Below are 55,866 nucleotides of genomic sequence, written 5' to 3'. Positions count from 1 at the left end.
TACGGTGAGAATGATATTCTGATTGTGCAGCGCGTGATTGTGCTTGAGGTTGTGCAGGAGGACGTTCGGCGTCAGATCGGGAAAGCTGGTCAGAAAGACGGCGGTGCCCGGCACGGAAACCGGCGCATGCGTGCTCTTGCGTTCGATCGACGAGATGAACTGGGCGAGCGGCACGTCGTTGCGCGCCGCCTTGAGTTTCAAAAGACCGGTGCCCTTCCGCCATGTCCACATCATAATGATCAGGGCGGTGGCGATCATCACCGGAATATAGCCGCCCTCGGTGATCTTCAGCAGATTGGCGGCCAGGAAGATACCCTCCAGCGCCAGAAGCGGCAGTAGGACCGCCAGCGCCGTTGCCAGCGACCAGCCCCAAAAGAGGCGGACGAACTGGATCGAGAGGATGGTGGTGACGACCATCGCGCCGGTCACGGAGATACCGTAGGCCGTGGCCAGCGAATCGGAGCTTCTGAACAGGAAGATCAAGCCGAGCACGCCGATCAGCAGGATGGCATTGACGGTCGGCAGATAGATCTGCCCGGTATTGGTCTCGGACGTGAAACAAACCTCCAGCCGCGGCAGAAGACCGAGATTGATCGCCTGGCGCGCCAGCGAGAAGGCGCCTGTTATCACCGCCTGGCTGGCGATGATGGTGGCGCAGGTCGCCAGGATCACGACCGGCAGCAAGGCCCAGTCCGGAAACATCAGGAAGAACGGGTTGGCGGCCATGGCCCGATCGTGGAGCACCAGGGCGCCCTGCCCGAGATAGTTCAACGCCAGCGACGGAAACACGACGAAGAACCACGCCGCCTGGATCGGCCTGCGGCCGAAGTGACCGAGATCGGCATAAAGCGCCTCGGCGCCCGTGACCGTCAGGAAGACGGCTCCGAGCACGACCAGGCCGACGGTGCCGGCGTGAGCCAGGAAGCGGATCGCATGGATCGGGTTCAGCGCGCCCAGGATGGAAGGCGAGTGGATGATGTGCGTGAGCCCGCCGAGCGCGATCACCAGGAACCACAGCAGCGTGATGGGGCCAAAGAAGCGCGAGACGGTGGCCGTGCCGCGCGACTGGATGGCAAACAGCATGATCATGATGACCACGGCGATCGGCACGACATAGGCCGAAAAGACCGGCGTCACCAGCTTCAGGCCTTCGACGGCAGACAGCACCGACAGCGCCGGCGTTATCATGGCGTCGCCGATGAACAAGGCGGTACCGATGAGGGCGGCGAACAGGAGCCAGTTGCGGTGATGGCTGGATTTCTTGGCAAGCAGGGCCAGAAGCGACAAGGTGCCGCCCTCGCCGTCATTGTCGGCGCGCAGCAAGAAAAGAACATATTTCAAGGTCACGATGACGGTCAGCGTCCAAAGCATCAGCGAGACCAGGCCGAGAATCTCACCTCGCGTCACGCCATCGTCGACGAAGGGCCGCAAAGCCTCGCGGAAGGCGTAGAGCGGACTTGTTCCGATGTCGCCGTAGACAACACCGATGGAGCCAATCATCGGAAAAAGGAGACGCGGCAAGCCCTTGGTCGGCGCCGTAGTGTCACGCGGGACGGCTGTCATCGTATCTCCGGCTTCAGAGCCTTATTCTTCGATCTTGGTGCTAGGCAACGCATATGGCGAGCAAAAGTGCCAAAGACAACCGATGTTTTAGTCAAAGCGATTCTCACCGCTTGCCCACACTAGCATTACGCCGCGAATTCCCAGCGTTCTCCTAACGCGCAGGGTTGCGCAACTGTAAAAATACAAAGGGATCACGCGGAGTTTAGATTACTTTCCGGGTATCCTTCGCCAGTATCGGCGCATCGCTTATTGGGGAGAAGCTGCATGATCGCGTTGAACACAGTTGGCAAGGGGATGATTCTGGCGGCAATGGCCGCCACAATGGCGCTGGGGACGGCAGCAGCGCCGGCAGCAGCACAGACAATCATCGACGAATGGCAGCAGATCAAGGTGCCCGCCGCTCCGGAACTGAAACCGGTCAAGGCCGATGTGCCGACCACGGCGCTGCTGCTCCTCGATTTCAACGGTGCCCAGGACCCAAGCAAGGGGCCCTGCAACAGCAAGACCAAGCCGCGCTGTCTGGCGTCCCTGCCCAAGGTCGCAAAGCTCCTGACAGAGGCGCGCGCCAAGGGCATGCTGGTGGTCTACAGTCTTGCCGGTAGTGGTACGCGCGAGGACATCGCGACGGTCCTCGCCCCGAAAGACGGGGAAGCCATCGTCAAATCCGGGCCGAACAAGTTCATGAACACCGATCTCGACAAGTTGCTCACTGCCAAGAGTATCAAGAACGTCATCGTTACCGGCACGGCATCGGAGGGCGCCGTGCTGAACACCGCTAGCGACGCAGCGTTCAAGGGCATGAACGTCATCCTGCCGGTCGACGGTATGTCGTCGACGGAGCTCTATGCCGAACAATATGTTGCTTGGCATATGACGCATGCGCCGGCGGTATCGACGAAGACCACGTTGACAACGATCGACATGATCTCGTTCTAACCACCTTGAGGGCCAGGACAGCCTCTTGCTGGCGTTGGCAGCCTGCTTTCGAACTGCGGGGCTCGCGCTGCCGATGGCGCTCTTTAATGCAACTCATTCCCATTTGCATAAACTAGCTGCAAGTCATTCTTATTACTAGATAAATTACATATCAGCGGCTTGACAGCGTTCGCTGGTTTTCTTATTTCCGCTCACAGGGGTTGCTGACAGGACGACAGAATGCCGCTCGCGCGCCGCGCGAAGCGGCCATTGTCGTATTTGCAAAGCACCCACGCACTTCTTCATGCGCCGATCTTGCCGATCTGCGCCGGCGCGAGCGGGATAGGAATCATGGACCGGTCACTGAAAATCGCGCTTGGGAGCTTCTGCGTCAGCATTTTGGTGCTGGCGATCAAATATGCCGCCTATTGGATCACCGGCAGCGTGGCGCTGTACTCCGATGCGCTCGAGAGCATCATCAATGTGGTCACGGCGGTGGCCGTCATCGTCGCCATCAAGGCAGCTTCGGTGCCGCCGGACGAACAGCACCCTTACGGACATCACAAGGCCGAGTATCTATCGGCCGTCATCGTTGGAACGATGATTGTCGGCGCGGCCGTGGCGATCCTGAACGAGGCCTATCACGGCTTCATCGCTCCGAAGTCCATCGACGCACCGGTGCTCGGGCTTGCGGTGAGCACGGGCGCCACCTTGCTCAACATCGGCTGGAGTTATGTGCTGATCCAGCAGGGCCGCGCCTATCGCTCGGCATCGCTGGTCGCCGACGGCAAGCACCTGATGGCCGATGTCGTCACTTCGCTCGGGGTGCTGGTCGGCGTGGTTCTGGTCATCGTCACGGGCATCATCCAGCTGGATTCGGCCATTGCCGCGCTGGTTGCGCTTCACGTGCTCTGGAGCGGCTGGGCGGTGATCCGGGAAAGCGCCAGCGGTCTCCTCGACGAGACGGCTCCGCCGGAAGAACTGGCGGTGATCCGCGAGGTCATCTCCATCAATGCCAAAGACGCGCTGGAAGCCCATGCCCTGCGCACCCGCCACGCCGGACGTGTCACCTTCATCGACTTCCATCTCGTCGTCCCCACCGCCATGACTGTCGGCGACGCCCATGCCATCTGCGACAAGATCGAGGCTGCCCTGAAAGAGGCAATCGTCGGTGCCATCACAACGATCCATGTCGAGCCGGAAGAGAAGGCCAAGCACACCGGTATCGTTGTGATCTGAGGGGCAGGATAGCTCGGGTCGGCGCACGGGGCGCCAAAGCCGAAGAGCTCATCGGAAGGTGCCGCTCGGCGATTATCTGCAATTCCACAGATTAGAACTTTCTTACATCTTGAATATCTTTCGAAGATGAACCTAAATTGAACTCGGAGTGTGATTCCTCTGGGCTACAATTTGGGGGCGGAATGAGCAGGCTTTACTTCGAGCCATCCGTTGCGATGGTTGCTACCGGTGAGACCGGATCCTATTGCTGGAATCTCATCACCAATACGGTCATGGCGAATGCCGGCATGGCATCCATCTTCGATCTGCCGGCCGGCCTTGTCAGAGAGGGCCTGCCGATCGAGCGGTTCATCGAGAAGATTCACGCGGCCGATCGCGGCGCTGTTGCCAAGGCCATTCATGATGCCATCGTCACGGGCGCGCCCTACCACCAGAACTATCGCGTCATCGACCCCAACGGCGAAACCACCCATGTGATGGCCTATGGCCAATGCTTCCGCGACAATACCGGGATGCCCTCGCACTATGTCGGCATGATCTTCGCCATGGCGAGCCCCGGACCCGAAAGCCCGGCAGATCCCCTGCTGATGCTTTGCCGCACCGCCCAGAGCTATGCCAAAAGTGCCCGAAACGGATCCGTCAGCGAACTGCTCGAGGAGGCAGTGGCACGCCTGAGCCAAGCCCAACCCGGCGAGCGCCTGGCAAAGTCGGTGACGAGGCATTAGTATTTCAAGATAGAAGACCGATTGACTCTGTGGTCAAAAAAACAAGCTGGCGGAATTATTTTCGCTTTGTGGGTTTATCCCTGTAATTCGCCGACATTTGCATTTTCATCACCACTACAAGTAACTAACAGTAAAAATGCAAAATTGAATACAGAGATGAATTACATGAGTCGCCTGCCTTCAACACGCATTGGTGACAGACGTTGAGCGGCGGTTGCGCTGCTCGTCATGCGGGGTGAAGCAGGCGAGGATGTTGTTCGGCATATTGTCGGAGAGCAATATGTTTCATGATGAGGCGCTATCGGCCGTCATCGCCTCGGTCTTACTGTCAGCTTCTGGCGAGGGGCGAAGCTCGGTTAACAACGGCATGGACTTGCCACCCGTGTGAAACCAGCAGCTTTTTTATGGCGGTTCGTTATTTCCAGTTTTTCAACGACCAGCCGATGACGAACGCGACCGCGAAAATCACGATGATCGCGGTTAAGAACTTTCGCACGAACAGTGCTATCCCAGACGCTGTGCTCATTCCAAGATCTAATTTAAACCAGCGAACCTCAGCTGCGCCGTACCAGATCGTCGATAAAGCGATGACGACAATTCCCGATGTCAAACCCGCCAAATGGGGAATAAGGAGCAGGTCCAGGCCAATGCCCGCCACGAACACAAATACCGTGGCGACATAACACTGGCTGTAAAACGGTGGTCGAAGGGCGTCTCTTGTGAGCTTTATCGACTTCCCTCTCACCAGCGTGACCGCCATCACCAAGGGAAGCACGCCAAAGATCACCCCACGCGCCAGCAATAGATTAGCGGTCGGTGCCAAAAGTGGAGGGAGAGTGGCATCCGTATATATAGACGGCATAGCGCTGGAGATGACTTGCGCGAGTAAAAGCGTGAGGAGCAGGAACAACGGCGGGGAGAGTGTATCACTGTACTGATCTTCGGCAGGATCCGCCAACTCATCATCGGCATACTGCATCATCCGAAGTGGGCTTACGATGGAACTCCATAGTGTGATTGGGTAGAACACGAGCCAGGATACAACCTCGTAAAGGAGTTCCTCAACTGATTTCAGCAGTTTCATGAAGTCCATTCATCGCCTCCCTTTCGATCCTGACCTTCCGCACGGCTACCATAGAGGCGGCACCTTAGCTTGCCACTCATCGCTCGTCACACAGCGATATTCAACTTGGGACGCTTCCAGAACAGTCAATCATTTCAAGCCGTCGTTTCAACGAATAATTCTCTCGCCGGCCCGTTCGGGCGAGGAAGTTGGCACGCCGGGGACGCCAGGAGCGAGAGGTGCCGTGACAACTGGGAGACCGTAGAAGAGCGCGGCATCATTCAGCAACTGGTTCGGGACGGTCTATGGCGAGGCGAACGTCGATGGTCGGGGCCCATGAGCTCCGAAAGACGTTGGCTCAGCTGCTGGCCGAAAGCGGCAACAGCAATGGCAAGCTCAAAGCTCGGTTCGCCTGGAAGAGCGATGCGATGGCGAACCATTACACGCTAGCCCCTCAACAGGAATCCAACGAGAGGATTAGTTAAATTGGCTAGTAGATTCAGATACTTGAAAAAGCAGTGGCGACCCCTGCAGGATTCGAACCTGCGACCACCTGCTTAGAAGCAGTCTGGTCACATGATGTCAGGTGCGGTCAGGTGGGTTCAGTTGGTATTGAACCATTGAATTCGTTGACTTTTTCCGGTTTTCAGCGTTTTGTTTAGCGTGATAGCCGGAACCACCTTTTTGCGGCTGTTGTTGCCCACGACGTAGCCCGGAAAAGGAGCCCAAACATGACCCGTGTACGCGCGCTTACTGAGGAAGACATTGCCGCGCTCAAGCCAAAACGCTCTGGCGAACGCTACGACCATCCTGACCCGCTCACGAAACATCTTTGCGTCCGCGTCGGAAAAAAGAAGAAGGTTTTCGTGTTCGTCGTTCGCTTTCCAGGATCGAAAAGCCCGACCCGAAAAACGATCGGCGATTTTCCCGCCATGTCCCTTGACGCGGCGCGACAGGTTGCAGCGGAGTGGACCTCGCAGATAGTGAGAGGGATCGATCCGAAGGCGGAAGCCGCCCGCCTGACGAGGGAGCACACCCTTTCGAGGAGGAGCACCTTCCGTTCAGTGATGGAGGACTATATCGAATATCTGCCGACGAGAAAGTTCAACCGTCACGCTCTGAAGGATGCCGCCACGCTTCGGCACGACGTCATGGATCCGGCTCGAAACCCTTGGCTAGACAAGCCAATCGCGGACGTGACGGATGAAGACATCAGCGATCTCATTGTGGCGATCAAGGCTGACGGCCATCCGGTGCAAGCGCTCCAGACATTTTCCCTGATGAAGACATTCTATCTGTGGGCCATTTCCCCTCTCCGTCGGCATCAATACGGGCTGGACGTCAATCCCTTGCGAGACGTCAAGCCGATTCAGCTAAATCTCCACGCCAAGAAAAGAAAGGTGCTTCCAACGACCAACGAGCTAAGGGCCTACTGGACGGCGGCCGAACATACGCCCTACCCTTACGGTCGCTTTTACAAGGCCCTCGTGCTGACGGGCGCTGTTCGAAGAACAGCCCTGGCAAATGCTAGGTGGTCGCAGTTCGACTTGAAGGACCGAGTTTGGACCGTGCCCGAGGAAATGGTCAAGAACGGGGAAGAACTCCCCGAGCATAAAGTGCCCCTTACCAAGGAGATGATGCAGTTGCTGGAGGAGCTCCGCGCAAACCAGCACCCCAGCCATGGGGATTTTATCTTCAGCACGACCAACGGCCAGAAGCCCATCAACAGCTTTGGAAAAGCCGTCACCGCCCTGCGCGCCAAGATGGCTGTGGCGCTGAACGAAATCGCTCCGGAAGACAAGGTCCGTCTGATCCGACTACACGACACGAGGAAACTGGTCCGGTCCAGCCTCAGCAACCTGGGCGTCAGAAATGAAGTGTCCGAGGCCGTGATCGGTCATAGCAAAAAGGGTATCGAGGGAGTGTACGATCTCCATCGCTACCTACCGCAGATGCGAAAGGCGCTCGACCTTTTCTGCAGCAGGCTGATGGCCGTGATCGATGGAACTGCAATAGATTTCTTTCAGGACTGAGCGCCATGAAAAAGATCCAGACCACTTCCGCATCCATCACCGTGACACGCCAGCAACTCTACGAGATGGTGTGGTCAGCGCCCGCCTACCACGCGGCCAAGCAGCTTGAAATCTCCTCAAGGTATCTGACAACTCTCTGCCGCTGGCTGGACGTGCCAGCCCCTCCGCGCGGCTATTGGAGAAGGCTTACCACTGGTGGCCGGCCCCCGCAGCCGCCACTCCCCGCCGACAGTCCCGGATCGCCGAAAGTCTGGTCGAAAGGTAATAGGTCTCCTCAGCCATTGCCTCAGCGGATCAGCGTGTATCCCAGACCTCAGCCGATCGCAGCGCCGCACCGGAAAACCCACAAGATGATCCGCGAAGCTACGCAGCACTTCCGTAATGCAAGTTCCGCCACGGATGGATATCTACGGCCAGAGAAGAAGCTCCTTCCCGACATTCTGATGTCGCGAAAGAGTGTCGACCGAGCGCTAGCATTTGCCAGTCTGCTCTACAACGAACTGGAAGCGAGGGGCTACCGGATGACGATAGCCGAGGGGTTCGAACTGCTAATCCGCGCGCAGATCCACCCAGAAGAACTGAGCGGACCGTGGCACGGCAAAAGGGTTCCATGGTCTCCGTTACGCCCCACGGTCGCCTATGTCCACGGCGTGCCTATCGGTCTAACACTGGAAGAAATTCTAAAATCGGTGCAGGTGCGCTACGTCGGCGACAACCGATATGTTCCCGAAACCGAATACCACGCAGACAAACATGTCGGACACACGTGGAAAACAGAAAAAAATATGCCTACAGGAAAACTCAGGCTCGTTGCATACAGCCCATTCTACGATCTGCCTTGGATGCAGCGCTGGGAAGAAAGAGAGATTGCGCAACTAGACAGCGAGATAGATAGGGTCATCCTATCACTGGAGAGTGGAGCCCTGGATCTTTCGCTGCGTTTGGAAAGGGCCGGACGCTATTTTGGCGACTGACGCGAAGTTCGTGACACTGGCCGCAACCTCTATTGCTCGTCCGGCCCGTCCGCATCCAGCGTTTCGGTTTCGGATTGGTATCATTGGCCGTCCCGGTTTCGGGCTCGTCGTTCTGGCTGTTCCGCAGGACGCGCTGCCAACCAACGATGAATCTCGGCAATCGGGAAGCCGATGCGACCGTTCGTCAGACGAACGGCGGCCACGAATTTCCCGTCTTTTCGAAGCCGGAAGATTGTCGACTTGGACAACGAGGTCAGCTCGCACACTTGTCTAAGGGTGTAGATACCGTTTGCATTCAGCACTGCCCGCTCCTTCCAAGTCGATGTTGCCGCAGAGCTGCGCGAAACCTCGTCCGTCGCCAAGTTGAGAGGAGGCTTGCATTCGGCGATCACTAATCATAGCCAAGCCAAGGCATAGATGTAGGTTGAACTAACAACGGTCATATTTTTCGTACGATCGCACGAAGAAGCCGATCATTAGCTGATGCCTAGTCCAAGGGAGCCAAACTAGTTCTTGTGACGTAAAGCAATTCGCATGATCGGTCGAAAAAACGGTCTGTTTGTTGCAAGTCGCTGGGTTCTTGCAATATGGATCGCACAGACGAAACCTAAATCTTCGAGCGACTGCTGTCTCAAATTCTCTGACGGCAAAAGTTATCCACAGGAAAATTTTTCAAACCGTAACCGATGTGCCAGTCACACCCTGGCGAGAGAGTTCCGTATTCGGTCCTATAGGTCGGAAGCGGCCCCAATGCTGCAAAACGTATTCTTTAAAGGTCAAGGTGTTGCAAACGGAAACTGGAAGGGTTGATGCCGAACGTTCTTTTGAACGCGATACTGAAAGCTGTGTCAGAGCTGTAGCCAACTGAATATGCGACATCCACGATAGAATGACGTTCCCGTTTCAAAGATGCGGCAGCCACCATCATGCGCCAATGCGTCAGATAGTCGAGCGGCGCTCTCCCGACACGTTCCTTGAACTTCAGCGAAAAGGCCGTCCGCGACATTCCCACCGCTTGCGCAAGAAGATCGACAGTCCAGCGTCGGCTTACATCGCCATGCATCAACGATAGAGACGCTGCGATCTTGGGATCTGTCATGGCCGCGAGCCATCCTTGAACAAAGTCTCCCTTGGATATGTAAGCACGGATGATGTGGACCAGAACGAGATTGGCAAGGCTGGACGCCGCGATGAAAGTCCCAGGAGCACCGTGTCCGTTGCTTTCGAAACTTAACAATGGCAGCAATGCTTCAAGCTGTTCACTCCCAAGACTTCCCTTCGCGATGTGAACAATCGGCGGCAGAAAGCTCAACAGACCTGCCACTCGATCATCTGAAAAAGAGAACCTTCCCGCCGCTGCTATCGTGAGTTCGCCAGCATTCCCATAGCGAACGATACCGTCTGAACCGATGTGTTCATTGAAAATCGAAGCTCCATCCATAGGCTGAAGGCTGGGATCGGACGCAACGCAGTAAGACTTACCATTGGTCAAAAGGTAAAAGTCCCCAGCCTCCAGCCGAATGGGCTTTCCTTCATCGACCCAGACCCACCGACTTCCTTCGATGACGGTGCCAAACTTCATGTGCCGATAGGTGGGATAACGGATCGCGTGCGGCCCTCGCGTCTCCAGGCGAGACGACAGGACGCTATCGATCCGCAGAAGCCTTAGAATATCAGACAAAGGGTCCAAATCTGAACGCTCAAAAAGATTATATGGGGTTTAGCTTATAGCGGAGGTCGTTACGGGAGGCCATACCCTACCATGGAAACAATGGGAGTATTAAGATGCTTTACGCTAAACTTGGTAATACGGGTGTCTTCGTGTCACGCTTCTGTTTAGGTGCTATGACGTTTGGTGGGGCAGACAACCCAGCAGGCAACGCCATCGGTAGACTGGGACAATCAGAGACGGACGCTATCGTCGGCCAAGCCCTCGACGCAGGAATTAACTTCGTTGACACCGCAGACGTCTATGGCGGCGGAGGCTCGGAAACACTACTTGGCCAGGCATTGAAGCATCGACGTCACGATGTGGTTCTCGCCACCAAATTTAGCGGGCGTGCAGGCCAAGGGCCCAATCAAGTTGGCCAATCTCGGCTCCATCTGATGAATTCGCTGGAGCAGAGCCTGACTCGGCTTCAGACCGATCATATCGACCTCTATCAGATACACAATTTTGATCCGTTCACACCAGCAGAAGAAGCGTTAAGAGCGCTGGATGATGCGGTGCGCCAAGGAAAGGTGCGCTACATCGGCTGCTCAAATTTGGCCGCTTGGCAATTGATGAAGGCGCTCGGCCTATCGAACCGGGATAAACTCGCGTCTTTCGTTTCGGTACAGTCCTTCTACTCGCTGGCGGGTCGCGATATCGAGGATGAACTCGTCCCCGCAATCACCGACTCGAATGTGGGATTGCTGTGCTGGAGCCCGCTTGCTGGCGGGCTATTGTCTGGGAAATTTGATCGCCAAGGCGCTATGGACCCTTCTTCGCGCCGAGCCAAGATTCAGTTTCCTCCGGTCGATGACACTAAGGTGTTCGACATCATTGATGTTCTCAAACGTGTTGCCGAGAAACACGAAGCAAGCGCCGCTCAAATTGCGTTGGCATGGCTGCTTGCACGCCCATTTGTCACCAGCGTCATAGTTGGCATAAAACAACCGGAACAGTTGGCAGATAATCTCAAGGCCTTCGATATCGCATTAACGGACGATGATCTGAAGCATCTTGACGAAGTGAGCCGCTCCCCCGCCCGCTATCCCGGTTGGATTCAAAGCTACAATGCCAAAGGACGCGTACCTCAGGGTTACGAGTTTGAAGGAGCAACTTGGTCGCTAGGTGAGCGTCCGAGCTAGTGCTTCTCTGCAAGAGACGCACCCCGTTGAGATACTGAGACTTTAAGAGGGTGAAGTAGTTGAGGGCTACGGCGGCCATCCGCTATTCGGTGCATAGTTGCCGTAGCCTTTGTAGCGTCAGATACTGTTGTCACCGGCTACAAATGCTTTGTGCGGTGAAATAATTCCATGGCAGCAGCTCATTGATCCGACTCTGCTTATGACCGTTGACGATGGCGGTGAGCGTGCTGGTCAGGTAGGTAAGCGGATCGACGGCATTCAGTTTGCAGGTCTCAATCAGCGACGCCATGGTCGCCCAGTTCTCGGCTCCTGTGTCGTGGCCAGCAAAAAGTGCATTTTTGCGATTAAGAGCAATCGGCCGGATGGTTCGCTCGACGGCATTGTTGTCAATCTCGACGCGCCCGTCGGTCAGGAAGAGCCTCAGGCCATCCCAATATTTGGCGATGTACGCCAGAGCCTCGCCGATTGGGGATTTGGCCGCAACACGGGCGCGGTGATGGAGGAGCCAAGCCTGCATGTCGCACACCAATGGCGCTGACCGTTCCTGTCGCCCCGCAAGGCGAGCCTTTGGACCGAGGCCACGCAGTTCGGCCTCAATTCGATACAGTTCACCGATCCGTTTGACGCCGTCCTCGGCAATGGGTGCTGAGCCGTTGCGGGTGATCTCCACCAGCTTGCGACGCGCATGTGCCCAACAATATGCAAGCCGAATGTCCGGGCCAATCCTGTCTGGTCCGATCAGCCTGTTGTATCCGGCATAGCCATCGACCTGCAGGATACCGGAGAAGCCCTGCAATATCCGTTCGGCATTAATGCCGCCTCGACCAGGCGAATAGGTGAAGGCCACGCCCGGTGGAGCGCCGCCGCCCCACGGTCGATCATCCCGCGCCAGCGCCCAGAAGTATCCGGTCTTGGTTTTGCGCGAGCCGGGATCGAGCACCGGCGCACGGGTCTCGTCCATGAACAGCTTGGTCGAGCGCTTCAGATCCGCAATCAGGGCATCGAAGACGGGGCGCAGTTCATAGGCTGCCCGACCGACCCAGTCGGCAAGCGTAGAGCGGTCGAGATCGATGCCCTGGCGGCCAATGATCTGGGCCTGTCGATAAAGCGGAAGGTGATCCGCGTATTTGGAAACCAGCACATGCGCCACCGTCGCTTCCGTCGGCAGTCCCGCCTGGATCAGCCGCGCTGGAGCCGGGGCCTGAACGACGCCATCGGTGCAGGCACGGCACGCATATTTAGGGCGTCGCGTGACGATGACGCGGAACTGCGCCGGGACGATGTCCAATCGCTCGGAGACATCTTCGCCGATACAATGCAGGCAACAGCCGCAAGCACAGACCAAGCTTTCCGGCTCGATGATCTCTTCGACACGGGGAAGATGCTTTGGAAGGGAACCGCGATTGATCGCGCGTGGCTTGGCGATCCTGTTCCCGACAGGAACGTCCGCTTCATCCTCGGCATGGATCGCGGCCATGGCCGTCTCCAGGTCTTCCAGAGCCAGATCGAACTGGTCGGGATCGGTCTTCTCGGACTTGCGCCCAAACGCGGCCTGCTTGAAGGCCGAGACTAGCTTCTCCAGCCGTTCGATCCGCTCATCCTTGCGGGCGATCTGGGCGTCTTTGCCCGCCTCGCGTGCCTGCGCCGCGATCAGCATCGCCTTCAGGGAAGCAACATCATCAGGAAGGTCGGCGGTATCAAGCATGGCCAGAACCTACCAAATACCGCGCCGATTTGCTTATGGATTTTACAGTCCTGAGTCATCGTGCCGCAGCTATTCGATGGCCTCCGGCGTCCTCGTCTGGATGGCATGAACCCGCCGCCAATCGAGGCCAGCAAATAGGGCTTCGAACTGGGCGTGGGTCAGCGTCATCAGTCCGTCCTTGATGCCGGGCCAGGTAAAGGTGTGCTCTTCCAACTGCTTGTAGGCCAGGACGATACCAGAGCCATCCCAGTAGATCAGCTTCAGTCGATCTGCCTTACGAGACCGGAACACAAAGACTGTTCCCGTGAACGGGTCCTTGTGCAGCTCGTTCTTTACCAGCGCCGCCAATCCGTTATGACCTTTCCGGAAGTCCACGGGCTTGGTTGCCACCATGATCCGCACCCGGTTCGATGGAAAGATCATGTCGACGCCGCCAAGGCACGCGCAATGGCGGCGATCCGGGCGGCCGACGCACCTTCCTCAAGACGGATCGTGACCGGACCCACCACGATCTCGGCGCGGCCAACCGCCTTTGGCGACGATTCCGAAATTGGCGGATCGACGATCACCGCCGCGAACTCTACCGCATCCTCCGGCTCTGGCAGGATCAGCTTGCCCTGCCGCGCCATCGTCCGCCAGGTGGAAAGGCTGTTGGCTCGCAATCCGTAACGCTGTGCAACTTCATTGACCGTCGTGCCAGCCCTCAAGCTTTCCGAAACAATCTTAGCCTTGACCTCGTCCGGCCAATGTCGGTGAGCCTCACGTCCAAGCTTTCTGGTTGTGAGAAACTCCAATGAGGTCTCCATGGAGAAACTCCCGTTCTTCATCCATAGAAAGTCAATCACAAATTAAGCGGCACCGAGCAATGTGGGGGAGGAACACCGGTTACGGTTGGTGGGTGCCGGATCTGGACGAGCTGCGGGTTGCACGGCAGAAGGCCAGATCGAAACGGCGCGCGGAGCAACGGCGGCAGGGAGATCAGGTTTGACCAGCAACATTGTCGAGCGGGAACAGGCGATGAATCAAATGGAAAGGTTTCAAAAGCTCCCGCCGGTGGATCCGCACGAGATGATCGGACTTTGGAAGGGCCGGGGTATTCCGTCCGGCCACCCTCTGGACGGCGTGCTCGAAAACCTCGGCTGGTTTGGCAAACGGTTCTCGGCTCAGATGCGTGCCGATGCGCTGTTGTTCCGCGGAGGGGAGAAACGCCTCGTCGCTATCGAACCGGCCTGGATTCCGCTCCGTCTTGCACTCCGTTTCCACAAGATCGGCAGGACCCGAGCCGCGAGCAATCTGTTTTCCTATTTGCTGCGCCGTCTGAGAGCCAAAGGTCCTGTAGCGTCATTGAAAGCCGTGCCGTTCCAGGGGGTGACAAGTGCTGCGATGGCCTATGACACCCAGTCCATCGTCGATCATTTTCGCAAGGTCGACGATGATCGCCTCATGGGAGCCATGGTGATCGAAGGCGACGAGCGCGTCTATTTCTTCGAGCTCGAGCGCGTTGAAGAGGTGTGAACCTATGCGGCAGGCCCGGCCTGCCGCATCAAGCTAGTTGCTTATCGAATATGCGGGTCGCTGTTGCGCTTGCTGCTGTGGGCGACCAAACTGCCGATTTCCGGCGCGAGCAGATCGTGCCGCTCGGCGAACGCGACAAAAACCGCCCGGGCCGTCTGGGCGTCGATTTCACCGTTGATCGCGGCCTTGCACGCTTTGAGCGCCAACTCGCGCGAATGATCTGCGGCAGTTCGCCAATCCATCAGGATCTGGTAGGCATGCATGACCGAGTTGACCTCGGTCGGGATACCGAGACCCAAGAGGATCGTGACGGGCTCCTCGAACATATCGGGTTTCATGGGCTGCTCCTTTCCGTCTTCCCCGATCGTGTGATTGGATGAAGCGGGGAGCGCTGGAACGCTCCCCGCTTGGATCATGTTCTGGCATTCAACGACGGCTGCGACTTAAATCTCTCGAAAGCACGCATTATCAGGGTCTCCGTTGCGTCCGTTGCTTTCCGGACGCGTCGCTTCCTGATTTCCACGACGAAGTTTTTCGATACACGCTTTTTCATCGCGGATGCCTTACGCGACCTGACGTTCCGCTTCGATCTGCAGTGGGGCAGCCTGTTCGCTAGCCGTGCCGATCGCGATCTTGCGCGGCTTCATGGCTTCCGGGATTTCGCGTTTCAAAGCGATGCTCAGGAGACCGTTGACCAAGGAGGCATCTTCCACCTTCACATGGTCGGCCAGTTCAAACCGGCGCTCGAACGAACGCCCGGCAATACCGCGATGGAGATATTCGCCGTCCTTCACTTCGGCCTTCTGACCTTTAATAACCAGTACGTTGCGTTCTTGGACGATGTCGAGATCGGAGTCACCGAACCCTGCCACCGCCATTTCGATGCGGTAGTCGTCGTCGCTGGTCTTGACGATGTCGTAAGGCGGCCAGGTGTCGATCGCCTGCAGGCGCTGCGCGTTGTTCAAGAGATTGAAGATGCGGTCGAAGCCGACGCTGGAGCGATAGAGCGGTGCAAAATCAAGATCGTTTCTCATAACCAAATCCTCCGTAAAGCGAGATGGAATGGAGACGCGGAAACTCGCGCCCCCGGTTCTGCCAGCCCCTATCGGCGGCTGACGAAAATGATCTAATTTCGGCGAAAAAGGGTTTCAAGATTTCCGCCGAATTTTTTTCGAGGTCCTTTCGCGGCGCCCGGAGGTCAGCCATATACCGAGGCGGGAGCGGTTGGATGCTCGTAATTTTGAGAAGGATCGATCGATCAAGTTCAATGACGACAAATCCACCTTGCCGTCTCAAGGTTAGTGCGGCACGGACGCCTGAGCCCGGCCCTGCTTGCTGATAATTTGCGCCAACGTGACGGGCCTTAGCCGCTGCGCATCGACCCCGACATCGAACTGGCGTGGAAGCGGCTTGAGTTTGCCGTGCGAATGCCCATGCAAATTGATGGATTTCCTACCCATCTTATTCCACGTTCGAAACGCGTAATGGCAGAGAATGAGATGCAAGCCGTTAACTTCTAGCTCGCGATAATGCTGAACCGATGTCCAGTGGCTGGCTGACGTCGTCGTCTCCGGATCGTTATTCCCGACGATCAGATGTTTACGACCATGGAGCTTGCCCAAAAGCTCGTCGCAGTCGCCGCCCTTGACTGACATGAAGTCGCCGAGGTGCCAGACATCGTCGTCGTCACCGACCACGGCATTCCAGGTTTCGATGAGAGCGGCATCGTGCTCCGCCATATTAGGGAACGGACGTCGGTCGATCCTCAGGACCCTGGGATCGGCGAAATGGGTGTCACTCGTGAAGAAGATCATGCGGCCAAAATAGGTTCAGCTAGTCATGATGCAAGGCGATAGAAATTTTGCATGCTGCACCCGTTCGGGGAACAACGTGCGCCTGCTGACGTTTTCGAGGTCCCGCAACAATTGGAGAAGTCGAAATGGTCACCATGGTTGGCAACGAAGGCAATATCGAAAAACTCGTTAAAGACCTCATCTATCTCGAGCACGATGCAATCGCCGCTTACGACTCCTGCATCGAGAGGCTTGACGACAAGACCTTCAGTGCGAAACTTGCCGAGTTCAAGCAGGACCATCTACAGCATGTCATCGTGCTCAACGAGATGGCCCGCGAGCTTGGCATCGAAGCGCCGACCGAAGGCGACATGAAACAGATGTTGACCACAGGCAAGATCGCGCTGGCAGACCTCATGGGCGACTCGGCGATCCTGAAAGCCATGAAGACGAACGAAGATGATACCGTCACCGCTTACGAGCGGGCATCGCGCCACGAAGATGCCATCCCCCAGTCAAAGGCATTCTTCATGAAGGCCCATGAAGATGAGCTTCGGCATCGTGCCTGGATGGAAACGACGGCCAAGGCAATGTGATCTGGAGGTTCCCGGCGAGGATCCTCATTTAAGGATCATTCCCGAACATACCACAGCTTGCAGCGATCGATTGTCGCGTTGCTGTTGGACGGGATAACGAGGGCGCTCCCGCACGCGATTGAGCGCCCTTTCCTTGTCAGCCACTGGATCGGAAGCATATGGCAGCATCCCACCTCATTATTTGCCTTCACGGTATCGGCGCCTCGGGCGCACAGATGAAGCCAATTGCCGATTCATGGCGCGGCCATTTCCCTGGGGCGACATTCGTGACGCCGGATGCACCGCTGAAAAACGGCTACGGTGGCCATCAATGGTTTAAAGTCGATGGTATGCAACTCGACTCCGCGCGTATTCAGGAAGCTCGTGGCGCCTTCGACGCAACGATTGGCGACGTTATTCGGCGCGAAGGTTTCGATGGAAAGAACGGCAGCATCGCCTTCGTCGGCGTGTCGCAAGGTGCAATCGTAGCGCTTGACGCAGTCGCATCCGGTCGCTGGAAAGTTGGAGCGCTTGTGGCCTTCTCCGGTTTGCTGCCGCCAACGACGATTTCCCGGTCTGGCAATCGGACCCCGGTGCTCCTCATTCATGGAGCCGACGACCGGACCATCCCGTCGATGGCCTCGACTGTCGCAGCCGGAGAGTTGAAGGTGGCCGGTTTTCAGGTTGAAATCGATATTGAGCCAAGGGTCGGCCACACCATTTCACTCAGCGGCGCGAACAAGGCGCTTCAATTTCTCCGCCGGACGCTTTTGTAGCCCGCAATGCTGACGTCTCTCTTCCTCGAATGCGGTTGGGCGCAACACGGAGAGCGGTTTTATGAACTTTAACCTCATTAAATCAACGTCACATCGTGTCTTTGAATTGCCGTCTGCTTGTTTGGGCGGTGAAGTTATGTTGAAGTCCTGATCACTCCCACCTCGGATAATGAGGTCACGCAAGGTAATACGTCACTGCAGCAATCCCTTCCTTTTCAAGCCAAACCGCTCTTTCAAAGCTCAATCATTGCCGGGTTCGAGTGTGGTCTGGTTCACGGCGGCCGCCATGACCTGCTCGTCACGACCCGACACACCGCACAATCCCGCATGCTCGATCATTACCGGATCGCTCGTGAACATCGGATGACGACCGTGCGCGACGGGCTCGTGCCTGGTCACCACGTTGTCGAGCGTCTTGCCACTGCTAGACGGGCCGGTGTCGAGGCCATCTGGGATCTGTCGCATTACCATCGCAACCAGGATCCGGTTCGCTGCGCCAGGATTGCTGCCGAGGCGGCATTGACCGTGAATGGCCCGGGCAGACTATGGCTTTGTCCTGTGAATGAGCCATCGCTCTACCCGTCGATTGCAGGCATGCCGCGGCACGAGGCCGTCGACATGGCGGTCACCATGGCCCGCGTGGCTCGCGATCATCATCCCGATGTCGGCATCCTGACAAACGATCCGATTACCGGTGTGGGCGACCGTCAGTTCGAAGCGACCGACGCGATCGTCTCGGCGGTTCATGTCGATGTTGTCGGGGTGAACTACTATCCTCATACGGCGCGGACGTCGCTGGTGAAGGTGTTGATGGCGACCTGGCGCCGCTACCGCAAGCCGATCATGGTGTCGGAAACCAGCTGGCATGATGGTCACCCCGTCCATCACCGCCGTTATCCCGAGCTGAACAAAGGCACCTGGTTGCGGCATGTCAGCGAGCAGGTCGACATAGCCAGGTTCCACGGGGCCAATGTCGTTGGCATATGCTGGTACCCGATTGTCGATTGTCCGCCCTGGCATGCTCCACGATCCCGCAACCGCTGGAGCCATGGGCTGATCCGACAGGATCTATCGGTGGATCCATGGCTATCGGCGGAACTGGGGCGGGTCGCTATGAGCGACGCCGCGTAGGCAGAAGGCCTGCGGAGCGTTTTCGCCGGGGGTACCTGCTGGTAGGTCGCACGCGTTTGCCGCATCGCCTTTTCAGCAAGAAAAAGAGCAATCTCCGTTTGAAGTGATTCCATGGATTTCCCCAATATCATCGCCATGACTTACCACTATTTCCTGATGCGAGGCTTCCCGCGCAAGCCAACATCTTCTGTTTCCAAGGGACGGCAAGGCGTTGCGGACCGGCAATGCTCAAAAGGCCTGTCTCGACCAGAGATCCACGATATTCAGAATAGGCAGTTGGCGCCGCCGCCTCCCGTTACATGTTTGTTCCAAAGCGGCTCAAGCTTCGTGCTCAGGTACGCAAAGAGGCCGCCTTTCCAACACTTTTCAACACGCCATCACGGGTTTGGGTGGGTATCCCTATAGTCACCGTCAGTTTGCGTTGCAAAGTGCAAAAAAATATGCCAAAAATCCTGTTAATGCAAAACTCGATGATTCCCGTGGGGTCCCAATGATTAGTGATGAGCGACGTTTTGAATTTGAATCTGCGATCCGTCGGGACGTACCCCGCGATCTACTCGTCGAGATTGAACACCAATTTGGGTTGGCCGCCCAGCAGGCCGAGGCTGCGGTAAGCGGGTCACAGGCGGCAGTCGCCCATGGAGTGGCACTCTCAAGACGGCGCGCAAGCCGCGCAACTGGTCTCGTCCGCTTTCAAATTATCGACGAGATGTTCGAGCAGATGCTCAACCGGCACGGTGCAGAATTCGTCAAGTCGGTTCCGATCGAACAGAGCCCAGATGAAATCAAAGACGCGCCAGTTTATCTCACCACTGGCCGCTTCGGACACACAATGATCGGTTTTGCATCCCATCGGGAAGTGGATGATCTGCCGATCAAGAATGCGACCCGATCTGCATTGTGCAATCAAAACCGAGGACTGTCATACGACCTGTTTCATCCGCCGGAGATGTTTACCGACCGAGAACGTTTTGTCGTCATTATGGTCCGTCGTGATGCGCACGCTCTTGGAAAGATTGCGTCAATCACGGTCTGTGTTGCAGACGCACGATCGCAATCGTTCTTGTTTCAGGCTGATATCAAGGACTTCCTGGCTGGTTACGGATCGCAAGCTCAACCGGCGGTTAAGGCCTTCTCCCTTAAACAGGTGAAGAAGTCATTCAAGGCCTCCAAAAAGGACGGCCCCGCGGATGAGAAGAAAGGCAATGAAGATTAGGAACGACCGTGCGTAGTGGAGTGCAAAGTTTTGTTGGCGCGAGATTGGCTGAAGCGAGGCAAGCGAGAGGAATAACTTCCCGCAAGGCGCTGGCCGATCTGATGCAACGCGCTGCAAGCACAGTTATCCGTTGGGAAGAGGGCGAAACCGCACCAGAACCCGCTGCCTTAACAGAACTGGCTTCCGTCCTTCGCTTGCCAGAGGAGTTCTTCCTGACGCCGCGCCGTGAAGGAAGTGGCCTGTCGTTTTTTCGCTCCTTCGCCGGCGCCTTGCGCGGCGATCGCTTGTCACAGCAAGTCAGGTTGGCATGGCTCGAAGATGTTACAGCGGTCGCTGAACATTACGCCCACCTTCCCGAGGTAAATGTTCCCGATCTCCTGCAGGGTCGAAATTTTCGCAATCTCCGCGATGAGGACATCGAGGCATACGCTCAAGCAGCAAGAGAGCATTGGGGCCTGGGTCTTCGCCCTATTCTTAACATGGTCGAGCTGCTGGAGCGGATTGGCATCGTAGTCGCCAGCGAACCAATGGAAACCGATCAGCTGGATGGCCTGAGCCGTTGGGGATCGGACGGTCGCCCATACGTCTTGCTCGCCAGCGATAAACAGTCTTTTTCCCGACGCCAATTTGATGCTGCTCATGAACTAGCCCACCTGGTGCTGCACCGAGCTGTGACCGAAGAGGAATTCGTCGAGAACTTCAAAGCAATTGAAGATCAGGCTCACCGCTTTGCGTCCGCGTTCTTGCTCCCGGCAAGCCAGTTCAGTGTTGAAATCGACACCGCTGCTATTTGGGAGCTGGAGCGACTGAAGGCGCGTTGGAAAGTCTCGATCAAGGCGCAAATTATGCGTCTGCAGCGGCTTCAGATTCTGGACAAAAGCTCCGCAACTCGCCTCTACAAAATCTACAGCGCGAAGGGCTACTCCAGGCGGGAACCGTTTGACGACATTTGGCCGATGCAGGAACCGACATTGCTCGCGGACGTGTTCAAGGCATTGGTCGATGCGGGACAAGTCACAAAAGAGGATTTGCGCGAAGATCTACCGCTGTTTCCGCACGACGTTGAAAGTCTCACAGGTCTGCCATCCGGATGGCTAAGCTTGCAGGCTGCGAGAGTCGTGGAGCTTAAGCCCGTCTTGACGACGCGTGACAACCTCGGAGGGGCTAGAGGAGAAGTAATTCCGATCAAACGAAACGGCGAGTGATAGCGCCATTTGGCTCCGGCCATCTCCAGCCGTTTGTTAAATACCGGAAATCATTGTTGAACGGACGACATATCCCACCGTGTCGACTGTTCGTATCCGTTCAAGGCGTCGGAATATATGGATGACAATTAGGCGGAAATAATTTCCGCTTACGACAGGTGGCGCTGGTTCGGATCCGTTCAAGACCTTGGAGTTCCAGCCAAGATCGCTCAGGGCGGAGAGCACCTCGCCACACCTCTCGGATATACGGCTAAGTCAGTGGGCTAAAATAGGCCACCAATGATCTTGACCAAATCAGCGACCGACGTCGCCTTCATCTTCCGCATCATGTGACCCCTATGAAGTTTCACGGTGGGCTCCGCGAGTTGTAGCTCAGCGGCAATCTGCTTGTTTAGCTTGCCGGCGACGACCAGAGTCAGGATCTGGCGTTCACGTTCGGTAAGCGATGTATATCTCAACTGGGCGGCGGTCTTCGAGGTTCTTTCCTCTCGGCGCGCTGCATCATTGGCAATTGCGCGGTTTACGGCTTCCAGCAGATCCTGTTCACGGACTGGTTTCGTCAGTACGTCGATGGCACCAGCCTTCATTGCCCGCACTGCCATCGCCACATCGACGTGAGCGCTTATCAGGATGACAGATCGAGGAAGATCGCTCTGCGCCAGCGCTTCTTGGAACTCAAGTCCGCTTTGGCCGGGAAGGCGGATGTCGAGAACTATGCAGCCGGCTTTTTCGGAATCGTCTGCGGCCATGAACTCTCTGACAGAGCCATGTGTTTCAGCAATTAGTCCTACGGATTCGAACAGCCCCTTAAGCGCTTCGCGGACGCTTTGATCGTCATCGATGACGATCACCGTTGGGCGCCTGTTCTTCCTGTCATCGATCAACGGCGGTGTCCTCGTAGGTGGAAAGCGTGAAGTTGAATGACGCTCCGGTAGGATAAGTGCTCTTGGCCCAGATACGCCCTCCATGCGCCTCGACGATGGAGCGGCATATGGAAAGGCCCATTCCTATTCCGTCAGACTTGGTGGTGTAGAATGCCTCGAATACCCGGTCGATCTGGTCGGGTGCTATGCCTTGCCCCGTGTCAGAAACGTTGACTTCGACTTCGCCCTCTTGGCGTTGCGTACAATGGATCCTGATGGTGGCTTCTGCGCCATGATGTGTCGCTTCAGCGCTATTAATTATCAGGTTGAGAAGAACCTGCTGCAACTGCGTGCGATCCCCCAGGACATAGAGAGGGTGTGGCGAAAGATTCGTGACGACCTCCAAACCTCGCGATTGCAGTTCTGCACGCAGAAGAAAAAGCACGTCACGAAGCGCGCTATTGAAGTCGGTCCTCTCCATCCGTACCGGAGCTCTCTGAGCCATTGAGCGTATGCTGGAGACAATCTCCCCGGCGCGATGGCCGTCATGCACTACGCGATCCGCGGCGAGGCGTGCCTGTTCGAGATCCATCTGCCCCTCTTGCAGCCACCGAAGGCAGGTCCCGGCGTTGGTTACTATCGCCATGAGCGGCTGATTTATCTCGTGGGCTATGGAGACGGCTAGTTCGCCGATCGTGGTCAGGCGGGTAACGTGCGCCAGATCGCTTTGGCTCTGGCGAAGCGACTCTTCGGCTCGCTTGCGATCCTCTATATCGACGACGACGCCATACCACCGAACGACGTTCCCATCCGCATCCAACAACGGGTTTTGCCGTAGGTTGAACCACCTGTACTCGCCATCGAACCTTCTGATGCGAGCGTCAACCGGATTAGGCCGTTTGGTGGCAACGACTTCCTCCCAACTCGCTCGCATGCGCTCAACGTCATCAGGGTGAAACATCCGATAGAAGCCGAAATCGACAATTTCTTCGAATGGAAGGCCGACGAAATCGATAAGGTTTTTATTCCAATACTCAAGCCGCCCGTCGGGGGTGCATGACCAAGCCATGGCAGGGATCGTGTTGATGATCAGGGATAGCTTGTGTTCGCTCTCTCTGAGTGCCGTCTCGCTCGCGCGCAAGGCGTTCTCGGCGCATTGCAGATCTTCAATGTCGATGTTCACACCGAACCAGCGTACGATGCCGTTGGCATCCTCCAGCTTTCGACCAGAGAAGTAGAACCATCGATACCGGCCATCCGCGCCGAGAATGCGACCCTTCAGCTGCGTGTGGTCTGAACTCTCAAGGTCTCTCTTCCAGATCTCGACCATCTCAGGGATGTCTTCGGGGTGGTATAGGTCCAAAAAGCCCCAATCTAGAATTCGCTCAGCCGGTAGCCCGGCATAATCAAGCCAGCTTTTGTTGACGAAGTCCGCGCTGCCATCTGGCCGCGCCGACCAGACGAGAACTGGAAGCGAGTCGATAATGAGCCGAAGATTTTGCTCGCTCGCTGCAAGCGCGGCCTTCGTTTCCTTGAGCGCATCCTCTGCTTGCCTACGGTCCTCGATATCGAGGACCACGCCGTACCATCTGACGACGGTTCCTTCCGGATCGTACCGCGGCTTTTGCCGAAGACTGCACCACCGGAACACACCGTCTGCACGCTTGATCCGCCCCTCGACTTCCTTGGCAGTCTTGGAAGTCATGATGTTCCACCACGCAGCGGCGAGATGCTCGAGATCGTCGGGGTGGAAGAGGCGGTAAAAATTCTCGCCGGCAATGTCAGTAAGCGACAGGCCGACGTATTCGAGGAAATGCTGATTGGCGAAATCCAGCATTCCATCGGATGTTGTCGACCAAGCCATTGCCGGGATCATGTCTATGATCGCGTCAGTGTGTATTGGGTGTTCCAAGTCTGCTCCCCGGCTGCTTGTAACGCTGTTGCGCGGCTAAAAATACGCTGTTTTGCGATTTTAGGTTAGCTGAGATTTATAGACCAAGGTCTATTTCTGCAGTCCCTTCGTCTAGTCCGAAGAGATCATGGTCTCAATTGAGAGTTGGCCCAATCAGCCCTAAGATACCAGTCAAGCGAGAAGGGAGCCCCTCCTTAGCAAAACCACCACACTCATCGACGGCAATGCATATCCGCCCAAAACTCGACGATGTTGGGCTTTCGCGGTCAGAACAGTGAAAAATGATGTCACCCGGGAGATCGCGTAATGACCCTAGATCGTTCGAACCAATCATCCAAACCCGTTTCGATTGTGCTCGTGCACGGTGCATTTGTCGATGCTTCCGGTTGGCGGAAGGTTTACGAGAACTTGTCGCAAGACGGTTATGAAGTCCTTGTCGTGCAAAATTCCGCAGTCACCTTTGCCCAAGATGTTGGGCGCACAAAGGGTGTGATCGCAGAGGCTTCACACCCGGTTGTGCTTGTCGGGCATTCTTATGGTGGTGCCGTCATTACGGAGGTAGGGAGCGAAGAAAAGGTCGTGAGTCTCGTTTATCTGGCAGCCTTCGTTCCGGAAGCCGGGGAGTCCGTCTTCGACCTTGCTTCGCAAGAGGTCCCTGGTGCGGAGAAAGCCCCGCTCCTTCCGCCGAAGGATGGCTTCATCAAAATCGATCCGCAGAAGTTTGCGGCCGCATTCTCGGCCGACATAGATCCCGCCGAAGCGCAGTTCATGGCTGCCGCCCAGAGGCCTTGGGGCCTTGAAGCGGTCCAGGGCAAGATCACCTCTGCGGCATGGAAAGCCAAGCCATCCTTTTACTTGCTCGCAACTGAAGATCGAATGATTCCAGCTCAAGCGCAGGCGGCAATGGCCGCGCGCGCAGGAGCCACGGTCGTAGAAGTCAGCAGCAGCCATGCAGTAATGCTGTCCCAACCTGAAGAAGTCGTAGCGCTTATTAAAACATCAGCTGAGCCGAACCGGCAAAGCTGATGCTGAGCGTAGGCTGCTGTCCAACATCAATCACCGACTAGGGGAACACGATGCGCAACTTTCTTTCGCCGAAACGCTCACAGACATCACAAGTATCAGCGACCCCATCAGAGGAGAATGGCATGCCTCAGCTTTCACGCCGCGCTTTCGCGAGCGCACTGCCTCTTGGGCTCCTCGGAGGAACCGTACTCGGCGGAAGTCTGCTCGGCGACTTAACTGCTCAGGCTGCAACACCCAAGGCTGCCCGAAAGCCGGTCGCAACAACGCCGTTCGCCCAGGTTCATGTCGGACGCTTTACGATAACGGCACTGACGGATGGGTATGCTGATATGCCCTACAGCTACTTCCCCGGACGCTCAGCCTCCGAAGTGGAAAAGGTCGCGAACTCCCAGTTTACGGGTAGACCCGGCGGGGTACGTTTCCTGTTCAATCAATACCTCGTAGAGGACGGTAAGCAACGCATCCTCATCGATGCCGGCGCTGCAGGTTCCATCGGGGAAACCGGGCATCTCCCGCGGGCGCTGGCCACGCTCGGTCTGAAGCCGAGCCAGATTGATGCTGTGATCGTGACCCATATGCACCAGGACCACATGGGCGGTTTGGTACTCGGTGGTAAGAAGAATTATCCCGATGCCGAGGTCTATATAGACCGCCGTGACGTCAAGCACTGGACCGATCGGGCTAAGCGCAATGGGGCGCCCGATTTCCTGCAGCCCAGCTTCAAGATGGCTGAAGAGGTGGTGCGCCTCTATCCGAATCTGCAAGCGATCGACGGAGAACGCGAGATCGTTCCAGGCGTCTCGATTGTCGACCTGACCGGCCATACGCCTGGCCATATTGGCGTCCGCATCGAGGATGGCGGCAAGAGCCTGATCATGGTTTCCGACATGATTTTCCCGGTCGTCCATCCCGCTGCAACAGACGTCTTCTTCTTGTTTGAACAGGATCAGGCTGCTGCGAAAGCCATGCGCGATCGCTTCTTCCCACTAGCTGCCTCGGAAGGTGCGCTGATTGCTGCGACCCATATGCCGTTCCCCGGTCTTGGTCGCGTGGTCTCCGATCGTGGTCAGATGCGCTGGGAAGTCGCCGACTGGGCCTTGCAAGACTGATCCTTTAGCCGAACGATTGGTCGTCTGAAGGTAGATCAGGGCCCGCATTGTCCACAGATGCGGGCCTGCGCAAGTTTGGAGGCGGGGTATGCCGTACCACTTTCTGGAAGTCGCCGTGACACCAAGCGTCCGAGCCGCGCAGGCGGATATGGGGGTGGACCAGATATGGCTGGGCGAGCACGATCGTCCATCGGATACTTTGACGGAGAACGAGATCGCTTTCATCGCTACGCGCGACAGCTTCTATATGGCGTCTGTGTCGGAAACAGGTTGGCCGTACGTTCAACATCGTGGTGGGAGAACCGGTTTCCTCAAGGTTGTTGATCCGCAAACGATGGCATTTGCCGACTATCGCGGAAACCGCCAGTACATCAGCGCAGGGAATTTCGCAGCCAACGACCGCGCCTGTCTGTTCCTAATGGACTATGTCCAACGGACCCGGCTCAAAGTCTATGCCCACGTCGAGCGGCTGACGCTCGACGCCGACCAATCGCTCACGGACCTCGTATCCGATCAGACGTATAGGGGCCGTGCAGAGCGGATATTCAAGCTCCGGCTCGAAGCATACGACTGGAACTGTCCCCAGCACATCATCCCCCGCTACACCGAACAGCAGGTTGAGCAAGGAGTCGCGCCGCTTCGCCAGAAGCTGCAACAGCTGGAAGCTGAAAATGCAGCGTTGCGGGCAAGATTAGAAGGAAGATCCGAATGACCGACGCTCAAAGACCGCCTTTGCCCCCGTTTACATCAGAGACTGCTGTCGAAAAGGTGCGGCTTGCCGAAGATGGCTGGAATAGCCGGGACCCGGGCAAGGTCGCGTTGGCGTACACTTTTGATAGTCAGTGGCGTAACCGCGCCGAGTTCGTCAATGGCCGGGAGGCTATTGTCGCTTTTCTTGCAGGAAAGTGGCGGCGGGAGCTCGACTACCGTCTGGTCAAGGAGCTGTGGGCGTTCGACGGCGACAGGATTGCCGTCAGGTTTGCCTATGAGTGGCATGACGACAGCGGCAATTGGTTCCGATCTTTCGGCAACGAGAACTGGGAGTTCAATGATGGTGGCCTGATGCGCAAGCGATACGCCTGCATTAACGACCTGCCGATCCGCGTGGAAGACCGTCGCTTTCACTGGCCGCTCGGTCGTCGGCCCGACGACCACCCGGGGCTCAGCGAGCTTGGTTTCTGATCGACCTCGTTTCCATCTCCATCAGTCAAAGACAGCGGCATGGTCAATTTGAATTCGCATTTTTCACAACATTCATCTCCGGCAGAAGAAGAGGCTATCGAGGCCAAAGCCTTCGTTGATCTGTACAATGTCTCACCGGCAACGCTCAAAGCCGAAGAGCATTTTGAGTGCCTGCCCATCAACCGTGGATGCGCAATCTCACTGCCAAGCGCGCCGGCGATTGGTCTGAACCGTGTATTGGGACTGAGCTCCGTGAAAGATCTTGAGGAAGCCTATGGGTGGATGATTGGAAAGACCGGACACCGGTTTCTCCAGGTAAATATAGATAAGGCTTCGGCCGGGACTAAAGACTGGATCCTCGCCAAGGGTCTGCTCGAGTACGGTGTTGGCTGGGCGAAGCTTGTCTACGACGGCTCATCAGTGAACCTCTCGGAGCCCAACTATTTCCGAACGCGTCTCGTTCATGTCGAGGAAGCCATGCTCTTTGGATCGATGGTGTGCAAAGGCTTCGACTTTCCATCGACCCTGACGAGGTTGTGGTCTGCAATCGTCGGGAAAGTAGGTTGGTCTTGTTTCTTCGCCTTGGATGGTGACAATCCAGTTGGGACAGCCGCCATGTACCAGTCTGGCACCTACGCATGGTTAGGCGGCGGCACGACACTTCCGGAGTTCCGAAATCGTGGCGTTCAAAAAGCGCTAATCAAAAGCCGTGTCGAACAAGGGCTCAGCAACGGCGTGTCGACATTCGCCGTCGAGACATTGGCACCTGTGGGTGGAGAGCCTAATATTTCCTTCGATAACCTTAGCAAAGTGGGCTTCCGGCACGCATTTCACCGGAAGAACTTCAAGTTGTGAGATGTCAATCTTACTCGATAGGCTCGCCCACCATCGGCCCGCCGGCGGGGACACTGGCGCGGGGACACGCGTTAGCTCTTGCTGAGCTACTCCTCGAAGTTTCGCTCGACCTGAAGAAGAAGGGAAAGTACGCATGAATACGGAAACCCGCAAAGAAATGGCCACTCGGCTGACTTCAACACCCGGGGTTATCGCAGCGCTCGATCAAAGCGGAGGGTCTACCCCTGAAGCCTTGAGCTCATATGGTATATTGAATACAGCCTATCAGGGCGAAACGGAAATGCTTGAACTTATCCATGCGATGCGCGTGAGGATAATGACCGCCCCCGGATTTTCAAGCGAGCGTGTCATTGGCGCCATTTTGTTCGAACATACTATGGAGAAATCCATCGGCGCCAAATCAATCCCGGCATACCTTTGGGAAGATCGCGGAATCGTCTCCTTTCTAAAGGTCGACAGCGGTCGTGAGGCCGAGCACGATGGCGTTCAATTGATGAAGCCCATGCTCAATCTCGGCAATTTGCTTGAGCGCGCGTTGGAAAAGGGATGCCTTGGGACGAAAATGCGCTCGGTCGTCCATTCAGCGTCCGAAAAAGGGATTTCTGCTGCTGTCAGGCAACAATTTGACGTGGCATCGACGATCTTAAAGAGTGGATTGATCCCGATTATCGAGCCTGAGGTTCTCGTCAGCAGCCCGGATAAATCGATTGCCGAAGACATATTGGTAAAGGAAATCCTCAAGAACCTTTCCGAGCTTGCTCATGGAACGCAGGTCATATTGAAGCTTACTTTGCCAAGTCAGCCGGATCTCTACGCAGCCCTTGTCGAGCATCCCAAGGTTGCCCGAGTTTTTGCCTTATCCGGGGGCTATAGTCTAAAGGTTGCTTGTGAAAAACTCAGAGAGAACACCGGGTTGATTGGAAGCTTCTCGCGGGCTCTTTTTGAGAATCTACGTGTTTCCATGCCGAACGCCGAATTCGACCGAAATCTCTCTCAAAACATTGAGGAAATATATCTGGCTAGTGCACAGAAAGGCGAGAACGCTGACGTGGTGCATCCGAGACTGCAATGAATGACTACTTGAATTTCAAGGCCTGTTCCCTGTTGCACCGACGACAAATTTGCCTTTACGCGACACTCCTCAACCACCGGACAGGTGGTGAGATCAGATCTACGGCTTTGTCGGCGGTTGGTTCACCCGTAGGACATTATCTCGGCTTGGGAAGCCAAAGAGTTGAATCAATTTGAAATTTCAACGACAAATATGGCGCCGAGAGTTCGAATCCGTTCAAGGCGATATGATGCTGCCGGGGGCGTACCGGAGGCGGTTACAGATAATGGCGACTTGTTTAGCCGTTGTATTTCCCGGCGCACTCGATCGGCCAATTGGCAGGACAGCAGTCACGACCTGACAACCTCACCCTGCTTTTTGTCGCGATACAGGGCACGGTAACGCGCAGGTGATTGGCCAAGGGCGCGGCGGAAGCTGGCGGCAAAAGCGCTATCGGACGCATAGCCGAGCGACTGAGCAATCCGTGGCAGCGGCTCGGTGCCACGCCGCAGGCGAGCGGCTGCAAGCCGCATCCGCCAGCCCGCGATATAGTCGATCGGCGATGCTCCGACAGTGGCGCGAAATTTCTCGGCAAATCCGGAGCGGGACTGGCCAGCAAGAGACGCGAGTGCCTCAACCGTCCAGCGGTGCGACGGATCGGCGTGGATGGCCCGCAGTGCCGGAGCTAGACGGGCATCGGCAAGTCCGGCGAGCCAGCCGGGATGCTGAGATGTCTGGCGCGCCATATAGGCACGCAGAACATGGATAAACACCAGCCGCAGCAGGTCGTTGCAGGCAATGCGAGCACCAGGTGCTGCGCTGTTCCACTCCAAGTCCAACTGTTCGAGCAGCCAGCCTATCGGTCCGGCCTCTTCGCGGTTGATCACGAAGACAGGCGGGAGGGCGTCGGTGAGGAGTGATCCGTCGACGGTGTCGAGGTTGACGCTGCCGCCGAGCAGAACGAAATCCCGACCATCGCCCACTGAGACATCGAGACTGCCCCCGGCGAACACCTCTGCCGCCGCAATCGGCTTCACGTTGGGATCGCTGCAAAGCATAAACGCCTTGCCGCTGACCACCAGACAATCGCCGGCTTCAATGCGCAACGGCGCCTCTCCCTCCGAGATCAGCCAGGCACCACCTTCGCGGATTGCATTGAATTTGAGGTAGCCCGGTGGTGGAAAAGCAACGGACCACGAGCCGCCTGCCGCGAAACGCACAGAAAACAGCGCCCGCGCATCGATGGCGCTAAGCACATCGGAGAGAGGATCATGAATATTTTGGACGATCACGACAGAAATCCGGATCCTGCAGGCTGGGGGCTCCGAGAACCTATCCAATATAAGGGACGGACACCAGAGCCATAAATGAAGGAGCAACGAATGTCCGAACAAAAACCTATTGGATCTCGTTTCAGCGCATACAGCACGGCGCGCGAGGTCACCGAGGGCATCGACCTTTCCGGCAAGACGGCGATTGTCACCGGCGGCTATTCCGGTCTCGGCGTCGAAACGACGCGGGCGCTCGCAGGTGCCGGCGCTCGTGTCATCGTACCGGCCCGCAATCGCGAAAAGGCCGAACGTACACTTGCCGGTATCGACAATGTTGTTATCGAAGCGATGGATCTTGCGGATCCCTCATCGGTTGCCGCCTTTGCTGGCAGGATCGTTGCGGCGGGCATGCCGATCTCAATCCTGGTCAACAGCGCCGGCATCATGGCAACGCCGCTTGCCCGGGATCAGGCTGGGCACGAGAGCCAGTTTGCCACCAATCATCTCGGCCATTTCCGGCTGGTTGCAGGTCTGTGGCCAGCACTTGTCAAGGCAGACGGCGCGCGGGTGATCTCTGTATCGTCGCGCGGTCATCAAATCGGGCCGGTCGACTTCGACGACATTGATTTCAAGACGCGCCCCTATGACAAGTGGCAGGCCTATGGCCAGGCGAAGACAGCAAACGCGCTGTTCGCCCTAGCGCTTGATCGACGTGGAGCAGCGCTTGGCGTACGGGCATTTTCATTGCATCCGGGCGTTATCCTGACCGATCTCGCCCGCCATCTCAGCGAAGACGAGATCAATTCTTTCGATGTCTATGACGAGAATGGCAATCGCCGGGTCGATCCATCGCGCGATCTCAAGACGCCGGAACAAGGGGCAGCAACGAGCCTCTGGGCAGCAACGCGGCCCGAACTCGACGGTATCGGCGGTGTGTATTGCGAAGATTGCGAGGTCGCCCTGCCGCAAGCGGAGACGGACGGCACCAAAGGTGTGGCGCCTTGGGCCATGTATCCACAGGCGGCGGAACGGCTCTGGCTGGTTTCGGAGCAGTTGACCGGCTTGTCGCTGGGTGGTCGTCCGGGCTGAGCAGGCAACTTACGGCCATTCCCCTGGGGATGGCCGTATCTCCGAAAGATTGTCAGCTATTCGAAGATGCCATCAATCAATTCTGCCGCACCATTTCACCAATAAATTCGAGTACCGTTCCGACACGGATCGGTGCGATGCATCGGACCGAAATCGATCGATAGCCGTATGATGGACATTTAGCATGCCAGGCCAAATGGTCCATCCAGCAATCGCCTGTATTTACAGCGATTCAAAATAGGGATATCATATATCCTTAATTTCATTCCAAGGTCCCCATCGCATGATCCTCAAAAGCCAAGTCGAATGGGCACTCCACTGTTGCGCCATTCTCGCCGGCCTGCCTGACGGGCGCTATCTGTCGACCAAGGCGCTGGCAGAACTGCATGGGCTTCCAAAGGAATATCTTTCAAAGGCACTGCAGAGCCTGTCGCAGGCCGGACTCGTCCATACGACACTTGGCCCTTCGGGCGGCTATCGTCTGGCAAGGGCGCCGGCAGAGCTGAATTTCCTTGATGTCGTCGAAGCTGTGGAGGGGAAAGGCCGGACCTTCGTCTGCCAGAACATCCGTGCCAACAATCCCTGCCGACCCAAGGACTATTGTGAGAGCGGTTCGTGTGCGATTGCGCGGATCATGTGGGAGGCCGACGAAGCCTGGCGCACTGCGCTTCGCAAGGTCACGTTTGCCGACCTTGGGAAAACGCTGGAGCAGGAAGTCGATCCGGGCATCTGGGCGGGAACGTTCGATTGGGTGCTAAAGCGCGCGGGGTAGAGCGCGGACCGATCCGGGTTCCTCCGCCTTGTCACCCTGACTAGCGACGACAAGATAGGCGTGCGCCGGCATTGCAAAGCCGAGACCATGGGTCGCGCAGTGTTGGCTGACGACGTCGATGATCTCATTGCGCGCCGGCACTCGGTTGGCAGGGCTGGTCACGCGGAACAGCAATTCGACATCGATTGCGATCGCATCGATCCCCTTGAATGCCACGATTGGCTTCGGCTCCTGAACAATGAACCGGCAATCCTCCAGTGCAGACAACAAAATTGCTTCGATGGCGGATGGCTCTCGGTCGGCCGCAATGCGGATGGCAAATATGACGAGGTGCGATTCATCCGGTCGCGTCAGGTTGGTAAGACTGAGCTTGGCGAGCGCGCTGTTGGGAACAACAACAACGTTATGTGCCGGCGTCAGGATTTGCGTCGAGCGCCAGTTGTTCTGGACGACGCGTCCTTCTGTGCCGTCGGCTAACTGGATCCAGTCGCCGATCGAGAACGGTCGGCCAAGTGTGAGGGCCACGCCAGAGAACAGGTCGCCCAAGGTGTTCTGGAGGGCAAGCCCAAGGATGATGGCGACCACGCCGGAGGTGGCGACGAGCGTGCCGATCGGTGCGCCGAACACGAAGCCGATGATGGAAAGCGTAACGCCCAGATAAACGCCGGCGACGATCAGATCCTGGATCAGTCGTACCTCCTGCGGCCGGCGGTCGAGCGCAATGTAGAGGCGTACGAAGCCGATCGTTGCCCAGGCGAGGTGGACCCACCAGAGAACGCGCGCGGATTTCCCGAGATAGGCGGTCAGGCCTTCAAGCTCTCCCGTCGTCACGCGAAACGGAAGGATACCCTGCGACAGGAACGTCGCGGTCATTGCTGCAAAGAACAGGATCTGGACGATGAGGCGCGCCGTTGGTCGATCCTTGCCCTGAACATGCCAGACAAGGATGCCGATCACGCCCACGATATCGACGATTGCGAATGCCAGTGCGGAAAGGTCAACGGCCATGGCAGGTCACTCCAGACTTAAAGGGCAAAGGGGACCGGATGCGGCAACGGCATCCGGTCCTTGTCGAGATCTCTACTTCTTGATCGGGTAGGTCAGTTCCTTTTGATTGGTATCGACCACGAAGACGGCGAGAAGCTTGGCGGGCTTCGTGTCGCTGCCGTTCTTGCTGACGCCGTGGCGGTCGCCCGGTAGTTCGGAGAAGTGTTCTCCAGCCTTGTATTCCCTGACCGGACCGTCATTCACCTGGCTTAGGATCGATCCCTCCAGCACGGTGGCGTAGATGAAGGCGCTGTCAGGGTGCGTATGCGCGTCGGAATACCCACCCGGACCGTACTCGACCAGAACGCCCTTGAGGCTTTTGCCCGGCACATTCGGCAGCTCGTGTTCATAGACGAGGGTGACCTTCGATGCTGAACCGCCACCCGGTGCGTCATGCGCAATCGCGGTTACTGACGTGACGATGGCGATCGCCACCGCGGAAATGGTTCTTCTGATCATGACATTCTTCCTTCGTGATTGCGGACTGGAATTCACTTGCGAGGAGCTGTGGCGAACCACTGTACAAAACCGATCTTGCCGAGCCGCGGATTGTTGTCGGAAACCAGCGTGCGGTCTTCCAGGTGGGCGCCGAAGTATTTGGCTTGCGGATCGGCAACGACCTGTCGGGTGTCTCCCGTCGCTTCCATATAGCGGGCGACCAGTTCGTTCAGCGGGAAGCGCTCCGGTCCGGCGATCTCGATCAAACCGTTGACCGGGGGTTCAAGCGCCACGTCAGCCATCGCATCCGCGACATCGTCGGAGGCGATGGGTTGCACGAAGGCCGGCGACAGATGCACCTTGCCTTCAACCAGGGCGGACTGCGCGATGCCGCCGAGAAACTCCATGAACTGGGTTGAGTGAACGATCGTGTAGGGAATGCCGGCCTCGCGGATCAGCTTCTCCTGCGCCAGCTTGGCGCGGAAGTATCCGCTATCCTGGAGCTTGTCCGTTCCGACGACGGAGAGCGCGATGTGGTGCTTCACGCCAGCCGCCTTTTCGGCAGCGAGCAGATTGCGGCCGGAGGTCTCGAAGAACTCCATCACTGCCTTGTCCTCGAAGGATGGGGAATTGGCGAGATCGAGAACCACATCCGTTCCCGCCAGCGCCTCGGCCAGCCCCTCGCCGGTAATGGTGTTGACGCCGGTATTGGGAGAGGCGGCGATCACTTCAATGCCTTTTGCCCGAAGGCGGTCGGTGGTCTTCGAACCGATCAGGCCGGTTCCGCCGATGATGACGATTTTCATGCTCGTTCCTCCGTCAGGCGTGCTGACATCGTGTGGTTGTCGGTGAAATGCGGGTGTCTTTCGGACCTCAGTTGAGGCCGGCCTTGTCGAGACCGTAGAGCTTGTCGGCCGAGCCGGGCACGGACTTGAAGGCGATGCTGACACGGTTCCAGGCATTGATGGTCATGATCGAGAAGGTGAGGTCGGAGACTTCCTTCTCCGAGAGCTGGCCGCGGACACGCTCGTAAAGCTCGTCCGGAATGCCGCCTTCAGGCAGCTCGGTAACGGCTTCCGTCCAGGCAAGGGCTGCCCGTTCGCGGGGAATGAACAGGTTGGATTCCCGCCAGATCGAAACGTGATAGAGGCGAAGTTCGCTCTCGCCGTGGATCTTGGCTTCCTTCACATGCATGTCGAGGCAGAAGGCGCAGCCATTGATTTGCGAGGCACGGATATTGACGAGATCGCGGATCGACTGCTCGATGACGCTGTCTTTCAGCGACATGCTGAGCTCGGATATCTTCTTGAAAAATTCGGGGGACTGTGCGGCGTAGTTGAGGCGCTGTGTCATGGCTTTCTCCGTTATTAAGGACTCTAAATATCCTTATGGATATGTAATATCCGTAATTGCTGGACAGGCAACCAAAACCAGCCTAAGCTTTCGGCATAACGCTTATTCCAAATGGTATGGGGGGCAGAGGGGGAGCAGGATGGACGTCGTTTCAGCACTGAGGACATTCTTGCGCGTAGCCGAGACTGGCTCATTCTCTGCGGCGGCGCTGGATCGCGGTCTGACCCAGCCGGCGGTGTCGCGGCAGGTCTCATCACTTGAGGAACACTACAGCACAAGGCTGTTCCACCGATCGACCAACGCCCTTTCCCTGACCGTAGAGGGCGAGCAGATGATTTCGATGGCACAGGAGGTTATCGATGCGGTGGAAGCACTCGGCGAGGCCGCGTCCGCTGATGGCACCATGGCTTCCGGCAAAGTCAAGATTTGTCTTCCGGCGGCGCTCGGTCTCTACATCAGCGATCGGCTTCCCGCCTTCTTGACGGATCGCCCCGGTCTTTCCGTCGATATCGTCTTTTGCGAACAACCTTCGAACCTGATCGGCGAGGGGATCGATCTCGAAGTCCGCCTTGGCGAGGTGTCCGATAGCAATCTGATCTGTCGCCGGATCGGCTGGACGACAGCCTTCCTTGTTGCCGCGCCCAGCTATGTCCAGAGGCGGGGTATGCCCGGCCATCTGCTTGAGCTCCCCGACCATGATTGCATCTGCTATCATCGAGGCGGTGAGGGGCGGTCCTGGAGTTTTTTGAATGGCGCCGACATCGAAAGGGTCAGGGTCAACCCGAGGATGATGTTCAACAATACCGGAGCGGTGCATCGCGCCGCACTCGCCGGCGGTGGATTGGCAGTGCTGTCTCACATTCTTGCACGTGAAGACATCGCTGCGGGACGCTTGGTCAAAATGATGCCGGCCTTTCCGCCCGTGCGGTTGCCTATCACTGTCGTCTACGCCTCGCGCCGAAATCTTCCGCTGCGTGTCCGTGCTGTCCTGGATTTCGTGGTCGATGCCGTTGGTGAGGATGTATTGATGGGGACGGCTGAGGCAGTAACTGCCTGATCTGATTGGCGAGCGAGAATGGCGGTAGAAATCAATCCCACCGCCATTCCATTCGCGTCTTCTTCTTTGGAGGCTTAGATCTCGGAGAGAACCGTCAGATCGCCCGTCCGCCAGACATTGTCGACCGTATTGCGCGTGATGACCCAGACGTTGCCTGCCCGGATCAGCTCGACGTCGTAGCGGTTCTTCATCAGGTAGTGACGCGAGGGATCGCTGCGGGGAACGTGCTGCGCCTCTACGAGAACATCCATGCGTGCAGTGTCGCCATCGATCGCCACCCGCGGATTGCTGACGGAATGCGTGGTGTCCAGGGTAGCAAGCGATGTCGTCAGCGCAGCGACTATGACATCCCGGCCCTCAATGACCGGATAGTCGAAACCGGCCTTGGCAGCAGCCGGCCGGAAGTCGGAGACGGCATTCTCTGCCAGCGAGGAAGCGAGGAGATTGGTGTCGCGAAGATCGATACCGGCGGTGAAGCGATAGAGGGCCTCGACGACCGCGAGCCTGTCTGCGGCATCTTGTACGAACGATGGCGATATGGTCATGAACGTGCTCCTTGTCGTGCCGGAGGCGTGCGGAATGCAAACCCTTCCCGGCATCGGCGCGCTGTGCGCCGATGGGTCTGGTTGGATAGGACTGGAAGGTTGGTCTGTTATTCGAGATCGGCGTCGATGCGCTCGATCAGGCCGTCGGGATTCACCGTGATCTTCAAGATCCCTATCTCGTGTCCGAAATCGCCGGTGAAATCGAGCCGGACGTCCGAATGGAGGCCGTCCAGTTCTTCGACGGACAACAGCTTGCTGCTGGTGCTGAAGCCGACGAAGAAACGCTCGAGGTATTGGCGGACACCATCCTGGCCGACAAAAGCGTCGCCGACCGAGACATCGTCGATGACGGCGTCGGCTGCGAACAGAGACAGAGCCCCTTCGACGTCGAAGGCATTGGCAGTCGCGATAAATGATTCGACGAGCTTCTGCATTTTGCCGGTTCCTCAGACATCGTTGATCGAGGTATCGGCGATGGTCTGTGCGAAGCCGCTTCCGAACAGGGCAGCAGGCGTCTGAAAGCCGGGGTGGAATTCGCCACCAAGAACACGTCGGCTGGCCTCGGCTGCTGCCATCGCCGTGAAGGTGTAGCCGTTGACCGTATCGAGGATGGAACGGGTGACCTTTCCGTCTGCCCCGGTGACTTCGATGGATGCCTGGTAGCGGTTCGCCAGCCGGTCCTCTTCGCTCGGTCCGTCCGGGAGCGCCGAAAGGTCGCCCTGCGGGAAGCCATCGCCGGTGACATGTACGAAGGTTTCCACATCAGGGACGCCCGTCGCACGCCAGATGGTGATGAGATCGGGCAGGGTCACCGGAAAGCAGTCGACCGCGCCCTTGCCGAAATCGAATTTGCGGGTGCCGTCGGCGGCAACGGCGACAAGCTCGCCATCCCTTCGTGCCAGGGTCTCTACGGTGACGTTCTCCATGGCGCTAATCGCCGATCCACGAGAAAGCCCGCCGGCGACAAGAAGCGCGATCCTGATCCTGCGAGGATCGTTCACGCGCGAGACCGTATGTCCCGCGAGACTGCCGAGCATGGCGACACTGCCACCGCCTCCCGGCATGAGCATGACGCTTGCAGCCTTCGCTTTGTCGTCGAAAGTCTCAGCCAGACGATAGCTATCGAGTTCGGCGGCCGTGTCGAGATAGTGGATACTGTTGCGGATCGACGCCTTCATCAGGGCATCGGCCGTGCGCATAAACGGTCCGGCGCAGTTTAGGAGGACGGTGATGCCGGCCAGACCGGCATCGACCGCTGCAGAATCGTCGAGACCAAAGACGCGGTATTCGACGCCGAGTTCTGCAGAAAGCGTCGAGAGGGTCGCTTCGTTTCGGCCGGCGAGAACCAAGGGCGTACCAGCTGCCTTCGCATGCTCCGCCGCCATGCGGCCGGTATAGCCGGTCGCGCCGTAGATCATCAGTTTTGTCATGTCAGTGCTGCCATTCCTTGAAGACGAATTCGAGGCTGTAGCCGTCCGGATCACGGACCTGGGCGGCGTAATAGCGGGGGTCGTAGTGGAGCTGTGTTCCCGGTGGATGGATTTCCGAGGCGCCTGCCATCATGGCGGCGGCAAAGGCGGTATCGACCTGGGAGGTACCGTTGGCGACGAAGCCGATATGAGCGGCACGGCCTTCGACTACGCCTTCGCGGAGCCAGAAAAATACTTTGCCGTTCGCCCCAAACCCCTTTAGGTCGGGATGTTCGGGAGGACCATCCTTTCCCTCGTAGTCATGAGCATGGACGATCCCGAGTGGGGCTAGCGCCACCTCGTAGAACGCGATCGAGCGATCAATGTCGCTGACGGAAATGAAGATATGGTCGAGCATCCTGCTCTCCTCTGATCAGATGATGTAGCCGCCCGCGACCTCAATGTTCTGAGCGTTGATCCAGCGGTTCTCGGTGGAAAGGAGGCTGGCGACGACCCCTCCTATCTCTTCGGGCTCGCCGACACGGCCGAGCGCGGTCTGGCCTGCGAGCATGGCCTCGAACTCGTCGTTCAAGCCGCCGCCGAGTTCAGTGCGGATTGCGCCGGGTGCGATCGAGTTTGCCCGAATGCCTCGCTCACCAAATTCCTTGGCCATGTAGCGGGTCAGGACTTCCAGACCACCCTTGAAAGAGGCGTAGGGTGCAACGCCTGTGGTCGCCACGCGCGAAGTGGCGCTGGTGATGTTGATGATCTGGCCGCCGTCCGCCATTAGTGGCAGCAGGATCTGGGTCAGGAAGAACGGCCCCTTGAGATGGACGTTGAACAGCCCGTCGAACTGTTCTTCCGTAACAGTCGCGATCGGATTGAAGAGGCCGTATCCGGCATTGTTGACGAGATAATCGAAGTCGTCCCGGCCGAAGACGGAACGCAGCTTCGAGGCAACTGAATCCCGGAAGGCCGGAAACGCGCCGGTGTCGCTGACGTCGAGTTTTAGGGCAACGGCCTTACCGCCGTTCTCCATGATTGCCTTCACGACATCGTCCGCTTTTGCGGGGTTGCTGTTGTAGGTCACGACGACGCCCATTCCCTTGCGGGCGCATTCGATGGCTGTGCTGGCTCCGAGACCCCGGCTTCCGCCGGTGACGATGACGACCTTCATGGCTGTTTCCTTGTCCGTTTGGTGTGACCTGAAGCTAGGCCTGCACCGTCTCGCCTGCTCACCTATTTCTCTCAAAAGCTTGCCTATTTCTGCTTTGCGGTTGCCGACAGGAACCCGTTCTGTCACGGTCGCACTCATGGAAAAGCAACTTCAGGAAATGCGCGCTCTGGCGTCGACCGCGGAAAATCGCCGAACAGAAACGGGAATTCCCCGTGTTGCGATGGTCCAGGGCGAGATCCCGGAGCATCGGCTTTCGGCCGTCTACGAGCCGATGATTAACCTGATCCTGACCGGGTCGAAGACGATGACGGTGGGCGAGCGCACCTTTGCCTACGACCCTGCCACTTACTTCGTCATGTCGGTCGACCTTCCGGCGGTTGGATCGGTTCACCCTTCGGTGGCGGGAGAACCCTACCTCGCGGTAAGCCTGACGCTCCACCCGCCGACGGTCGCCGCACTGATCAGCGACCTGCCAGTCCAGGTCTGCAGCAAGCTGTTCGGCTCCGGCTTCTCGATTGCGCCAGTCAGCGAGGAATTCCTTGACGCTTGGGTGCGTATGCTTCGGCTCATGGAGCGGCCAGATGAGATCGCCGTGCTTGCGCCGGCTTATGAGCGGGAAATCCTCTTCCGGGTGCTGCAGGGTCCGCTGGGCTGGATGCTGCGGGACATCGCGGCTCCCGACGCGGCGCTCTCTCGGATCGGAGTTGCGATCCACTGGATCCGAGAAAACTTCGCCAAGCCTCTAAGGGTCGAGGCGCTTGCCGAAATGGCGGCGCTCAGCGTGTCGGCCTTCCATCGTCATTTCAAGGCAGTGACAGCACTCAGCCCGATCCAGTACCAGAAGCAGGTCCGCCTGCTGCATGCACGCACGCTTTTGATGGCTGGAGAAGGAACGGCAACGTCGGTCGCCTTCGGCGTTGGCTATGAAAGCCCAAACCAGTTCAGCCGGGAATACGCAAGACAGTTCGGGCTACCACCCTCGAAGGACGTCGTGCGTCTTCGGGGCGAGGCCGTGTGACGGGCGCTTGGCCCGGGATGTTTTTCTCCAACGACCGCTTGGGGGACTCACCGTCTTAAGCTCTGCGCCAGGAGCGCCAGAAATCACCACACTTCGATTGTGATCGAAGCTTCGCTTCTGCGAAGCTGCCATAAGGGCCTTTCGCCACTGGAGCTCAGGTCATGATATCTTGCCGACCATCTAAGACGGAACCCTTCTTCGGCTGGCATGTGGTCACTGCCACCTTTGTGCTGGCAGTCTTTGGCTGGGGTGTCGGATTCTACGGGCCACCGATCTACTTGCAGATGGTGGTCCAGCGAACAGGATGGTCCGTCGCGCTTGTCTCGGCTGCCGTAACGATGCACTTTTTGGTCGGCGCGGTCGCCGTCGCAAACCTTCCTCGACTGTATCGGCTTGCGGGTGTTCCCTTGGTCACCGTCACCGGCGCGCTTCTTCTCGCCATCGGCGTCGTCGGTTGGTCCGTAGCCGACCAGCCGTGGCACCTGTTGGCCGCCGCTCTCTTGAGCGGAACGGGCTGGGTTGCGATGGGCGCTGCGGCGGTAAATGCCATTATCGCACCCTGGTTTGTCCGCGCCCGCCCGGCAGCACTGTCCATGGCATATAATGGGGCGAGTGTGGGTGGTGTGGTCTTCTCGCCCCTGTGGGTCATGCTCATTGCCTCGAGCGGGTTTGCACAGGCAGCCGTCATCGTCGGCATCTCGATGGTCACCATCGTGGCCGCCTTGTCTGTTCTGGCCTTTTCCAAATCGCCAAGCGATCTGGGACAGTATCCGGACGGAGCACGGCCGGGACAGGGGCCTGCGGCTCCGCCGCTTAATGCGCCCTCAGCGGATGCTTTGCTGTGGCGTGACCGCCGCTTCCTGACTCTGGCAGCGGGTATGGCTGCCGGGCTGTTCGCGCAGATCGGGCTCCTGGCCCATCTGTTTTCTATCATGGACCCTATCTTCGGATCACAGGCGGCGGGAGTGCTGATGGGAGGTGCGACCGCTGCGGCAATCGTCGGGCGCACTGGCATCGGCTGGCTCATGCCGGTTTCGGCCGACCGCCGTCTGATCGCGTCCGCCAGCTATGGTGTCCAGATCACCGGCACCCTGATACTTCTGGCGACGGGTGGCGAAAATGCTGCAGCAATTGTTGTCGGAGTTCTGCTTTTCGGCCTCGGCATTGGAAATGCCACATCGCTCCCACCTCTTATCGCCCAAGTGGAATTCGACCAGACCGATCTCTCCCGCGTGGTGCCGTTGATCGTGGCTCTGAGCCAGGCGACCTATGCCCTCGCACCCGCGCTGTTTGGCATCGCCCGGACATTCTCCGACCCCGCCGTTTTCAAATTGGCGGTGGCGATTCAGCTTTTGGCAGCTTTAGCGTTTTTAGCCGGACGGCATAAATGACTGCTTCGGGCTGAGAGCGCCCCATGCGGAGCGGCAAACATTGCTGGAATTAAAAGAATAACAATGTCGTCACAGCTCTTGGACGACGGGTCACGGGTTCGTATCGCATCAAGGCGCCGGACCATAATTGCCCGGATCAACGGCTCCATCATCTTCAAGATCTGTAGTTCGCGTTCAGACACACCGGCTCGTGAACTGCGTGGGAAGGTGACCTGCTAGTGGAACGACCACTAACTTGTTCGCGAACGCAACTACCATTGATGTTCACCATCGATAAGTCCATGCGAAAATCAGCCCCTAATCATCTGATCCTGCCGCACTAGCTTTATATTGCGCTGCGGGTTGTAGCGCCTCGCGTCCATCTGTGGAACTGGAGCTGGCCATGCAAACCCTGAAGCAACTTGAAATCTCCCGACGAAACTTACTTATCACGTCTGCTGCGGCCGTCGCGGCGACCAGCGCTCAACCGCTCACGGCGGCAGCGCAATCTTCGGGGAGTACGATGAACCTCAGCACCTCTGTAGCATTTGCCGTCAACGGCGAGCGGCGCGAACTGAACATCGACAACAGGACGACCTTGCTCGACGCCTTGCGCGAACACCTGCATCTGACTGGCACGAAGAAGGGCTGCGACCACGGGCAATGCGGCGCCTGCACCGTCATCGTGGATGGTCGTCGCGTCAATTCATGTCTGGCGCTTGCCGTCATGCACGAGGGCGATGAGATCACCACCATCGAAGGTCTCGGCGAACCAGGCAGCCTCCACCCGATGCAGGCTGCGTTTGTGAAGCACGACGGTTTCCAGTGCGGTTACTGTACGCCAGGCCAGATCTGTTCCTCCCTCGCGGTTCTTGAGGAGATCAAAGCGAATATTCCGAGCCACGTGACGGCCGACCTCACTGCGCCGGTTTCGGTCACTTCTGCAGAGATCCGCGAGCGCATGAGCGGCAACATCTGTCGATGCGGCGCCTATTCCAACATCGTGGATGCCATCACCGAAGTCGCGGGGACAAAAGCATGAAAGCCTTCACCTATGAGCGCGCCTCTTCGGTCGAGGCCGCGGCCAAAGTGGCCGCATCCAACCCGAGCGCCAAATTCATCGCCGGCGGCACCAATTTGCTCGATCTGATGAAGCTCGAGATCGAGGCGCCGACTCATCTGATCGACGTCAACGGTATTGGCCTCGACAAAATCGACGAAACCCCTGAAGGCGGACTGCGCATCGGGGCTTTGGTGCGCAACACCGATCTTGCCGCGAATGAAAGCGTTCGCCGCGATCATGGGCTGCTCTCTCGGGCTCTGCTTGCCGGTGCGTCAGGCCAGCTCCGTAACAAGGCGACGACTGCGGGCAATCTACTGCAGCGGACGCGCTGTCCGTATTTCTACGACACCAACCAGCCCTGCAACAAACGGCAGCCGGGTAGCGGCTGTTCGGCGATCGGCGGGTTCAGCCGTCAGCTGGGGGTCGTCGGCGTCAGTGATTCATGCATCGCGACCCACCCAAGTGACATGGCAATTGCACTGCGGGCGCTCGACGCCGTCATCGAGACCGTGAAACCGGATGGACGTCGCCACGCGATACCGATCGCGGAGTTTCATCGCCTGCCGGGCGACACGCCGCATCTCGAAACTGTTCTCGACCAAGGCGAGTTCATAACCGCTGTCGTTCTCCCCGCGCCCGTCGGCGGTCGCCACATCTACCGAAAGGTTCGCGACCGAGCATCTTACGCCTTCGCGCTTGTTTCGATCGGTGCGGTTATCCACCCTGACGGTACAGGGCGCGTTGCGGTCGGTGGAATTGCTTACAAGCCATGGCGAATTGAAGCGGCAGATGCCGAGCTCGCGAACGGAGCCAAGGCAACCTCCGCAGCGCTGCTGGCAGATGCGCGTCCGACGGAGCAGAACCGATTTAAAATAGATCTGGTCGAGCGCACGCTCGGGGCCGTGATCGCAGAAGCGAGGGGTTGAGCCATGAAGTTCGACACGCCAGCAACGACCAACCCGATCGACCAGCTCAAAGTCGTCGGCCAGCCCATCCATCGGATCGATGGTCAGTTGAAGACCACCGGCCGCGCGAAATACGCTTACGAGTGGCATGACGCCAACATCCCGTATGCCTATGGCTATCCGGTCGGGGCCTATATCGCCAAGGGCCGGATCAAATCGATGGACGTCGCCGCCGCGCAAAAGGCGCCGGGTGTTTTGGCTGTTGTCACGACGCTCAACGTCGGCGACCGCAAGAAAGGCAAGTTTAACACCGCGAAGTTGTTCGGCGGTGACGAGGTGCAGCATTACCATCAGGCGATCGCCGTGGTTGTGGCCGAGACTTTCGAACAGGCCCGCGCCGCAGCAGCATTGGTGAAGGTAGACTATGCCGAGGAAGCTGGTGCCTTCGATCTTGAGGAGGCGATGAAAACCGCCGAGAAGCCAGCGGACTCGCAGCAGCCAGACACTGCAGTAGGCAATTTCGACGGCGCCTTTGCGAGTGCGGCGGTCACGCTTGACGAGACTTACACCACGCCGGATCAGTCACATGCGATGATGGAGCCGCATGCTTCGATTGCAGCTTGGGACGGCGATGAGGTCACGGTGTGGACGTCCAGTCAGATGATCGACTGGTGGCGCAGCGATCTTGCCACCACGCTTGATATCGACAAGGAGAAGATCCACCTGATGTCGCCGTTCATTGGCGGCGGCTTCGGCGGCAAGCTTTTCTTGCGGTCGGATGCCGTCTTGGCGGTTCTGGGGGCGCGTGCGGCGAAACGGCCGGTGAAGGTTGCTTTGCCACGTCCGTTCATAATGAACAACACAACACACCGGCCGGCGACGATCCAGCGGATCAGGATCGGGGCAGGGCGGGATGGCAAGATCACGGCGATTGCGCACGAAAGCTGGTCGGGTGACCAACCCGGGGGCCAGCTCGAAACTGCGGTCGCGCAGACACGTCTACTGTATGCTGGCGCAAACCGGATGACGGCGATGCGCCTTGCGACATTGCATCTACCCGAAGGCAATGCCATGCGCGCCCCTGGCGAAGCTCCAGGTCTGATGGCGCTTGAGATTGCGATCGACGAAATGGCCGAAAAGCTGGGCATCGATCCGGTGCAGTTCAGGATCCTCAACGATACGCAAGTGGACCCCGAGAAGCCGGAGCGGCCATTCTCACACCGCGACCTTGTCGGCTGCTTGAAGCTTGGCGCCGAACGCTTCGGCTGGAACAGCCGAGGTCGGCCGGGCGCTTGCCGCGAGGGGAACTGGTTGATTGGGCAGGGTGTCGCGGCCGCATTCCGCAATAACCTGGTCCTGCCATCTGGCGCGCGTGTGCGGCTGGATCAACACGGCATCGTCACCGTCGAGACGGATATGACGGATATCGGTACCGGGAGCTACACGATCATCGCCCAGACCGCCGCCGAGATGTTGGGCCTGCCGATGGACAAAGTGGCTGTCCATCTGGGTGATTCCCGCTTCCCGGTGTCCGCTGGGTCCGGCGGACAGTTTGGGGCGAACTCGTCCACATCCGGCGTCTACGCCGCCTGCGTGAAACTGAGGGAGGCCGTCGCGGCAAAGCTCGGCTTCAACTCTGCTGATGTCGTCTTCGAAAACAGCGAGGTTCGCTCTGGCAACCGATCCGTTCCACTTGCGCAAGCCGCAGGCGCGGAGGGGCTTGTTGGTGAAGACACGATGACCTGGGGCGATCTGACCGAGACGCATCAGCAATCGACCTTCGGTGCCCACTTCGTCGAGGTTGGCGTCGATGTCGCAACTGGCGAGAGCCGTATCCGCCGCATGCTTGCCGTCTGCGCCGCAGGCCGCATCCTCAATCCGATTACAGCACGTAGCCAAGTGATCGGGGCGATGACGATGGGAGTGGGCGGGGCGCTTTCGGAAGAGCTAGCCGTTGATACGCGTCGCGGCTTCTTCGTTAATCACGACCTTGCAGGCTATGAGGTTCCGGTCCATGCCGATATCCCGCATCAGGACGTGATCTTCATGGATGAAACAGACCCGATGTCGTCGCCGATGAAGGCGAAAGGTGTCGGCGAACTCGGTCTCTGCGGTGTAGCTGCAGCCATTGCCAATGCCATCTATAACGCATCGGGGGTCAGAGTGCGGCACTATCCGATTACGCTCGACAAGCTCATCGGCGGGCTTCCCGAAATTGCCTGAGCCGCAGTGGTGGTGGCTTAATCAGGCCACTGCCACAGAGCAGACGACGACGTCTCGTAACACTGGTCGGGATCGTCCTGCAGAAAACTGAATAGGAACTCACATGAAAATCGACAGAAACGGATCCCAGCCTTCTGCGAAAGGTCCGGCAGAGTGGTTCACCGGGACCGTCAGGATCGATCCGCTCTACAGCGCAAACGATGCACGCCGTGGTGCCGCCGGCGTCGTCACATTCGAACCTGGCGCGCGTACTGCCTGGCATACGCATCCATTGGGTCAGACGCTGATCGTCACCGCAGGCTTCGGTCACGTGCAGCGCGAAGGCAGTGCCATTGAAGAAATTCGACCAGGCGACGTTGTCTGGTTCGAGCCCGGCGAAAGACATTGGCACGGCGCATCACCGACAACCGCTATGACGCATATCGCGATCCAGGAGCACCTTGAGGGCAAAGTCGTAGACTGGCTCGAGCACGTCAGCGACGATGAATACAGCAGATAGTGCCGCAGAACTCTGGTTATAAGAAACATTTTGGCCCGGCAGGCGGCTCCAGGTCGAAACGCATAAAATGGGAATGCCAGGCGGCCTGCTGACCGCCCGGCATTCTGCTTAGTCGAGGTACTGCTCGTCGGTGACCTTTTCCATCCAGTCCACGGCTTTTCCGTCCTTAACATTCGACACAGCTATATGGCTTACGCCGTTCTTGTCTGTGGCTCCGTGCCAATGCTTGACGCCTGGCGGTGTCCAGACCACGTCACCGGGGCTGATACGGCGCTTCTCACCGCCTTCCTCCTGAACCCAACCGGCCCCTGAGGTGACGATCAATACCTGGCCAGCAGGATGCGTATGCCATGCCGACCGTGCACACGGCTCAAACGTCACGAGGCCGCCGGAGTTACCCGTGTGCTCATTGTTCACGTAAAGCATGTCGACGGTAACGGATCCGGTGAAGTTTGCTTCGGGTCCGCGAGCGCTCGGCCTTGAGCCCGCAGGAAAGATTTCCATGGACTCTGCGAATGCGCCTGATGCTGACACGGCGCAGAAAATCATGACAGTCGTGGCAAATAGTTTCATTATCTCGTTCTTTTGTCGTCTTGACGAAGTTGGTCCGGCTTTGGCTCCGCTCCACAGTCAGTGTCGAGCCGATCGAACGCATGAAATGTCTCGGCGGTGGCGGATAAGCCGAGGTGAGAGTAGATTTCTGAGGAGCCGTCTGAGCTGGGTAAGTGGCGCTCCGCAGCCCGAACTCATGGAGCCTTTTCGATCTTGACGGTCACTTTTCCGGGGCGGTCAAATACTGAAACGTCGCCTCGGACCTGCCCCAGGATCACGATACCGGGCTGCGGAACGCGCCCGTCGCGGTAGTAGATGACGAAATCCCCAGAGCTCCAAAGCCCAAGAGTGCCAGCGGAAAATTCGCGCTGACGAGGAGCAGCCGGCAAGGTGGCCGGCAGGTCCCCCGTTTTTTCCTGACGAAGATGATCATCCATCTCAATCGTCAACGGCAGCATGGCGACGAGCGCGCGAGCGGCCGCGTTATCCGCCAGTTCGGCGGAAACATTGCCCCATTCAGACGAAATCAGAATATGGTCCTGCGCCAAGGCGGATCCTCCAAGGTTGAGCGTGAACGCTGCGGCAATTAAACCTGCGCTAAAAATCTGTTTCATGTCTGACCTTCCGTTGTACGAATACGCGTTTTATTGAGCAGTCTCAGACAGATCATGGCGTAGTGGGAAAGCACTGCCACCCCTGCCATTACTACTGTCCAATGCCCGAAGAACGGCGAGACTGCAGTAGTGAAGTCCCAGAACTCCACGCTGTAGCCGAACATCAGCTTGGTCGACACACCAAGCACCGTGAAACTCCAGGCACCAAGGCCCAGAAGCAACAGGGCCGCCAGCCGCAGCACGCCGGACCTAGTCGGTGACGGTGATAGCCTCAAAACGGTCCCTGCTACTGTCATCACGCGCGTCCAATGGGTCCCTGCATGAACGGCGACAATGATTGCAACCCAATATGCCGAAAACCAGTGAAGTTCGATGATTGTCACGTCGTTGCTGAACTGGGCAAAGCTCAGAACCGACCGTGAGATAAACACGCTGGTCACTATCAGCACCGTCATGGTTATCCCAAGCCAGACATGTGTCACCAGGACCACCCACCGGCGAGCATCATAACGACCGCTGCGGAGCTTCACGAACCAGCGCCGGTTCATGGTCAGGTGCCACCCAAGAAAGCCGAACATGGCTGTGCCGAAGATTTCATGCGGACCGTTGTCGAGCCACCAGTAGGCAAGCCCTGCTATCAGCAGGGACATCATGCCGGCCGGAAGAAGCAGACGATCCCGAGCTGACTGTAACATCGCGGTTCCTCATTCACAGCGGATCATCGTCGGACATCGCGCCGCTCATGGTGAACATGAATTGCTCGGGCTGTTGCGAGCGGTGGCAGGAATAGCAACGCGCCACATTCTCGTCCGCCTTGACGCTACGATCCGGCCAAAACCACTGGTATTCCCATTGATCCGCGCCGGCGCCAATCTTCTGGGCCACGAGGTAACGTGTCAAAACATCGCTCTGATAATCGATGAGAACCATATGGGTGCCGGTTGGAACAGGTTGCCCGGCTTTGAGCGCTGAGAGGGCGGCCGGGTTGGTCAGCATATGCTCGCGGGTGATCCCTCGCCGAACGGTGGTGTAGTGCACGAGTTGTTCCAGCGGGGGAAACGTCACGGACTTTGACGCTGCAAGCGCTGGGGTTGGCAACACCTCGGTGTCAACAATGAAGTAGCCCGTCAGGACAATGGCGAGCAGCCCAACCAGCAAGGCAGACCGGCGAAACAGTTTCATAGCTTATCCTTCAAGTCGTGCGGTCAAAACAACTGCCGCACCGGCGATCGCTCTTAATCGGGCGGATCTGGAATTGCCCCCACGCAGACGGCAAAGCCCGCGTGGCGGCAACGAAGCAAGAAGCCTCAGCAGGCTCGTCCTTGCTCGATTCCTATGCGAGGTGCTGATCAAAGAAGCCCTTCAGCCTGTCGAAGGGGATGAGGTCGACGCGGTCATAAAGATCGACGTGACCAGCACCTTTGACCCATACGAGTTCCTTCGGCTCGGACGCGCGGTTAAAGGCGTCCTGGCTGAATTCCTTCGAGTGGGCCTGGTCGCCTGAGATGAACAACATCGGCCGTGGCGAGATCGTCTCGATATCGTTGAACGGATAGAAGTTCATGAACTTGACGCTGCTGCTCAGCGTCGGTTTTGTCGTCGTTTCTCGGGTCACACCAGCAGGCGTGAACTCGCCACGCGGCGTGCGGTAGAAGTCGTAGAATTCGCGCTGGATTGAATCCGTCTCGGCCGTCAGTTCGAGCGTGGTGCCGCCGATGTACCGGATATTTGCACCATCCGCTTCAGCCCAGCGCTGTTCGGCCGCGGTCGCGATGAACTGCTTGCGCTGCTCGACCGTCTTCGACTTGTTGAGCGCATCGCGAAAGGCTGCGCCCATGTCATACATGCTGACGGTCGCAACAGCCTTAATGCGCGGATCGATCTTGGCAGCGCTGATGACGAAGCTGCCGCTACCGCAGACACCGATCGCGCCGATATTCTGTCGATCGACGAAGTCGCTCTGTCCGAGGAAGTCGACGCCGGCGCTGAACGCTTCGGCATAGGCTTCCGGTGAAACCAGATTGCGCGACTGGCCTTCGCTTTGCCCCCAGAAGGGGAGGTCGATCGACATGGCGACAAAACCCTGCTCCGCCATTTTGGTGGCATAAAGGTTTGCGCTCTGTTCCTTGACCGCTCCCATCGGGTGACCGACGATGATGGCAGGGCTCTTGGCCGTCCGGTCGAGCCCGTTGGGCAGGTAGAGGTTGCCGGAAACCGACGTCTGGTACTGTGTTTTGAACGTGACCTTGTGCAGGGTCACCTTATCACTGGTGTAGAAATTGGATGCGCCGTTGGACATGTCTTGCGCCCTTGCACTCATCGTATCGAAGATCGACATCGCGCCGAGAGCGGCTACGCCTGCCCCCGTCATCTTGAGAAGGTTGCGGCGATCGATACCGGTACTAGAGGCGTTTGTGTCGTCGTCTGGGATGGTGTTGTTCGTCATTTGCTTATCTCCTGAGGTAGTGCTTCGATGGAAGAGGGTTCGAATGGAGTGACCGCGGGTGTTCACCGGCGTGTTGACCGCCAGGCCGCGACGGCCAGCAGGGATGAGCCGGCAAGCAGGACTGCGGCGAACAGGAAGGTGGACCACCAGCCAGTTGCGTCGAACAGCACGCCGCCTGTTGAAGCACCCAAGGTGATGGCAAGCTGGATGGTTGCGACCTGCAATCCGCCGCCGGCCTCCGCGTCGTCAGGCATGGTGCGGCTCAGCCACGTGCCCCACCCAACCGGGGCGGCCGTGCCGAACAGACCCCACCCGATCAACAGGGCGGCTGTGGAGGTAGTGGATGATCCGACGGCAATCAGGCTCAAGGCGATTAGGGCCATGATCAGCGGGATTGCCACGAGAATAGGAAACAGCCGGTTCTGAAGCAGATGGCTGACGAGATACGTCCCTACGACACCCGCAAGCCCCATCAACAGCAGCAGAAGGGATAGGGTCGATATCGACACTTCCGTTACCATCTCCAGAAATGGCCGCAGATAGGTGAACAGCGCGAACTGGCCCATGAACAGCAGCATGATCGAGGCCATGCCGATCGCGACCTGCGGGCGCCGAAGTAAACGAAAGACGTTGGATGATCCCTCGTTGCGCTGCGGTGGCAACGAGGGCAGGCTGATCCACTGCCAGACGAGCGCGACAAGAGCGAGCGGTACGACCGCGAAGAAGGCGCCTCGCCAGCCGATATAGTTGCCTAGCAGGCTTCCAAGCGGCGCGGAGATCGTCGCGGCAATGGCGTTGCCCGCGTTCAGCATCGCCAGCCCCTTTGGGACCGACTGTTCTGGAACCAGTCGCATGACGATGGACGTCGACATCGACCAAAAGCCGCCGATGGCGACCCCGAGCATGGCTCGGCCGATCATCAGCACGAGATAGTTCGGGGCAAAAGTGACGATCGTTCCTGAGATCACCAGGATCAGCGAAAAGGACGCGAGAACCAATCGCCGGTCCAGCCGCCGTGTCAGACCGGCTACCAACAGACTGGTCAGCACGGCGAAGATCCCCGAGATCGAGATCGCTTGGCCGGCACGACCTTCGGTGACACCCAGTTCAATTGCTATTGGCGACAAGAGGCTGACCGGCATGAATTCCGATGCGATCAGCACGGCAACGCACAAGGCCATCGAGATGACCGCGCCCCAGGCAGCAACGGGCACCGCCGAAGTGGCAGGCGCCGCCGCGTTCGGTTCGGCTTCGCCATCGAGAAATTTAGGTCGTGTGAGAGCTTGTTGTGTCATGGCGGCAATATATGCCGCGTGCAGTTCGATGATTAGTCATTGCAATTCGCTTGGACTTATCGGTCTATGACATGAATGGACGATGCAGGAGGTGGCGATGAAACGCGAAGATCTCAACGACATGCTCTGGTTTCTGGCGGTTGCGGAAGAGCGAAGCTTTACGAAGGCAGCAGCGAAGCTCGGGACATCGCAGTCGACAATCAGCCACACGATCAAGAAGCTTGAAGCCCGGATGGGAATCCGGCTTCTAACTCGTACCACTCGGAGTGTAGTCCCGACAGGGGCCGGAGAGCGACTGATCCGCTCGCTGGCGCCGCGTATCCAAGAGCTCGAAACCGAGATCGACGAGTTGATGGAAATCAGGGACAAGCCAACCGGCTCGGTCCGCATCACCTTGTCGGATCACGCGCTGGAAAGCGTCGTCTGGCCGAAGCTGCGGGCATTGCTCAAGCAGTATCCGGATATCAGGGTGGAGCTGAACAGCGATAACGGCTTCAGGAACATCGTTGAGGAAAAGTTCGATGCCGGCGTGCGCCTTGGCGAAAGCCTGGACAAGGATATGATTGCCGTTCGCATCGGTCCTGACTGGCGCTTGGTCGCGGTCGCCTCTCCAGACTATTTTGAGAAGCGAGCCGCTCCAGAAACGCCCCGTGACCTTGTTGCTCACGACTGCATCAACCATCGGCAAGCTCGGGCCGGCGGCCTCTATGTGTGGGAGTTCGAAAAAGACGGTGCGGAAGTTCGGGTCCGGGTCGATGGTCAGCTCATCTTCAACACGTCCTACGCGATGATCGACGCAGCCGTCAGCGGGTATGGCATCGCCTATGTGCCGGAAAGTCTCGTGTTGGATAAAATTGCTTCGGGGCAGCTTGTGCAGGTGCTCGATGATTGGACGCCGTTGTTCCCCGGCTACTATTTGTATTATCCGAGCCGCCGGCAGAATTCGCCCGCTTTCAGAGTCATCGTCGAAGCATTGAAGGCCTGAAGGGCACTGTAAACTTATGGACCTCGGGTCAAGTTAGGGCACGAGGTCTGCAATTAGGCTACCTGAAGGTGAGCGATCTCGCTCCATATCTGCGTCGCGGCTACTCGCAGCTCGCGATAATGGAGAGATGAAATGTCGTGGCGGGGAATTTGGAAGAGGTTGGCGATAGGGTCGTGGATGGAAACGAAACGCTGAAGATGTCGTGCCGACTTGAAGCGCTTCATGATTCGCTCTCGCCTTCGGATCGGCTGATGGGAGCTTTCTGCCCGATTGTTCAGTCCCTTATGTGAACGATGCTCGACGGCGGGCATGATCTCCCGCTTCGCCGCACCGTAGGACCGGAGCTTGTCGGTGATCATCACGCGAGGCGAACGGCCTTGTCCCTTTAGGAGTTTTCGCATCAAACGCTTTGCAGCCTTGGCATTGCGGCGGCTCTGGACAAGGACGTCAAGGACGAAACCATCCTGATCGACGGCGCGCCAGAGCCAAGGTTTCTTGCCGCCAATGGAGATGACGACTTCATCGAGATACCATTTGTCGCCAAGCTTTCCGGCCCGCGCCGCCGGATTTCATTGGCAAAGCGCCGCCCGAATTTCTCGGCCCAAAGGCGGACTGTCTGGTGCGAGACAGTTATCCCGCGCGCCGCCAGTAAGTCTTCGACCATGCGCAAGCTGAGCGGGAAGCGAAGATAAAGCCAGACGGCATGAGCAATCACTTCAGCTGGGAACCGGTGGCGGCGATAAAGGGGATCACGAACGGTTTGGGTCATGCCGCAAAATCGCACAGGGCAATCGCCGAGGGGTTAACGTTACGATGCCCGCTGTCGGGTGCGCGGTCTCCGGCTTGTGGTCCGTGGCGGTGCAGGATGTCGCCAAGGCCGCGAAGATGATCTTCGCTTAACGGGCTTTCGGGATAGCCGACCGAGAGCTGCTGCAGGTCGTCGCTGCCCTGGAGCGCGGTCCCAACGCTCGGCAGGAGCCGGGCTGCAACGTCGATTGCTGCATCCTTCAACCGGCCACGGTAGACACTGTTGTGGAAACCTTTCGTCTGGCGCTCATCCAGCCCGCGATGTTCGCCTCCACGCTCGGCGTCATAGGACCCGAGCAACGTCGGTGAGGCTTTTGCGTGGAGCACTGTGGCGAGCCTCCAAGCGAGACCAACAGCATCGTGCAAACCGGCGTTCATCCCCTGTCCGCCGATCGGCAACGTCCGATGACCGGCATCGCCCGCAAGGAAGACCCTGTCCTTCGCGTAGTGTGCGGCCACACCGTGCTGAAAACGGCTGTGCGTCAACCAGATCGGATCGCTGAGCGTCAATGTCTCGTCCTCCGTCACCTCGCGCGCAATCGCCTGCATCTCCTCAAGCGTTGGATCGCGATCGGGAATGCCGGTGTCGTCGGCCAGGAAGAATAGACGATGATAGCCGCCCCAGACCGGCAGCACGCCGCAGAAACCTTTGGGATAGTAGAAGAACCAGAGCTGGTTGAAATCCGTTGACCGACGCCAGGAGAGTTTTGCATCAACCTGACGGTTCATGCAGTCCGGCAACTGCTCCGACTGGAAATCGAGACCGAGGATGCTTCTGACCATGCTGTCCCCGCCATCCGCGCCGATCAGATAACGGCATCGCAGGGTTTCGACGGGACCGTGGCTTTGTGGGTCCTCAGGGGTATCGCCTAAGCTTCCCTTTTCGTCATGCGAGGCGCCGATCGTAACTGTGACGCCTTCTGCATCCTGGACGAAGGCGAGAAGCTTCCGGCCACGCTCTAGACTTCGTCCCCGCGCTTCGATCTGCTCCGTGAGCGTCGTCTCAATGACATCCTGACCGCTGTAGAGCACTTTGCCGTAAGGGCTGTCGACATCGGCAATCTCGACAGGGTCGACAGGCCGCCCGTTAATCAAGGTGCTGACGCTGGTGATGGCGTAGGCCTTCTCGGCAATCGCCCCGCGAATACCGATGCTGGCCAGTAGCTCCTGGGGCCGCGCCCAGAGGTTGTTGGCCCGGGAATAGGGTTTCGGCATCTGACGCTGCTCGATGATGCGGAAGTCGACCCCGTGATGTGCAAGCGCGCAGGCGAGTACAAGGCCGACAGGGCCGCCGCCGACAATAAGGACATCGGTGTCGAAGGCGTTCTGGGTGGGTCCGGTCATTGTTGATCCTTCGGGACAATTTGGGGGGTGCTTGCGGAAGAGGCAGATCGTGCAAGTTCCTCGGCGATGAGATCCTTCATCTCGCTGAGAACAGCGAGCGCGCCCGCCAGCCGCCCGGATCCGATCCGCTCGATGAAGCGCTGGTCGACAGGCGCAGCAGCGTCCTCGGCTGCGTCCAACGCGGCCCGGCCATGTGTGGTCAAGGTAACGAGCTTGGCGCGTTGGTGATGGGGGTTTGGTTCGAGGACGATGTATTCATGCGCTGCCAGTAGATCCACGACCCGCTGCACGCCCTGTCGGGTCAGGCCCATGTTGCGGGCGATCTGGGCGACCGTGAGCGGCACCGGGGAATAGCCGAGTGCACCCAGCACCTGCCACCATGCGGTGGTTAGCCCGGCGGGCCGGACCAGCTTGTTGCCCAGGTCGGTCAGGTATCCGTTCGTCTCGAACACGGTAATGACGAGGTTGCGAACGAGGGGGAAGCTGGAATCTCTTTTCATGCCGTTGTAACTGAATCATGACAGCATGTTGTCAATACTCAGCTTCTAGAAAATGATTTTAAGCACCGATGCAGCCAGATGACGTGAAGCTTCTACCGAGCGCTCCCGGGACTATGCGAGCTTCGCAACATTTCGCCAGGAACCCCACTTTTAGTCGAACTTGGCAAAATGCTATCAAGGCGATGATGTGTTGGGCTGCGATATCCGGAAATAATTTCCGCGTCCAAATGCTGGCCGCTGGTCCGATACCCATCAAGGCGTAGGGACAAACTTTGGCAGCCGCTGTCTACTATTCCGAAATACCAGTCGCGGAAATTGGCAAGTATCAACAGGGTGGACGTAGAACAGCGGCGACCAGTTAGGTCGCCACTGGAGTTGATAAAGCGTTTCCTTTGCTTAGCTATTTGCTGGCTGCCTAGACGCTCAAGACATTGAGGATGATTTTTCCTTTGTTCCGCACTCTCTTCCCCTCTAACATTTCATGAGCAGCAATCGCATCTGACAGTGGCAGCACGTCGCCGACGTTGGTCTTCAGAAATCCGCCATCGACCATTGCGGCGATTTCATCCAGCTCAGCTGTCGAGACAGCGACCAGGAAGAACGCTGCGGTGACATCGTGTTTTGAGGCGAGCTCCTGATCTGGCTTGGACACTGCAGATATAAGCTTTCCGCCTTTTTTCAGGACAGCAAAAGATCGGGTCTGAGTTTCACCTCCGACGAGGTCGATGACGGCATCCACCTCGGATACCTGCTCTTCGAACCGACTGGCACGATGGTCAATGACCTGGTCCGCTCCCAGATTTTTGAT

59 protein-coding genes and 1 pseudogene (1 of these 60 only partly in view) are annotated in these 55,866 nt (G+C 57.9%); 28 read left to right on the top strand and 32 right to left on the bottom strand.

What is annotated here, in order from left to right; all coding sequences use genetic code 11:
* Positions 1–1,563, bottom strand: partial view of a potassium transporter Kup gene (locus VH564_RS14685; RefSeq protein ID WP_423340592.1) — the 5' portion only. Its footprint begins 339 nt before the window's first position; 1,563 of the gene's 1,902 nt are visible here — the first part of the coding sequence; the start codon lies at positions 1,561–1,563; its stop codon lies beyond the left edge, outside the window.
* A 264-nt stretch (positions 1,564–1,827) separates the two neighbouring features.
* On the opposite strand from VH564_RS14685, the gene VH564_RS14680 reads away from it, so the two are divergent.
* From VH564_RS14680 to VH564_RS14670, 3 genes are all read left to right on the top strand, one after another.
* Positions 1,828–2,499, top strand: a complete 672-nt coding sequence (locus tag VH564_RS14680; protein ID WP_423340591.1) for a cysteine hydrolase family protein — start codon at positions 1,828–1,830, stop codon at positions 2,497–2,499.
* A 330-nt stretch (positions 2,500–2,829) separates the two neighbouring features.
* On the top strand, positions 2,830–3,717 hold the full coding sequence (locus VH564_RS14675; protein ID WP_423340590.1) for a cation diffusion facilitator family transporter: 888 nt from the start codon (positions 2,830–2,832) through the stop codon (positions 3,715–3,717).
* A 182-nt stretch (positions 3,718–3,899) separates the two neighbouring features.
* Positions 3,900–4,442: a PAS domain-containing protein gene (locus VH564_RS14670; RefSeq protein ID WP_423340589.1), complete on the top strand. Its 543-nt coding sequence runs from the start codon at positions 3,900–3,902 to the stop codon at positions 4,440–4,442.
* Between the two features lie 415 nt (positions 4,443–4,857).
* Here VH564_RS14670 and VH564_RS14665 read toward each other — a convergent pair whose 3' ends face one another.
* A complete protein-coding gene (locus VH564_RS14665) occupies positions 4,858–5,535 on the bottom strand; it encodes a permease (RefSeq protein ID WP_423340588.1) in 678 nt (225 codons plus the stop codon).
* A 701-nt stretch (positions 5,536–6,236) separates the two neighbouring features.
* On the opposite strand from VH564_RS14665, the gene VH564_RS14660 reads away from it, so the two are divergent.
* Complete coding sequence (locus tag VH564_RS14660) at positions 6,237–7,538, top strand: tyrosine-type recombinase/integrase (RefSeq protein ID WP_423340587.1); 1,302 nt, start codon at positions 6,237–6,239, stop codon at positions 7,536–7,538.
* 5 nt (positions 7,539–7,543) lie between these two features.
* Positions 7,544–8,512, top strand: a complete 969-nt coding sequence (locus tag VH564_RS14655; protein WP_423340586.1) for a hypothetical protein — start codon at positions 7,544–7,546, stop codon at positions 8,510–8,512.
* Between the two features lie 80 nt (positions 8,513–8,592).
* On the opposite strand, the gene VH564_RS14650 is transcribed toward VH564_RS14655, so the two are convergent.
* Both VH564_RS14650 and VH564_RS14645 read right to left on the bottom strand, forming a co-directional pair.
* Entirely contained in the window at positions 8,593–8,814 is a 222-nt protein-coding gene (locus tag VH564_RS14650) for a helix-turn-helix transcriptional regulator (protein WP_423340585.1), read from the bottom strand.
* Positions 8,815–9,281: 467 nt separating this feature from the next.
* Entirely contained in the window at positions 9,282–10,193 is a 912-nt protein-coding gene (locus VH564_RS14645; RefSeq protein ID WP_423340584.1) for an AraC family transcriptional regulator, read from the bottom strand.
* 104 nt (positions 10,194–10,297) lie between these two features.
* Between VH564_RS14645 and VH564_RS14640 the strand changes: the two genes are divergently transcribed.
* Positions 10,298–11,365, top strand: a complete 1,068-nt coding sequence (locus VH564_RS14640; RefSeq protein WP_423340583.1) for an aldo/keto reductase — start codon at positions 10,298–10,300, stop codon at positions 11,363–11,365.
* Positions 11,366–11,495: 130 nt separating this feature from the next.
* Here VH564_RS14640 and tnpC read toward each other — a convergent pair whose 3' ends face one another.
* The 3 genes from tnpC to tnpA form a co-directional block, all read right to left on the bottom strand.
* Positions 11,496–13,070, bottom strand: a complete 1,575-nt coding sequence (tnpC, locus tag VH564_RS14635) for an IS66 family transposase (RefSeq protein ID WP_423340582.1) — start codon at positions 13,068–13,070, stop codon at positions 11,496–11,498.
* A gap of 69 nt (positions 13,071–13,139) precedes the next feature.
* Complete coding sequence (tnpB, locus tag VH564_RS14630; RefSeq protein ID WP_423340581.1) at positions 13,140–13,493, bottom strand: IS66 family insertion sequence element accessory protein TnpB; 354 nt, start codon at positions 13,491–13,493, stop codon at positions 13,140–13,142.
* Complete coding sequence (tnpA, locus tag VH564_RS14625) at positions 13,490–13,915, bottom strand: IS66-like element accessory protein TnpA (RefSeq protein WP_423340580.1); 426 nt, start codon at positions 13,913–13,915, stop codon at positions 13,490–13,492. The genes tnpB and tnpA overlap by 4 nt, the downstream gene beginning before the upstream one ends.
* A 172-nt stretch (positions 13,916–14,087) precedes the next feature.
* Between tnpA and VH564_RS14620 the strand changes: the two genes are divergently transcribed.
* Positions 14,088–14,585 carry a GXWXG domain-containing protein gene (locus VH564_RS14620; RefSeq protein WP_423340825.1) on the top strand — a complete coding sequence of 166 codons (498 nt, stop codon included), beginning with the start codon at positions 14,088–14,090 and terminating at the stop codon, positions 14,583–14,585.
* Positions 14,586–14,626: 41 nt separating this feature from the next.
* On the opposite strand, the gene VH564_RS14615 is transcribed toward VH564_RS14620, so the two are convergent.
* The 3 genes from VH564_RS14615 to VH564_RS14605 all read right to left on the bottom strand — a co-directional run bounded on the left by VH564_RS14615 (position 14,627) and on the right by VH564_RS14605 (position 16,399).
* Positions 14,627–14,923, bottom strand: coding sequence for a DUF982 domain-containing protein (locus VH564_RS14615; RefSeq protein ID WP_080867992.1), 297 nt, complete (start codon positions 14,921–14,923; stop codon positions 14,627–14,629).
* A gap of 225 nt (positions 14,924–15,148) precedes the next feature.
* Positions 15,149–15,619, bottom strand: coding sequence for an Hsp20 family protein (locus VH564_RS14610; protein ID WP_423340579.1), 471 nt, complete (start codon positions 15,617–15,619; stop codon positions 15,149–15,151).
* A gap of 264 nt (positions 15,620–15,883) precedes the next feature.
* Complete coding sequence (locus VH564_RS14605) at positions 15,884–16,399, bottom strand: metallophosphoesterase family protein (RefSeq protein ID WP_080867988.1); 516 nt, start codon at positions 16,397–16,399, stop codon at positions 15,884–15,886.
* 125 nt (positions 16,400–16,524) lie between these two features.
* On the opposite strand from VH564_RS14605, the gene VH564_RS14600 reads away from it, so the two are divergent.
* The 5 genes from VH564_RS14600 (at position 16,525) to VH564_RS14580 (ending at position 21,281) form a co-directional block, all read left to right on the top strand.
* Positions 16,525–16,974, top strand: coding sequence for a DUF2383 domain-containing protein (locus tag VH564_RS14600; protein ID WP_423340578.1), 450 nt, complete (start codon positions 16,525–16,527; stop codon positions 16,972–16,974).
* A 158-nt stretch (positions 16,975–17,132) separates the two neighbouring features.
* Positions 17,133–17,729, top strand: a complete 597-nt coding sequence (locus VH564_RS14595; RefSeq protein ID WP_080867987.1) for an alpha/beta hydrolase — start codon at positions 17,133–17,135, stop codon at positions 17,727–17,729.
* A gap of 363 nt (positions 17,730–18,092) precedes the next feature.
* Complete coding sequence (locus VH564_RS14590) at positions 18,093–18,860, top strand: hypothetical protein (protein WP_423340577.1); 768 nt, start codon at positions 18,093–18,095, stop codon at positions 18,858–18,860.
* 490 nt (positions 18,861–19,350) lie between these two features.
* Positions 19,351–20,076: a hypothetical protein gene (locus VH564_RS14585; protein ID WP_423340842.1), complete on the top strand. Its 726-nt coding sequence runs from the start codon at positions 19,351–19,353 to the stop codon at positions 20,074–20,076.
* 8 nt (positions 20,077–20,084) lie between these two features.
* Positions 20,085–21,281: a helix-turn-helix domain-containing protein gene (locus tag VH564_RS14580; protein WP_423340576.1), complete on the top strand. Its 1,197-nt coding sequence runs from the start codon at positions 20,085–20,087 to the stop codon at positions 21,279–21,281.
* Between the two features lie 263 nt (positions 21,282–21,544).
* Here the strand turns inward: VH564_RS14580 and VH564_RS14575 are convergent, their stop codons facing one another.
* Entirely contained in the window at positions 21,545–22,165 is a 621-nt protein-coding gene (locus tag VH564_RS14575) for a response regulator transcription factor (RefSeq protein ID WP_423340575.1), read from the bottom strand.
* Entirely contained in the window at positions 22,155–24,020 is a 1,866-nt protein-coding gene (locus VH564_RS14570; RefSeq protein WP_423340574.1) for a PAS domain-containing sensor histidine kinase, read from the bottom strand. The genes VH564_RS14575 and VH564_RS14570 overlap by 11 nt, the downstream gene beginning before the upstream one ends.
* Before the next feature lie 342 nt (positions 24,021–24,362).
* On the opposite strand from VH564_RS14570, the gene VH564_RS14565 reads away from it, so the two are divergent.
* The 6 genes from VH564_RS14565 to VH564_RS14540 all read left to right on the top strand — a co-directional run bounded on the left by VH564_RS14565 (position 24,363) and on the right by VH564_RS14540 (position 29,300).
* Positions 24,363–25,082, top strand: coding sequence for an alpha/beta hydrolase (locus VH564_RS14565; protein ID WP_423340573.1), 720 nt, complete (start codon positions 24,363–24,365; stop codon positions 25,080–25,082).
* A gap of 122 nt (positions 25,083–25,204) precedes the next feature.
* Complete coding sequence (locus VH564_RS14560) at positions 25,205–26,191, top strand: MBL fold metallo-hydrolase (RefSeq protein WP_423340572.1); 987 nt, start codon at positions 25,205–25,207, stop codon at positions 26,189–26,191.
* Between the two features lie 88 nt (positions 26,192–26,279).
* The gene (locus VH564_RS14555) at positions 26,280–26,903 is read left to right on the top strand and encodes a pyridoxamine 5'-phosphate oxidase family protein (protein ID WP_423340571.1); all 624 of its coding nucleotides are present in this window, start codon (positions 26,280–26,282) and stop codon (positions 26,901–26,903) included.
* Positions 26,900–27,373 (top strand): DUF1348 family protein, encoded by a 474-nt coding sequence (locus tag VH564_RS14550; RefSeq protein ID WP_423340570.1) that lies wholly within the window; start codon positions 26,900–26,902, stop codon positions 27,371–27,373. Before VH564_RS14555 ends, VH564_RS14550 begins: the two co-directional genes overlap by 4 nt.
* 39 nt (positions 27,374–27,412) lie before the next feature.
* Positions 27,413–28,228, top strand: a complete 816-nt coding sequence (locus VH564_RS14545; RefSeq protein WP_423340569.1) for a GNAT family N-acetyltransferase — start codon at positions 27,413–27,415, stop codon at positions 28,226–28,228.
* A 133-nt stretch (positions 28,229–28,361) separates the two neighbouring features.
* Positions 28,362–29,300 (top strand): fructose bisphosphate aldolase, encoded by a 939-nt coding sequence (locus tag VH564_RS14540; RefSeq protein WP_423340568.1) that lies wholly within the window; start codon positions 28,362–28,364, stop codon positions 29,298–29,300.
* 329 nt (positions 29,301–29,629) lie between these two features.
* Here VH564_RS14540 and VH564_RS14535 read toward each other — a convergent pair whose 3' ends face one another.
* Positions 29,630–30,571, bottom strand: coding sequence for an AraC family transcriptional regulator (locus VH564_RS14535; RefSeq protein ID WP_423340567.1), 942 nt, complete (start codon positions 30,569–30,571; stop codon positions 29,630–29,632).
* A 90-nt stretch (positions 30,572–30,661) separates the two neighbouring features.
* On the opposite strand from VH564_RS14535, the gene VH564_RS14530 reads away from it, so the two are divergent.
* Both VH564_RS14530 and VH564_RS14525 read left to right on the top strand, forming a co-directional pair.
* A complete protein-coding gene (locus VH564_RS14530; protein WP_423340566.1) occupies positions 30,662–31,639 on the top strand; it encodes an oxidoreductase in 978 nt (325 codons plus the stop codon).
* A gap of 283 nt (positions 31,640–31,922) precedes the next feature.
* On the top strand, positions 31,923–32,411 hold the full coding sequence (locus tag VH564_RS14525) for an Rrf2 family transcriptional regulator (RefSeq protein WP_069061727.1): 489 nt from the start codon (positions 31,923–31,925) through the stop codon (positions 32,409–32,411).
* On the opposite strand, the gene VH564_RS14520 is transcribed toward VH564_RS14525, so the two are convergent.
* The 4 genes from VH564_RS14520 to VH564_RS14505 all read right to left on the bottom strand — a co-directional run bounded on the left by VH564_RS14520 (position 32,394) and on the right by VH564_RS14505 (position 35,249).
* Positions 32,394–33,419, bottom strand: coding sequence for a mechanosensitive ion channel family protein (locus tag VH564_RS14520; protein ID WP_423340565.1), 1,026 nt, complete (start codon positions 33,417–33,419; stop codon positions 32,394–32,396). The genes VH564_RS14525 and VH564_RS14520 overlap by 18 nt on opposite strands.
* Positions 33,420–33,491: 72 nt before the next feature.
* Complete coding sequence (locus VH564_RS14515) at positions 33,492–33,917, bottom strand: cupin domain-containing protein (RefSeq protein WP_423340564.1); 426 nt, start codon at positions 33,915–33,917, stop codon at positions 33,492–33,494.
* 32 nt (positions 33,918–33,949) lie between these two features.
* On the bottom strand, positions 33,950–34,702 hold the full coding sequence (locus tag VH564_RS14510; protein ID WP_423340563.1) for an SDR family oxidoreductase: 753 nt from the start codon (positions 34,700–34,702) through the stop codon (positions 33,950–33,952).
* A 67-nt stretch (positions 34,703–34,769) separates the two neighbouring features.
* Positions 34,770–35,249, bottom strand: coding sequence for a carboxymuconolactone decarboxylase family protein (locus VH564_RS14505; RefSeq protein ID WP_423340562.1), 480 nt, complete (start codon positions 35,247–35,249; stop codon positions 34,770–34,772).
* Between the two features lie 139 nt (positions 35,250–35,388).
* Between VH564_RS14505 and VH564_RS14500 the strand changes: the two genes are divergently transcribed.
* Entirely contained in the window at positions 35,389–36,306 is a 918-nt protein-coding gene (locus VH564_RS14500) for a LysR family transcriptional regulator (RefSeq protein ID WP_423340824.1), read from the top strand.
* Between the two features lie 74 nt (positions 36,307–36,380).
* Here the strand turns inward: VH564_RS14500 and VH564_RS14495 are convergent, their stop codons facing one another.
* The 5 genes from VH564_RS14495 to VH564_RS14475 all read right to left on the bottom strand — a co-directional run bounded on the left by VH564_RS14495 (position 36,381) and on the right by VH564_RS14475 (position 39,437).
* A complete protein-coding gene (locus VH564_RS14495) occupies positions 36,381–36,851 on the bottom strand; it encodes a nuclear transport factor 2 family protein (RefSeq protein WP_423340561.1) in 471 nt (156 codons plus the stop codon).
* A gap of 107 nt (positions 36,852–36,958) precedes the next feature.
* Complete coding sequence (locus VH564_RS14490; RefSeq protein ID WP_056330812.1) at positions 36,959–37,285, bottom strand: nuclear transport factor 2 family protein; 327 nt, start codon at positions 37,283–37,285, stop codon at positions 36,959–36,961.
* A gap of 12 nt (positions 37,286–37,297) precedes the next feature.
* Positions 37,298–38,281, bottom strand: a complete 984-nt coding sequence (locus VH564_RS14485) for a saccharopine dehydrogenase family protein (protein ID WP_423340560.1) — start codon at positions 38,279–38,281, stop codon at positions 37,298–37,300.
* Position 38,282: 1 nt separating this feature from the next.
* Complete coding sequence (locus tag VH564_RS14480; RefSeq protein ID WP_423340559.1) at positions 38,283–38,678, bottom strand: VOC family protein; 396 nt, start codon at positions 38,676–38,678, stop codon at positions 38,283–38,285.
* Between the two features lie 15 nt (positions 38,679–38,693).
* Complete coding sequence (locus tag VH564_RS14475) at positions 38,694–39,437, bottom strand: SDR family NAD(P)-dependent oxidoreductase (RefSeq protein WP_056330803.1); 744 nt, start codon at positions 39,435–39,437, stop codon at positions 38,694–38,696.
* A 136-nt stretch (positions 39,438–39,573) separates the two neighbouring features.
* On the opposite strand from VH564_RS14475, the gene VH564_RS14470 reads away from it, so the two are divergent.
* The 6 genes from VH564_RS14470 (at position 39,574) to VH564_RS14445 (ending at position 46,515) form a co-directional block, all read left to right on the top strand.
* Positions 39,574–40,455 (top strand): AraC family transcriptional regulator N-terminal domain-containing protein, encoded by an 882-nt coding sequence (locus tag VH564_RS14470; RefSeq protein WP_423340558.1) that lies wholly within the window; start codon positions 39,574–39,576, stop codon positions 40,453–40,455.
* A gap of 209 nt (positions 40,456–40,664) precedes the next feature.
* The gene (locus tag VH564_RS14465) at positions 40,665–41,846 is read left to right on the top strand and encodes an MFS transporter (protein ID WP_423340557.1); all 1,182 of its coding nucleotides are present in this window, start codon (positions 40,665–40,667) and stop codon (positions 41,844–41,846) included.
* Positions 41,847–42,228: 382 nt separating this feature from the next.
* Positions 42,229–42,867, top strand: coding sequence for an aldehyde dehydrogenase iron-sulfur subunit PaoA (gene paoA, locus VH564_RS14460; protein WP_423340556.1), 639 nt, complete (start codon positions 42,229–42,231; stop codon positions 42,865–42,867).
* Positions 42,864–43,814 (top strand): FAD binding domain-containing protein, encoded by a 951-nt coding sequence (locus VH564_RS14455; RefSeq protein WP_423340555.1) that lies wholly within the window; start codon positions 42,864–42,866, stop codon positions 43,812–43,814. The genes paoA and VH564_RS14455 overlap by 4 nt, the downstream gene beginning before the upstream one ends.
* Positions 43,815–43,817: 3 nt before the next feature.
* Complete coding sequence (gene paoC, locus VH564_RS14450) at positions 43,818–46,016, top strand: aldehyde oxidoreductase molybdenum-binding subunit PaoC (protein ID WP_423340554.1); 2,199 nt, start codon at positions 43,818–43,820, stop codon at positions 46,014–46,016.
* A 103-nt stretch (positions 46,017–46,119) separates the two neighbouring features.
* Positions 46,120–46,515, top strand: coding sequence for a (R)-mandelonitrile lyase (locus VH564_RS14445; protein ID WP_423340553.1), 396 nt, complete (start codon positions 46,120–46,122; stop codon positions 46,513–46,515).
* 108 nt (positions 46,516–46,623) lie between these two features.
* Here the strand turns inward: VH564_RS14445 and VH564_RS14440 are convergent, their stop codons facing one another.
* The 6 genes from VH564_RS14440 to VH564_RS14415 form a co-directional block, all read right to left on the bottom strand.
* A complete protein-coding gene (locus tag VH564_RS14440; protein ID WP_423340823.1) occupies positions 46,624–47,091 on the bottom strand; it encodes a (R)-mandelonitrile lyase in 468 nt (155 codons plus the stop codon).
* Positions 47,092–47,261: 170 nt separating this feature from the next.
* A complete protein-coding gene (locus VH564_RS14435) occupies positions 47,262–47,681 on the bottom strand; it encodes a cyclophilin-like fold protein (protein WP_423340552.1) in 420 nt (139 codons plus the stop codon).
* The gene (locus tag VH564_RS14430) at positions 47,678–48,376 is read right to left on the bottom strand and encodes a hypothetical protein (protein WP_423340551.1); all 699 of its coding nucleotides are present in this window, start codon (positions 48,374–48,376) and stop codon (positions 47,678–47,680) included. Before VH564_RS14430 ends, VH564_RS14435 begins: the two co-directional genes overlap by 4 nt.
* 13 nt (positions 48,377–48,389) lie before the next feature.
* Positions 48,390–48,863: a cytochrome P460 family protein gene (locus VH564_RS14425; RefSeq protein ID WP_423340550.1), complete on the bottom strand. Its 474-nt coding sequence runs from the start codon at positions 48,861–48,863 to the stop codon at positions 48,390–48,392.
* A gap of 151 nt (positions 48,864–49,014) precedes the next feature.
* The gene (locus VH564_RS14420) at positions 49,015–50,127 is read right to left on the bottom strand and encodes an alpha/beta hydrolase (protein WP_423340549.1); all 1,113 of its coding nucleotides are present in this window, start codon (positions 50,125–50,127) and stop codon (positions 49,015–49,017) included.
* 62 nt (positions 50,128–50,189) lie between these two features.
* Complete coding sequence (locus VH564_RS14415; RefSeq protein ID WP_423340548.1) at positions 50,190–51,422, bottom strand: MFS transporter; 1,233 nt, start codon at positions 51,420–51,422, stop codon at positions 50,190–50,192.
* A 97-nt stretch (positions 51,423–51,519) separates the two neighbouring features.
* Here VH564_RS14415 and VH564_RS14410 point away from each other — a divergent pair, with 97 nt between their 5' ends.
* The gene (locus VH564_RS14410; protein WP_423340822.1) at positions 51,520–52,407 is read left to right on the top strand and encodes a LysR family transcriptional regulator; all 888 of its coding nucleotides are present in this window, start codon (positions 51,520–51,522) and stop codon (positions 52,405–52,407) included.
* A gap of 53 nt (positions 52,408–52,460) precedes the next feature.
* Here VH564_RS14410 and VH564_RS14405 read toward each other — a convergent pair.
* From VH564_RS14405 to VH564_RS14390, 4 genes and pseudogenes are all read right to left on the bottom strand, one after another.
* Positions 52,461–53,176, bottom strand: a pseudogene (locus VH564_RS14405) (IS6 family transposase).
* Positions 53,173–54,558: an FAD-dependent monooxygenase gene (locus VH564_RS14400; RefSeq protein ID WP_423340547.1), complete on the bottom strand. Its 1,386-nt coding sequence runs from the start codon at positions 54,556–54,558 to the stop codon at positions 53,173–53,175. Before VH564_RS14400 ends, VH564_RS14405 begins: the two are co-directional and overlap by 4 nt.
* Positions 54,555–55,058 carry a MarR family winged helix-turn-helix transcriptional regulator gene (locus tag VH564_RS14395; protein ID WP_423340546.1) on the bottom strand — a complete coding sequence of 168 codons (504 nt, stop codon included), beginning with the start codon at positions 55,056–55,058 and terminating at the stop codon, positions 54,555–54,557. Before VH564_RS14395 ends, VH564_RS14400 begins: the two co-directional genes overlap by 4 nt.
* 415 nt (positions 55,059–55,473) lie before the next feature.
* Positions 55,474–55,866 (bottom strand): zinc-binding dehydrogenase (locus VH564_RS14390; RefSeq protein WP_423340545.1); only part of this gene is annotated, 393 nt, incomplete at its 5' end.

The sequence above is a fragment of the Rhizobium sp. HT1-10 genome (assembly GCF_049472505.1).
In the GTDB taxonomy this organism is placed as follows: Bacteria; Pseudomonadota; Alphaproteobacteria; order Rhizobiales; family Rhizobiaceae; genus Rhizobium.
Note: the sequence above shows the minus strand (reverse complement) of the source record. Positions and strands in the feature narration are given on the sequence as shown.

Excerpts from the sequence above, each read along its gene's own strand:
- VH564_RS14680 (WP_423340591.1), top strand. The coding sequence starts at position 1,828 with ATGATCGCGTTGAACACAGTTGGCAAGGGGATGATTCTGGCGGCAATG.
- VH564_RS14675 (WP_423340590.1), top strand. The coding sequence starts at position 2,830 with ATGGACCGGTCACTGAAAATCGCGCTTGGGAGCTTCTGCGTCAGCATT.
- VH564_RS14670 (WP_423340589.1), top strand. The coding sequence starts at position 3,900 with ATGAGCAGGCTTTACTTCGAGCCATCCGTTGCGATGGTTGCTACCGGT.
- VH564_RS14665 (WP_423340588.1), bottom strand. The coding sequence starts at position 5,535 with ATGGACTTCATGAAACTGCTGAAATCAGTTGAGGAACTCCTTTACGAG.
- VH564_RS14660 (WP_423340587.1), top strand. The coding sequence starts at position 6,237 with ATGACCCGTGTACGCGCGCTTACTGAGGAAGACATTGCCGCGCTCAAG.
- VH564_RS14655 (WP_423340586.1), top strand. The coding sequence starts at position 7,544 with ATGAAAAAGATCCAGACCACTTCCGCATCCATCACCGTGACACGCCAG.
- VH564_RS14640 (WP_423340583.1), top strand. The coding sequence starts at position 10,298 with ATGCTTTACGCTAAACTTGGTAATACGGGTGTCTTCGTGTCACGCTTC.
- tnpC (WP_423340582.1), bottom strand. The coding sequence starts at position 13,070 with ATGCTTGATACCGCCGACCTTCCTGATGATGTTGCTTCCCTGAAGGCG.
- tnpB (WP_423340581.1), bottom strand. The coding sequence starts at position 13,493 with ATGATCTTTCCATCGAACCGGGTGCGGATCATGGTGGCAACCAAGCCC.
- VH564_RS14620 (WP_423340825.1), top strand. The coding sequence starts at position 14,088 with ATGAATCAAATGGAAAGGTTTCAAAAGCTCCCGCCGGTGGATCCGCAC.
- VH564_RS14615 (WP_080867992.1), bottom strand. The coding sequence starts at position 14,923 with ATGAAACCCGATATGTTCGAGGAGCCCGTCACGATCCTCTTGGGTCTC.
- VH564_RS14610 (WP_423340579.1), bottom strand. The coding sequence starts at position 15,619 with ATGAGAAACGATCTTGATTTTGCACCGCTCTATCGCTCCAGCGTCGGC.
- VH564_RS14605 (WP_080867988.1), bottom strand. The coding sequence starts at position 16,399 with ATGATCTTCTTCACGAGTGACACCCATTTCGCCGATCCCAGGGTCCTG.
- VH564_RS14600 (WP_423340578.1), top strand. The coding sequence starts at position 16,525 with ATGGTCACCATGGTTGGCAACGAAGGCAATATCGAAAAACTCGTTAAA.
- VH564_RS14595 (WP_080867987.1), top strand. The coding sequence starts at position 17,133 with ATGGCAGCATCCCACCTCATTATTTGCCTTCACGGTATCGGCGCCTCG.
- VH564_RS14590 (WP_423340577.1), top strand. The coding sequence starts at position 18,093 with ATGACGACCGTGCGCGACGGGCTCGTGCCTGGTCACCACGTTGTCGAG.
- VH564_RS14585 (WP_423340842.1), top strand. The coding sequence starts at position 19,351 with ATGATTAGTGATGAGCGACGTTTTGAATTTGAATCTGCGATCCGTCGG.
- VH564_RS14570 (WP_423340574.1), bottom strand. The coding sequence starts at position 24,020 with ATGATCCCGGCAATGGCTTGGTCGACAACATCCGATGGAATGCTGGAT.
- VH564_RS14565 (WP_423340573.1), top strand. The coding sequence starts at position 24,363 with ATGACCCTAGATCGTTCGAACCAATCATCCAAACCCGTTTCGATTGTG.
- VH564_RS14560 (WP_423340572.1), top strand. The coding sequence starts at position 25,205 with ATGCCTCAGCTTTCACGCCGCGCTTTCGCGAGCGCACTGCCTCTTGGG.
- VH564_RS14555 (WP_423340571.1), top strand. The coding sequence starts at position 26,280 with ATGCCGTACCACTTTCTGGAAGTCGCCGTGACACCAAGCGTCCGAGCC.
- VH564_RS14550 (WP_423340570.1), top strand. The coding sequence starts at position 26,900 with ATGACCGACGCTCAAAGACCGCCTTTGCCCCCGTTTACATCAGAGACT.
- VH564_RS14545 (WP_423340569.1), top strand. The coding sequence starts at position 27,413 with ATGGTCAATTTGAATTCGCATTTTTCACAACATTCATCTCCGGCAGAA.
- VH564_RS14540 (WP_423340568.1), top strand. The coding sequence starts at position 28,362 with ATGAATACGGAAACCCGCAAAGAAATGGCCACTCGGCTGACTTCAACA.
- VH564_RS14530 (WP_423340566.1), top strand. The coding sequence starts at position 30,662 with ATGTCCGAACAAAAACCTATTGGATCTCGTTTCAGCGCATACAGCACG.
- VH564_RS14525 (WP_069061727.1), top strand. The coding sequence starts at position 31,923 with ATGATCCTCAAAAGCCAAGTCGAATGGGCACTCCACTGTTGCGCCATT.
- VH564_RS14520 (WP_423340565.1), bottom strand. The coding sequence starts at position 33,419 with ATGGCCGTTGACCTTTCCGCACTGGCATTCGCAATCGTCGATATCGTG.
- VH564_RS14515 (WP_423340564.1), bottom strand. The coding sequence starts at position 33,917 with ATGATCAGAAGAACCATTTCCGCGGTGGCGATCGCCATCGTCACGTCA.
- VH564_RS14510 (WP_423340563.1), bottom strand. The coding sequence starts at position 34,702 with ATGAAAATCGTCATCATCGGCGGAACCGGCCTGATCGGTTCGAAGACC.
- VH564_RS14505 (WP_423340562.1), bottom strand. The coding sequence starts at position 35,249 with ATGACACAGCGCCTCAACTACGCCGCACAGTCCCCCGAATTTTTCAAG.
- VH564_RS14500 (WP_423340824.1), top strand. The coding sequence starts at position 35,389 with ATGGACGTCGTTTCAGCACTGAGGACATTCTTGCGCGTAGCCGAGACT.
- VH564_RS14495 (WP_423340561.1), bottom strand. The coding sequence starts at position 36,851 with ATGACCATATCGCCATCGTTCGTACAAGATGCCGCAGACAGGCTCGCG.
- VH564_RS14490 (WP_056330812.1), bottom strand. The coding sequence starts at position 37,285 with ATGCAGAAGCTCGTCGAATCATTTATCGCGACTGCCAATGCCTTCGAC.
- VH564_RS14485 (WP_423340560.1), bottom strand. The coding sequence starts at position 38,281 with ATGACAAAACTGATGATCTACGGCGCGACCGGCTATACCGGCCGCATG.
- VH564_RS14480 (WP_423340559.1), bottom strand. The coding sequence starts at position 38,678 with ATGCTCGACCATATCTTCATTTCCGTCAGCGACATTGATCGCTCGATC.
- VH564_RS14475 (WP_056330803.1), bottom strand. The coding sequence starts at position 39,437 with ATGAAGGTCGTCATCGTCACCGGCGGAAGCCGGGGTCTCGGAGCCAGC.
- VH564_RS14470 (WP_423340558.1), top strand. The coding sequence starts at position 39,574 with ATGGAAAAGCAACTTCAGGAAATGCGCGCTCTGGCGTCGACCGCGGAA.
- paoA (WP_423340556.1), top strand. The coding sequence starts at position 42,229 with ATGCAAACCCTGAAGCAACTTGAAATCTCCCGACGAAACTTACTTATC.
- VH564_RS14455 (WP_423340555.1), top strand. The coding sequence starts at position 42,864 with ATGAAAGCCTTCACCTATGAGCGCGCCTCTTCGGTCGAGGCCGCGGCC.
- paoC (WP_423340554.1), top strand. The coding sequence starts at position 43,818 with ATGAAGTTCGACACGCCAGCAACGACCAACCCGATCGACCAGCTCAAA.
- VH564_RS14445 (WP_423340553.1), top strand. The coding sequence starts at position 46,120 with ATGAAAATCGACAGAAACGGATCCCAGCCTTCTGCGAAAGGTCCGGCA.
- VH564_RS14435 (WP_423340552.1), bottom strand. The coding sequence starts at position 47,681 with ATGAAACAGATTTTTAGCGCAGGTTTAATTGCCGCAGCGTTCACGCTC.
- VH564_RS14430 (WP_423340551.1), bottom strand. The coding sequence starts at position 48,376 with ATGTTACAGTCAGCTCGGGATCGTCTGCTTCTTCCGGCCGGCATGATG.
- VH564_RS14425 (WP_423340550.1), bottom strand. The coding sequence starts at position 48,863 with ATGAAACTGTTTCGCCGGTCTGCCTTGCTGGTTGGGCTGCTCGCCATT.
- VH564_RS14420 (WP_423340549.1), bottom strand. The coding sequence starts at position 50,127 with ATGACGAACAACACCATCCCAGACGACGACACAAACGCCTCTAGTACC.
- VH564_RS14415 (WP_423340548.1), bottom strand. The coding sequence starts at position 51,422 with ATGACACAACAAGCTCTCACACGACCTAAATTTCTCGATGGCGAAGCC.
- VH564_RS14410 (WP_423340822.1), top strand. The coding sequence starts at position 51,520 with ATGAAACGCGAAGATCTCAACGACATGCTCTGGTTTCTGGCGGTTGCG.
- VH564_RS14400 (WP_423340547.1), bottom strand. The coding sequence starts at position 54,558 with ATGACCGGACCCACCCAGAACGCCTTCGACACCGATGTCCTTATTGTC.
- VH564_RS14395 (WP_423340546.1), bottom strand. The coding sequence starts at position 55,058 with ATGAAAAGAGATTCCAGCTTCCCCCTCGTTCGCAACCTCGTCATTACC.